Source organism: Streptomyces sp. NRRL WC-3742 (assembly GCF_000720635.1).
Classification (GTDB): Bacteria; Actinomycetota; Actinomycetes; order Streptomycetales; family Streptomycetaceae; genus Kitasatospora.
Window position 1 is genome coordinate 1 of record NZ_JOCF01000024.1, and the last position, 55897, is coordinate 55897.

50 protein-coding genes, 3 tRNA genes and 2 pseudogenes (1 of these 55 cut by a window edge) are annotated in these 55897 nt (G+C 73.0%); 28 read left to right on the forward strand and 27 right to left on the reverse strand.

The window, feature by feature from the left end; genetic code table 11:
• Both IH61_RS0115160 and IH61_RS0115165 read right to left on the reverse strand, forming a co-directional pair.
• Positions 1 to 1923: ABC transporter ATP-binding protein (locus IH61_RS0115160; RefSeq protein ID WP_158845002.1), on the reverse strand; the 1923-nt coding region annotated here is incomplete at its 3' end.
• Between the two features lie 465 nt (positions 1924 to 2388).
• Entirely contained in the window at positions 2389 to 3069 is a 681-nt protein-coding gene (locus IH61_RS0115165) for a TetR/AcrR family transcriptional regulator (protein ID WP_031069828.1), read from the reverse strand.
• Positions 3070 to 3202: 133 nt separating this feature from the next.
• On the opposite strand from IH61_RS0115165, the gene IH61_RS0115170 reads away from it, so the two are divergent.
• From IH61_RS0115170 to IH61_RS0115185, 4 genes are all read left to right on the forward strand, one after another.
• On the forward strand, positions 3203 to 4915 hold the full coding sequence (locus IH61_RS0115170) for a carboxyl transferase domain-containing protein (protein ID WP_031069829.1): 1713 nt from the start codon (positions 3203 to 3205) through the stop codon (positions 4913 to 4915).
• A 109-nt stretch (positions 4916 to 5024) separates the two neighbouring features.
• Positions 5025 to 7325, forward strand: a complete 2301-nt coding sequence (locus IH61_RS0115175) for an acetyl/propionyl/methylcrotonyl-CoA carboxylase subunit alpha (RefSeq protein ID WP_037972782.1) — start codon at positions 5025 to 5027, stop codon at positions 7323 to 7325.
• Positions 7322 to 8308 carry a hydroxymethylglutaryl-CoA lyase gene (locus IH61_RS0115180; protein WP_031069831.1) on the forward strand — a complete coding sequence of 329 codons (987 nt, stop codon included), beginning with the start codon at positions 7322 to 7324 and terminating at the stop codon, positions 8306 to 8308. The genes IH61_RS0115175 and IH61_RS0115180 overlap by 4 nt, the downstream gene beginning before the upstream one ends.
• A gap of 133 nt (positions 8309 to 8441) precedes the next feature.
• Complete coding sequence (locus IH61_RS0115185) at positions 8442 to 9632, forward strand: acyl-CoA dehydrogenase family protein (protein WP_031069833.1); 1191 nt, start codon at positions 8442 to 8444, stop codon at positions 9630 to 9632.
• Between the two features lie 15 nt (positions 9633 to 9647).
• Here the strand turns inward: IH61_RS0115185 and IH61_RS0115190 are convergent, their stop codons facing one another.
• Positions 9648 to 10163 carry a universal stress protein gene (locus IH61_RS0115190; protein ID WP_031069835.1) on the reverse strand — a complete coding sequence of 172 codons (516 nt, stop codon included), beginning with the start codon at positions 10161 to 10163 and terminating at the stop codon, positions 9648 to 9650.
• Positions 10164 to 10894: 731 nt separating this feature from the next.
• Here IH61_RS0115190 and IH61_RS42895 point away from each other — a divergent pair.
• Positions 10895 to 12019: an HAD family hydrolase gene (locus IH61_RS42895; RefSeq protein ID WP_158844990.1), complete on the forward strand. Its 1125-nt coding sequence runs from the start codon at positions 10895 to 10897 to the stop codon at positions 12017 to 12019.
• 59 nt (positions 12020 to 12078) lie between these two features.
• Here the strand turns inward: IH61_RS42895 and IH61_RS46950 are convergent, their stop codons facing one another.
• On the reverse strand, positions 12079 to 12882 hold the full coding sequence (locus IH61_RS46950) for a GNAT family N-acetyltransferase (RefSeq protein WP_051837111.1): 804 nt from the start codon (positions 12880 to 12882) through the stop codon (positions 12079 to 12081).
• A 952-nt stretch (positions 12883 to 13834) separates the two neighbouring features.
• Here IH61_RS46950 and IH61_RS40910 point away from each other — a divergent pair.
• From IH61_RS40910 to IH61_RS0115225, 5 genes and pseudogenes are all read left to right on the forward strand, one after another.
• Positions 13835 to 14830 (forward strand): annotated as a pseudogene (locus tag IH61_RS40910) (helix-turn-helix domain-containing protein); the annotation flags it as partial.
• A gap of 973 nt (positions 14831 to 15803) precedes the next feature.
• A complete protein-coding gene (gene orn, locus IH61_RS0115210; RefSeq protein ID WP_031069842.1) occupies positions 15804 to 16406 on the forward strand; it encodes an oligoribonuclease in 603 nt (200 codons plus the stop codon).
• A gap of 149 nt (positions 16407 to 16555) precedes the next feature.
• Positions 16556 to 16631: transfer RNA gene (locus IH61_RS0115215), tRNA-His, on the forward strand.
• Positions 16632 to 16805: 174 nt separating this feature from the next.
• The gene (locus IH61_RS0115220) at positions 16806 to 17252 is read left to right on the forward strand and encodes a DUF4442 domain-containing protein (RefSeq protein ID WP_031069844.1); all 447 of its coding nucleotides are present in this window, start codon (positions 16806 to 16808) and stop codon (positions 17250 to 17252) included.
• 124 nt (positions 17253 to 17376) lie between these two features.
• Positions 17377 to 18156, forward strand: a complete 780-nt coding sequence (locus IH61_RS0115225; RefSeq protein WP_031069846.1) for a hypothetical protein — start codon at positions 17377 to 17379, stop codon at positions 18154 to 18156.
• A 44-nt stretch (positions 18157 to 18200) separates the two neighbouring features.
• On the opposite strand, the gene IH61_RS0115230 is transcribed toward IH61_RS0115225, so the two are convergent.
• Together IH61_RS0115230 and IH61_RS0115235 are read right to left on the reverse strand one after the other, a co-directional pair.
• Positions 18201 to 19106, reverse strand: coding sequence for a spermidine synthase (locus IH61_RS0115230; protein ID WP_051837114.1), 906 nt, complete (start codon positions 19104 to 19106; stop codon positions 18201 to 18203).
• 39 nt (positions 19107 to 19145) lie between these two features.
• The gene (locus IH61_RS0115235; RefSeq protein WP_234327188.1) at positions 19146 to 19619 is read right to left on the reverse strand and encodes a hypothetical protein; all 474 of its coding nucleotides are present in this window, start codon (positions 19617 to 19619) and stop codon (positions 19146 to 19148) included.
• Positions 19620 to 19888: 269 nt separating this feature from the next.
• On the opposite strand from IH61_RS0115235, the gene IH61_RS0115240 reads away from it, so the two are divergent.
• On the forward strand, positions 19889 to 21559 hold the full coding sequence (locus tag IH61_RS0115240; RefSeq protein WP_031069850.1) for a hypothetical protein: 1671 nt from the start codon (positions 19889 to 19891) through the stop codon (positions 21557 to 21559).
• Positions 21560 to 21637: 78 nt separating this feature from the next.
• Here the strand turns inward: IH61_RS0115240 and IH61_RS0115245 are convergent, their stop codons facing one another.
• The gene (locus IH61_RS0115245; protein WP_031069852.1) at positions 21638 to 22294 is read right to left on the reverse strand and encodes a histidine phosphatase family protein; all 657 of its coding nucleotides are present in this window, start codon (positions 22292 to 22294) and stop codon (positions 21638 to 21640) included.
• 166 nt (positions 22295 to 22460) lie between these two features.
• On the opposite strand from IH61_RS0115245, the gene IH61_RS0115250 reads away from it, so the two are divergent.
• The 3 genes from IH61_RS0115250 to IH61_RS0115260 are packed head-to-tail and all read left to right on the forward strand — an operon-like array spanning position 22461 to position 26667.
• A complete protein-coding gene (locus tag IH61_RS0115250; protein ID WP_031069855.1) occupies positions 22461 to 23648 on the forward strand; it encodes a hypothetical protein in 1188 nt (395 codons plus the stop codon).
• Positions 23645 to 25318: a hypothetical protein gene (locus tag IH61_RS0115255; RefSeq protein WP_078911121.1), complete on the forward strand. Its 1674-nt coding sequence runs from the start codon at positions 23645 to 23647 to the stop codon at positions 25316 to 25318. The genes IH61_RS0115250 and IH61_RS0115255 overlap by 4 nt, the downstream gene beginning before the upstream one ends.
• On the forward strand, positions 25315 to 26667 hold the full coding sequence (locus tag IH61_RS0115260; protein WP_031069859.1) for an AAA domain-containing protein: 1353 nt from the start codon (positions 25315 to 25317) through the stop codon (positions 26665 to 26667). Before IH61_RS0115255 ends, IH61_RS0115260 begins: the two co-directional genes overlap by 4 nt.
• Positions 26668 to 26673: 6 nt before the next feature.
• On the opposite strand, the gene IH61_RS0115265 is transcribed toward IH61_RS0115260, so the two are convergent.
• A complete protein-coding gene (locus IH61_RS0115265) occupies positions 26674 to 26994 on the reverse strand; it encodes a hypothetical protein (protein ID WP_051837116.1) in 321 nt (106 codons plus the stop codon).
• A 247-nt stretch (positions 26995 to 27241) separates the two neighbouring features.
• On the opposite strand from IH61_RS0115265, the gene IH61_RS0115270 reads away from it, so the two are divergent.
• The 3 genes from IH61_RS0115270 to IH61_RS0115280 all read left to right on the forward strand — a co-directional run bounded on the left by IH61_RS0115270 (position 27242) and on the right by IH61_RS0115280 (position 28433).
• Positions 27242 to 27598 (forward strand): hypothetical protein, encoded by a 357-nt coding sequence (locus IH61_RS0115270; RefSeq protein ID WP_031069863.1) that lies wholly within the window; start codon positions 27242 to 27244, stop codon positions 27596 to 27598.
• A gap of 30 nt (positions 27599 to 27628) precedes the next feature.
• The gene (locus IH61_RS0115275; protein ID WP_078911122.1) at positions 27629 to 28291 is read left to right on the forward strand and encodes a bifunctional DNA primase/polymerase; all 663 of its coding nucleotides are present in this window, start codon (positions 27629 to 27631) and stop codon (positions 28289 to 28291) included.
• Between the two features lie 68 nt (positions 28292 to 28359).
• Positions 28360 to 28433: transfer RNA gene (locus tag IH61_RS0115280), tRNA-Lys, on the forward strand.
• 27 nt (positions 28434 to 28460) lie between these two features.
• Here IH61_RS0115280 and pgi read toward each other — a convergent pair.
• Positions 28461 to 30122, reverse strand: a complete 1662-nt coding sequence (gene pgi, locus IH61_RS0115285; RefSeq protein WP_031069866.1) for a glucose-6-phosphate isomerase — start codon at positions 30120 to 30122, stop codon at positions 28461 to 28463.
• Positions 30123 to 30360: 238 nt separating this feature from the next.
• Positions 30361 to 31944 (reverse strand): Na+/H+ antiporter, encoded by a 1584-nt coding sequence (locus tag IH61_RS0115290; RefSeq protein ID WP_031069868.1) that lies wholly within the window; start codon positions 31942 to 31944, stop codon positions 30361 to 30363.
• A gap of 218 nt (positions 31945 to 32162) precedes the next feature.
• On the opposite strand from IH61_RS0115290, the gene IH61_RS0115295 reads away from it, so the two are divergent.
• From IH61_RS0115295 to IH61_RS0115310, 4 genes are all read left to right on the forward strand, one after another.
• Positions 32163 to 33071, forward strand: coding sequence for an NADP-dependent oxidoreductase (locus tag IH61_RS0115295; RefSeq protein WP_031069870.1), 909 nt, complete (start codon positions 32163 to 32165; stop codon positions 33069 to 33071).
• A gap of 75 nt (positions 33072 to 33146) precedes the next feature.
• A tRNA-Lys gene (locus IH61_RS0115300) sits at positions 33147 to 33220 on the forward strand.
• A 43-nt stretch (positions 33221 to 33263) separates the two neighbouring features.
• Positions 33264 to 34271: a GlxA family transcriptional regulator gene (locus IH61_RS0115305; protein ID WP_031069871.1), complete on the forward strand. Its 1008-nt coding sequence runs from the start codon at positions 33264 to 33266 to the stop codon at positions 34269 to 34271.
• Positions 34271 to 34906 carry a DJ-1/PfpI family protein gene (locus IH61_RS0115310; protein WP_031069873.1) on the forward strand — a complete coding sequence of 212 codons (636 nt, stop codon included), beginning with the start codon at positions 34271 to 34273 and terminating at the stop codon, positions 34904 to 34906. The genes IH61_RS0115305 and IH61_RS0115310 overlap by 1 nt, the downstream gene beginning before the upstream one ends.
• 51 nt (positions 34907 to 34957) lie before the next feature.
• Here IH61_RS0115310 and IH61_RS0115315 read toward each other — a convergent pair whose 3' ends face one another.
• Complete coding sequence (locus IH61_RS0115315) at positions 34958 to 36682, reverse strand: chitinase (RefSeq protein WP_051837118.1); 1725 nt, start codon at positions 36680 to 36682, stop codon at positions 34958 to 34960.
• Positions 36683 to 36893: 211 nt separating this feature from the next.
• On the opposite strand from IH61_RS0115315, the gene IH61_RS0115320 reads away from it, so the two are divergent.
• Positions 36894 to 40100 (forward strand): S41 family peptidase, encoded by a 3207-nt coding sequence (locus tag IH61_RS0115320; RefSeq protein ID WP_031069877.1) that lies wholly within the window; start codon positions 36894 to 36896, stop codon positions 40098 to 40100.
• Positions 40101 to 40142: 42 nt separating this feature from the next.
• Here the strand turns inward: IH61_RS0115320 and IH61_RS0115325 are convergent, their stop codons facing one another.
• The 4 genes from IH61_RS0115325 to IH61_RS0115340 form a co-directional block, all read right to left on the reverse strand.
• The gene (locus IH61_RS0115325; protein ID WP_031069878.1) at positions 40143 to 40346 is read right to left on the reverse strand and encodes a hypothetical protein; all 204 of its coding nucleotides are present in this window, start codon (positions 40344 to 40346) and stop codon (positions 40143 to 40145) included.
• Positions 40347 to 40752: 406 nt separating this feature from the next.
• Positions 40753 to 40959, reverse strand: a complete 207-nt coding sequence (locus IH61_RS0115330) for a hypothetical protein (RefSeq protein WP_031069880.1) — start codon at positions 40957 to 40959, stop codon at positions 40753 to 40755.
• Positions 40959 to 41168: a hypothetical protein gene (locus tag IH61_RS46955; protein WP_158844993.1), complete on the reverse strand. Its 210-nt coding sequence runs from the start codon at positions 41166 to 41168 to the stop codon at positions 40959 to 40961. The genes IH61_RS0115330 and IH61_RS46955 overlap by 1 nt, the downstream gene beginning before the upstream one ends.
• Positions 41169 to 41361: 193 nt before the next feature.
• Complete coding sequence (locus IH61_RS0115340) at positions 41362 to 41607, reverse strand: hypothetical protein (RefSeq protein ID WP_031069885.1); 246 nt, start codon at positions 41605 to 41607, stop codon at positions 41362 to 41364.
• A 107-nt stretch (positions 41608 to 41714) separates the two neighbouring features.
• Here IH61_RS0115340 and IH61_RS44545 point away from each other — a divergent pair, with 107 nt between their 5' ends.
• Positions 41715 to 42548: a helix-turn-helix domain-containing protein gene (locus IH61_RS44545; RefSeq protein WP_078911123.1), complete on the forward strand. Its 834-nt coding sequence runs from the start codon at positions 41715 to 41717 to the stop codon at positions 42546 to 42548.
• Positions 42541 to 42744 carry a DUF397 domain-containing protein gene (locus tag IH61_RS0115350; protein WP_031069889.1) on the forward strand — a complete coding sequence of 68 codons (204 nt, stop codon included), beginning with the start codon at positions 42541 to 42543 and terminating at the stop codon, positions 42742 to 42744. The genes IH61_RS44545 and IH61_RS0115350 overlap by 8 nt, the downstream gene beginning before the upstream one ends.
• 141 nt (positions 42745 to 42885) lie before the next feature.
• Here IH61_RS0115350 and IH61_RS0115355 read toward each other — a convergent pair whose 3' ends face one another.
• The 4 genes from IH61_RS0115355 to IH61_RS50280 form a co-directional block, all read right to left on the reverse strand.
• Positions 42886 to 43569 carry a DUF6215 domain-containing protein gene (locus tag IH61_RS0115355; protein WP_051837120.1) on the reverse strand — a complete coding sequence of 228 codons (684 nt, stop codon included), beginning with the start codon at positions 43567 to 43569 and terminating at the stop codon, positions 42886 to 42888.
• A 198-nt stretch (positions 43570 to 43767) separates the two neighbouring features.
• The gene (locus IH61_RS0115360; RefSeq protein ID WP_031069892.1) at positions 43768 to 44778 is read right to left on the reverse strand and encodes a quinone oxidoreductase family protein; all 1011 of its coding nucleotides are present in this window, start codon (positions 44776 to 44778) and stop codon (positions 43768 to 43770) included.
• Between the two features lie 425 nt (positions 44779 to 45203).
• The gene (locus IH61_RS46960) at positions 45204 to 45428 is read right to left on the reverse strand and encodes a hypothetical protein (RefSeq protein WP_158844996.1); all 225 of its coding nucleotides are present in this window, start codon (positions 45426 to 45428) and stop codon (positions 45204 to 45206) included.
• Complete coding sequence (locus tag IH61_RS50280; protein WP_078911124.1) at positions 45317 to 45724, reverse strand: DUF6879 family protein; 408 nt, start codon at positions 45722 to 45724, stop codon at positions 45317 to 45319. The genes IH61_RS46960 and IH61_RS50280 overlap by 112 nt, the downstream gene beginning before the upstream one ends.
• 304 nt (positions 45725 to 46028) lie before the next feature.
• Here IH61_RS50280 and IH61_RS0115370 point away from each other — a divergent pair, with 304 nt between their 5' ends.
• Positions 46029 to 46421 (forward strand): nuclear transport factor 2 family protein, encoded by a 393-nt coding sequence (locus IH61_RS0115370; RefSeq protein ID WP_420713929.1) that lies wholly within the window; start codon positions 46029 to 46031, stop codon positions 46419 to 46421.
• A gap of 72 nt (positions 46422 to 46493) precedes the next feature.
• On the opposite strand, the gene IH61_RS0115375 is transcribed toward IH61_RS0115370, so the two are convergent.
• A complete protein-coding gene (locus IH61_RS0115375; protein WP_234327189.1) occupies positions 46494 to 47087 on the reverse strand; it encodes a hypothetical protein in 594 nt (197 codons plus the stop codon).
• Between the two features lie 265 nt (positions 47088 to 47352).
• Positions 47353 to 48387, reverse strand: coding sequence for an aldo/keto reductase (locus IH61_RS0115380; protein WP_051837122.1), 1035 nt, complete (start codon positions 48385 to 48387; stop codon positions 47353 to 47355).
• An 882-nt stretch (positions 48388 to 49269) separates the two neighbouring features.
• On the opposite strand from IH61_RS0115380, the gene IH61_RS0115385 reads away from it, so the two are divergent.
• Both IH61_RS0115385 and IH61_RS0115390 read left to right on the forward strand, forming a co-directional pair.
• Entirely contained in the window at positions 49270 to 50160 is an 891-nt protein-coding gene (locus IH61_RS0115385) for an SDR family NAD(P)-dependent oxidoreductase (RefSeq protein ID WP_031069902.1), read from the forward strand.
• Between the two features lie 91 nt (positions 50161 to 50251).
• Complete coding sequence (locus IH61_RS0115390) at positions 50252 to 50830, forward strand: TetR/AcrR family transcriptional regulator (RefSeq protein WP_031069904.1); 579 nt, start codon at positions 50252 to 50254, stop codon at positions 50828 to 50830.
• A 419-nt stretch (positions 50831 to 51249) separates the two neighbouring features.
• Here the strand turns inward: IH61_RS0115390 and IH61_RS48500 are convergent.
• From IH61_RS48500 to IH61_RS0115410, 3 genes and pseudogenes are all read right to left on the reverse strand, one after another.
• A pseudogene (locus IH61_RS48500) lies at positions 51250 to 51369 on the reverse strand (MarR family transcriptional regulator); the annotation flags it as partial.
• A 39-nt stretch (positions 51370 to 51408) separates the two neighbouring features.
• Complete coding sequence (locus IH61_RS0115400) at positions 51409 to 51825, reverse strand: hypothetical protein (protein ID WP_031069906.1); 417 nt, start codon at positions 51823 to 51825, stop codon at positions 51409 to 51411.
• A 142-nt stretch (positions 51826 to 51967) separates the two neighbouring features.
• On the reverse strand, positions 51968 to 52834 hold the full coding sequence (locus IH61_RS0115410) for a sigma-70 family RNA polymerase sigma factor (RefSeq protein ID WP_031069908.1): 867 nt from the start codon (positions 52832 to 52834) through the stop codon (positions 51968 to 51970).
• Between the two features lie 82 nt (positions 52835 to 52916).
• Here IH61_RS0115410 and IH61_RS0115415 point away from each other — a divergent pair, with 82 nt between their 5' ends.
• Positions 52917 to 53366, forward strand: coding sequence for a carboxymuconolactone decarboxylase family protein (locus IH61_RS0115415; protein WP_031069909.1), 450 nt, complete (start codon positions 52917 to 52919; stop codon positions 53364 to 53366).
• Positions 53367 to 53433: 67 nt separating this feature from the next.
• Here IH61_RS0115415 and IH61_RS0115420 read toward each other — a convergent pair whose 3' ends face one another.
• The 3 genes from IH61_RS0115420 to IH61_RS0115430 form a co-directional block, all read right to left on the reverse strand.
• On the reverse strand, positions 53434 to 53796 hold the full coding sequence (locus IH61_RS0115420; protein ID WP_051837124.1) for a peptidoglycan-binding domain-containing protein: 363 nt from the start codon (positions 53794 to 53796) through the stop codon (positions 53434 to 53436).
• Between the two features lie 194 nt (positions 53797 to 53990).
• Positions 53991 to 54743, reverse strand: coding sequence for a phosphotransferase family protein (locus IH61_RS0115425; RefSeq protein ID WP_031069913.1), 753 nt, complete (start codon positions 54741 to 54743; stop codon positions 53991 to 53993).
• A gap of 60 nt (positions 54744 to 54803) precedes the next feature.
• A protein-coding gene (locus IH61_RS0115430) for a phosphocholine-specific phospholipase C (protein ID WP_031069915.1) crosses the window boundary here: on the reverse strand, positions 54804 to 55897 show its 3' portion. Its footprint extends 982 nt past the window's final position; the window shows 1094 of its 2076 coding nt (coding positions 983-2076); its start codon lies beyond the right edge, outside the window; its stop codon occupies positions 54804 to 54806.

Below are 55897 nucleotides of genomic sequence, written 5' to 3' on the forward strand. Positions count from 1 at the left end.
GTTCTGGGCGGGGGCGCTCTCTGTGGAGGTGTTCTGCGTGGGGGTGTTCGGTGTGGGGGCGCTCTTGCCGGGGGCCTCGGTCTGCTCGGGGGCCGTCGCGGGGGCCTGTGCCGGGGTGCGGCCGGCTTCGGGGTCGGTGATCAGGGCCCGGTACTGGGGACATCGGGCCTGGAGTTCCTCGTGCGTCCCGAGGTCCAGCAGGCGGCCGTGGTCCAGGACGGCGATGCGGTCGGCGAGCTGGAGGGTCGAGCGGCGGTGGGCGATCAGCAGGGTGGTGCGGCCGGTCATCACCGAGCGCAGGGCGTCGTGGATCTCCGCCTCGATCTGCGGGTCCACGGCCGAGGTGGCGTCGTCCAGCAGCAGGATGCGCGGGTCGGTGAGGATCGCGCGGGCCAGGGCGATGCGCTGGCGCTGGCCTCCGGAGAGGGTCAGGCCCTGTTCGCCGACCTTGGTGTCGTAGCCGTCCGGCAGTGCGCGGATGAACTCGTCGGCCTGGGCGGCGCGGGCGGCGGCGAGGATCTGCTCCTCGGTGGCGTCCGGGCGGCCGTACGCGATGTTGGTGCTGACCGACTCGGAGAAGAGGAAGCTCTCCTCGGGGACGATGCCGACGGCCGCGCGGACGGAGTCCAGGGTGAGGTCGCGCAGGTCGTGACCGTAGAGGCGGACGGTGCCGGCCGCCGGGTCGTAGAAGCGGGGCACCAGGTGGGCCACCGTCGACTTGCCGGAGCCGGAGGCGCCGACCAGGGCGAGGGTCTCCCCGGGGGCCAGGGTGAGGTTGAGGCCGTGCAGGACGGGGTCAGGGTGCTCGGGGTCGTAGCGGAACTCGACCTGGTCGAACTCCAGGGCGACGCCGGGGGTGCGGGGGCCGACGGCGGTGGCGGTGGCGGCGGTGGTGCCGCGGGTCGTACTGCCAGTCGTGCCGTCGGTGTCGGTGTTCGCGGACGCGGTGAGATCGAGGGTCAGCGCGTCGGGGCGCTCCTGGACCAGCGGGCGCTCGTCGATCAGCTCCAGGACGCGCTCCACGCCCGCCCGGGCCTGCTGGCCGACGGTGATGATCATCGTCAGCATCCGCACCGGGCCGGTCATCGCCGCGACATAGGTGGAGAAGGCGACGAAGGTCCCGAGCGAGACCTGGCCGTCCACGGCCAGCCATCCGCCGAAGAACAGCACCGCGACCTGGGCCAGCGCCGGGATCGCCTGCATCGCCGGGTTGTAGCGGGCGTTGAGCCGGATCGAGCGGAGCCGGGCGGCGAAGAGGTGGCGGGAAGCCTCCTCCAGCTTGTCCAGCTCCTGCGCCTCCTGGCCGAAGCCCTTCACCACGCGGACGCCGCCGATCGCGCCGTCCACCACGCCCGCGACACCGGCCGCCTCCTGCTGGGCGGCCCAGGTGGCGGGGAAGAGGCGCTTGCGGCTGAGGACGGACACCCACCAGAGCGCGGGGCCCATCACCACCGCGACCAGGGTCAGCGGCGGGGAGAGCCAGAGCATGACGGCCAGCGACATGACGAACATCAGCAGGTAGCCGGTCATCATCGGCACCATCGACAGCAGGCCGTTGATCAGCTGGAGGTCCGAGGTGGCCCGGCCGACGACCTGGCCGGTGTCCAGACGGTCCTGGCGGTGGCCGTCCAGCCGGCCTATCGACCGGAACAGGTCGGCGCGCATGTCGTGCTGGACGTCCAGGGCGAGCTGGCCGCCGTAGTAGCGGCGGACCTGGGTGCAGCCGAAGACCACGGCGGCCGCGAGCAGCAGCACCACCGCCCAGGGGGCCAGGGGGCGGGAGTGGGAGGTGATGACGTCGTCGATGATCAGCTTGGTGACCAGCGGCACCATCGCGGTGACGGCCATGCCGAGCAGCGAGGCGCCGAAGGCCAGCAGCAGGCTGCGGCGGGACCGCCAGCTGTAGCCGACCAGGCGGCGCAGCCAGCCGGGGGTCCCGGAGGCGTCGGCCCGGGGGGCATCGACCTGGGGGGCATCGGCCTGGGGGGCATCGGGGGCATCGGCGGTCTGCGGGGCGTCACCGGGCGCCGCTTCAGCGGTCTCGCCCGGGGTCGGGGTGCCGCTCGGGGCTTGCTTGGGTTGCTCCACCGTAGATCCGTGAGTCTCGGGCATATTTAGGGATGCTAACCATTTCGTCGAGTGGCCGCCATGACGTTTTCGGCCCTGGCGGAGTGGCCAACAGCCTGCGGCCTGCCGTGATTCCCGTTCGAATCCCGGTTCGACCGACCCGTCCGCCACGCTCCCTCCAGCGTCGCCGAGGACCCGCCGGACCGCCCAGCGGCCAGGGGCGGGCGGGGAACCGCCTTTGGACCTAGGCCCTGTCGGCTCAGGCCCTGCCCGGCCGAGGGTGGGGGTACGGGCTCGGGCGGGACTCGGGCGGCCGGGCGCTCAGGACTCGGAGGTCGCTTCGGCCCCGACGGCCGAGTCGGGGGCCGGGTCGGCGGCCGAGTCGGCGGCGGCCGCGAAGGCGCCGAGGGCGAGGGTGCGCAGCAGGGCGGCCATGCCGTCGCGCTGGAGGCCGGAGCGCTCGCCGTGTCCAGGGTTCGAGCCGAGGCTATGCGGGGTGGAGTTGATCAGACCGAAGACGGCGTGCACGGTCGCCCGGGCCACCGGTTCGGCGGCGGGGGCGGCCAGCGGCGGGTACGCCTGGCGGACCACGTCCACCCACAGCTCCAGGTAGCCGCGCTGGAGCCGGCGGACGGTGCGGCGGTCCTCGTCCTTGAGGTTCAGCAACTCGCGGTCGTGCAGGGTGATCAGGTCTCGGTCGTCGAGGGCGAACTCGACGTGCCCGCCGATGAGCGCGTCCAGGGCCGCCGCCGGGCCGTCCCCGCCGGCCGCGCGGCGGCGCCCCTCCTCGAGCAGGCGCTCGCTGATGCCGACCAGGAGGTCGGCGAGCATCGCGTCCTTGCCGGCGAAGTGGCGGTAGAGCCCGGGGCCGCTGATGCCGACCGCCTTGCCGATCTCGTCCACACCCACGCCCAGGAACCCCCGGGCCGCGAACAGTCGCGCGGCCTCACGGCGGATCTGGTCACGGCGCGGGAGCGAGGAGGCTGCTGGGACGTTCGGCATGGCGACCATCGTAGACAGTGGGGTTATCGGCCGTTAACCTGGGCACGTAAGTTAACGTTCATTAACGTAGGGATCACGGGCGCACCGCAACACGGCCGCCCACCTGGTGCCGAGGGCAAGGGAGCTCTTGGGAATGGTCATCTCCACCGCCGGCGCACCCACCGGCGTCCAATTCGGCCCCACGACCGGGACCACCGCGGCGCCGGGCTCCCCGGCTCCGGGTGCCGCCGCCCCGGCACCCCGGCTCGGCACCTCCGCCGACCCGGGCTCCGCCGCCTTCCAGGCCAACGCCGAGGCGCACCGGGCGCTGGTCGCCGAGCTGCGGGCGAAGCTCGACGCGGCGGCCCTCGGCGGCGGCGCCAAGGCCCGCGCCCGGCACACGGCGCGCGGCAAGCTCCTCCCCCGCGACCGGGTGGACACCCTGCTCGACCCGGCCTCGCCCTTCCTGGAACTGGCGCCGCTGGCCGCCGACGGCATGTACGACGGCGCGGCGCCCGCGGCCGGGGTGATCGCCGGCATCGGCCGGGTCGCCGGGCGCGAGGTGGTGGTGGTCGCCAACGACGCCACCGTCAAGGGCGGCACGTACTACCCGATGACGGTGAAGAAGCACCTGCGCGCCCAGGAGGTCGCGCTGGAGAACCGCCTCCCCTGCGTCTACCTGGTGGACTCCGGCGGCGCCTTCCTCCCCATGCAGGACGAGGTGTTCCCCGACCGCGACCACTTCGGCCGGATCTTCTACAACCAGGCCCGGCTCTCCGCCGCGGGCATCCCGCAGATCGCCGCCGTGCTCGGCTCGTGCACGGCCGGCGGCGCGTACGTCCCCGCGATGAGCGACCAGGCGGTGATCGTCCGCAACCAGGGCACGATCTTCCTGGGCGGGCCGCCGCTGGTGAAGGCCGCCACCGGCGAGGTGGTCACCGCCGAGGAGCTGGGCGGCGGCGAGCTGCACTCCCGCACCTCCGGCGTGACGGACCACCTGGCCGAGGACGACGCCCACGCCCTGTCCATCGTGCGCACCATCGTGGCCGGGCTCGGCCCGCGCGCGGCCCGGCCCTGGCCGCTCGCCCCGGTCGAGCCCCCGGCGGTGGACCCGGGCGGCCTGTACGGGGCCGTCCCAGTCGACCCGCGCACGCCCTACGACGTGCGCGAGGTCATCGCCCGGATCGTCGACGGCAGCCGGTTCGCCGAGTTCAAGGCCGAGTACGGCGCGACCCTGGTCACCGGCTTCGCCCGGATCCACGGCCACCCGGTCGGCATCGTCGCCAACAACGGGGTGCTGTTCTCCGAGTCGGCCGTCAAGGGCGCCCACTTCATCGAGTTGTGCGACCAGCGCGGCATCCCCCTCCTGTTCCTGCAGAACATCACCGGGTTCATGGTCGGTCGGCAGTACGAGGCGGGCGGCATCGCCAAGCACGGCGCCAAGATGGTCAACGCCGTCGCCTGCACCCGCGTCCCGAAGCTGACCGTGGTGATCGGCGGCTCGTACGGAGCCGGCAACTACTCGATGTGCGGCCGGGCCTACTCACCTCGCTTCCTGTGGATGTGGCCGGGCGCCAAGATCTCCGTGATGGGCGGCGAGCAGGCGGCCTCCGTCCTCGCCACCGTCCGCCGCGACCAGCTGGAGGCGCACGGCGAGCAGTGGCCGGCCGAGGCGGAGGAGGAGTTCAAGCGCCCGGTCCGCGAGCAGTACGAGCGCCAGGGCAACGCCTACTACGCGACCGCCCGGCTCTGGGACGACGGCGTGATCGACCCGATGGACACCCGCACCGCGGTCGGCCTCGCCCTCACCGCCTGCGCCAACGCCCCGCTGGCGCCGCCGGCTCCGTACGGCGTCTTCCGGATGTGACCCCCGGGCGCCGGCGACCGCGTTCGCCGGCGCCCCGGCGCCTGCCCTCATCCACGTCCCATCACCCACCTCCTTCGTACGGCCCCCTCGACCCGGAGGAACGCCTCCCATGTTCGACACAGTTCTGGTCGCCAACCGCGGCGAGATCGCCCTGCGGGTGATCCGCACCCTGCGGCGGCTCGGAGTCCGCTCGGTCGCCGTGTTCAGCGACGCGGACGCCGACGCCCCGCACGTGCGCGAGGCGGACGTCGCGGTCCGGCTCGGCCCGGCCGACCGCAGCGACAGCTCGGCGGCCGAGACCTACCTGCGGACCGACCAGATCCTCGCCGCCGCCCGCCGCACCGGCGCCCAGGCCGTCCACCCCGGCTACGGCTTCCTCGCCGAGAACCCCGGCTTCGCCCGCGCCTGCGCCGACGCGGGCCTCGTCTTCATCGGACCACCTCCCGGTGCCGTCGAGTTGATGGGTGACAAGATCAACGCCAAGGAGGCCGTCCGGGCCGCCGGCGTCCCGGTGGTACCCGGCAGCCAGGCCACCGCGCCCACCGACGAGCAACTCGTCGCCGCCGCCGACGAGATCGGCTACCCCGTCCTCCTCAAGCCCTCCGCCGGCGGAGGGGGCAAGGGCATGCGCCTGGTGCGGGACCGCGCCGACCTGCCCACCGAGATCGCCGCCGCCCGCCGCGTCGCCCGTACCGCCTTCGGCGACGACACCCTGCTCCTCGAGCGCTGGGTGGACCGCCCGCGCCACATCGAGGTGCAGGTGCTCGCCGACGCCCACGGCACCACCGTCCACCTCGGCGAGCGCGAATGCAGCCTCCAGCGCCGCCATCAGAAACTGATCGAAGAGGCTCCCTCCGTTCTCCTCAATGCCGAGACCCGCGCCGCGATGGGCGCCGCGGCCGTCCGCGCCGCGGAGTCCTGCGGCTACACCGGGGCCGGCACCGTGGAGTTCATCGTCCCCGGCATCGACCCGGACTCCCCCGCCTCCACCTCCGCCTCCGAGGAGGGGGTGCGGGACTTCTTCTTCATGGAGATGAACACCCGCCTCCAGGTGGAACACCCCGTCACCGAACTCGCCATCGCCATCGGCCGGGACGCGGCCCGGCTCGACCTCGTCGAGTGGCAGCTGCGCATCGCCGCCGGCGAACCGCTCACCTTCGACCAGTCCGACGTCTCCTTCCTGGGCCACGCCATCGAGGCCCGCATCTGTGCCGAGGACCCGGAACGGGACTTCCTGCCCACCGGCGGCCGCATCCTCACCCTGGACGAGCCCCGGGGCGAGGGCATTCGCGTCGACTCCGGCGTCGCCCCCGGAACCGTCGTCACCAGCGCCTACGACCCCATGCTCGCCAAGGTCATCGCGTACGGGCCCGACCGCCCGACCGCGCTGCGCCGCCTCCGCGCCGCGCTGGCCGACACCCGCCTCCCGGGCGTCACGACCAACACCGGTTTCCTGCGCCGACTGCTCGCCCACCCCGACGTCGTCGCCGGCCGACTGGACACCGGCCTGGTGGAACAGACGGCCCGGCAGCAGCCGGACCTGCTCGCCTCGCCGTACTCCCCGGCGAACACGGCGGGCACCACGCACCCGATGGACCCGACGGACGCGACTGACGCCGCGAGCGCGACGGACCCGGCGAACTCCGCACAGCCGGCTCCCGCCGCCACGACCGAACCGCCGTCACCTGCCCACCTCCTCTACTACGCGGCCGCACTGGCGCGGCACCTCGACCTGACCCCCGCCGCCGACCCCGGCGGCTGGACCGACCCCTTCTCCCTTCCCTCCGGCTGGCGCCTGGGCGGCGCCCCCGCCTGGACCACCCACCGCCTCCGGGCCCCCGGCCAGGACCCGGTCGCCGTGAGCGTCCGTTCGATCACTGTCGGCAAGCTAGCTCATGCCACTGACAATCCGGCCGGCCCCGCCCTCGACGTGGAGCTCCGCCTCGACGCAGGGCCCGTCCACCGCGCCCGCGCGGCCCGGGACGGCGACCGGCTGCACCTGACCGTCGACGGCCTGCAGACCACCTTCGCGCTGGCCGTCGACACCGACCCCGGCCTCGCCGCCGGCCCCGTGACCTGGATCTCCGTCGACGGGGACGCCTGGCCGCTGCACCCCTTCGACCCGGTCGGCGAGGGCGCCGCCTCCGCCGCCGCCCACCACGGCGCCCTCACCGCCCCGATGCCCGGCACCGTCACCGTCGTCAAGACCACCGCGGGCGAGGCCGTCCGCAAGGGGCAGCCCCTGCTCGTGCTGGAGGCCATGAAGATGGAACACGTGATCGCCGCGCCGCACGACGGCGTGGTCACCGAACTGCGCGCCACCGCCGGCGCCACCGTCGCGATGGAGGACCTGCTGGTCGTGGTCACCCCGGCCGAGGACGCCCCCGAGGCCGCGGAGGTGCGGTCGTGACCGCCGAGAACCGCGAGCCGGACGCCCTCGACCTGGGCCTGCCGGACCCCGTCCGCGCCCCCGGTCTGCCGGAGGAGGTCCGCATCCACGAGGTGGGGCCGCGCGACGGACTGCAGAACGAGAAGTCCCTGGTGCCGGTCGAGGTCAAGGCGGAGTTCATCGCCCGGCTCGCGGCCGCCGGGCTGCGCACGGTCGAGGCCACCAGCTTCGTCCACCCGAAGTGGGTGCCCCAGCTGGCCGACGCCGAGGAGCTGGTCCCGAAGCTGGCCGGGCTGCCGGGGCGTCACCCGGGGCTGCGGCTGCCGGTGCTGGTGCCCAACGAGCGCGGGCTCGACCGGGCGTTCGCCCACCACACCGCCGACATCGCGGTGTTCGCCAGCGCCACCGAGACCTTCGCCCGGCGCAACCTCAACCGCTCGGCGGACGAGGCCATGGAGATGTTCCGCCCGGTCGTCGCCCGGGCCACCGAGGCCGGGGTGGCCGTTCGCGGCTACCTCTCGATGTGCTTCGGGGACCCGTGGGAGGGCCCCGTCCCCGTCGACCAGGTGGTCCGCCACGGCGTGCGGCTGCTGGAGCTGGGCTGCGCGGAGCTGAGCCTCGGCGACACCATCGGCGTGGCCACGCCCGGCCAGGTCACCGCCCTGCTCGCGGCCTTCGCCCGGGCCGGGGTGCCGGTCGAGCGGCTCGCCGTGCACTTCCACGACACCTACGGCCAGGCGCTCAGCAACACCCTGGCGGCGCTGCGCGAGGGCGTCACCACGGTGGACGCCTCGGCCGGGGGCCTGGGCGGCTGCCCGTACGCGAAGAGCGCGACCGGCAACCTGGCCACCGAGGACCTGGTGTGGATGCTGCACGGACTCGGCATCCGCACCGGTGTCGACCTGCGCGCGCTGGTCGCGACCAGCGGCTGGATGGCCGAGCGCCTCGGCCGACCGAGCCCGTCCCGCACCGTCCAGGCCCTGCTCGGCGCGGCCCGGGGCTGACCCCGCCCCGGCCCGCGCGGCGCGCCCCCTGCCCAACCCTCAGATCACACCGTGCGACCGTCACACCGTCAGACGGACGCCGGTCTTCCCACCCAAGCCCACGGCCCGACCGGCCGGGCACCAGGAGGATCAGATGCTCGACCACCGGCTCAGCAGCGAGTACGAGGAACTGCGGCGCACCGTCGCCGAGTTCGCCCAGGACGTGGTGGCGCCCAAGATCGGGGAGTTCTACGAGCGGGAGGAGTTCCCGTACGAGATCGTCCGCGAGATGGGGCGCATGGGCCTGTTCGGCCTGCCCTTCTCCGAGGAGTACGGCGGCATGGGCGGCGACTACTTCGCGCTCGGCCTGGCCCTGGAGGAACTCGCCCGCGTGGACTCCTCGGTGGCGATCACCCTGGAGGCCGCCGTCTCCCTCGGCGCGATGCCCATCCACCGGTTCGGCACCGAGGAGCAGAAGCGCGAGTGGCTGCCCCGGCTCACCTCGGGCGAACTCCTCGGCGCCTTCGGCCTGACCGAGCCCGAGGGTGGCTCCGACGCCGGCGCCACCCGCACCACGGCGCGGTACGACGAGGCCACCGACGAATGGGTCATCAACGGCACCAAGTGCTTCATCACCAACTCCGGCACGGACATCACCGGTCTGGTCACCGTCACCGCGCTCACCGAACCGATCGCTCGTTCGAGTGAAGAAGGCGAATTCCGCTCGCCTGTGCGGGAGATCTCCTCCATCATCGTGCCCACCGGGACCCCTGGCTTCACGGTCTCGAAGAAGTACTCCAAGGTCGGGTGGAACGCCTCCGACACCCGCGAACTGTCCTTTGTCGACTGCCGCGTCCCCGCGGCCAACCTGCTGGGCGAGCGTGGCCGTGGCTACGCCCAGTTCCTGCGCATCCTCGACGAGGGGCGCATCGCGATCGCGGCCCTGGCCACCGGCCTGGCCCAGGGATGCGTGGACGAGTCCGTCAAGTACGCCGGCACGCGCCGGGCCTTCGGCCGCCCGATCGGTGCCAACCAGGCCATCCAGTTCAAGCTCGCCGACATGGAGATGCGCGCCCACATGTCCCGCCTGGCCTGGCGGGACGCCGCTTCCCGGCTGCTGCACAGCGAACCGTTCAAGAAGGAGGCCGCGATCGCGAAGCTGTACTCGTCCGAGGCCGCCGTCGACAACGCCCGCGAGGCGACCCAGATCCACGGCGGGTACGGCTTCATGAACGAGTTCCCGGTCGCCCGGTTCTGGCGCGACTGCAAGATCCTGGAGATCGGGGAGGGTACGTCCGAGGTGCAGCGCATGCTCATCGCCCGGGAGTTGGGCATCAAGTACTGAGGACCTGAACGGCAGTCAGGGGATCACGATCACCGGGCGGTTGGCCCGCCGCGCCAGCCGCCCGGAGACCGAACCGAAGAGCTTGCCGAGCAGGCCGTGGGTCGTGCCGACGACGATCGCGTCGGCGGCGTACTCACGGCCGACCTCCTCGATCTCGTGGCAGATGTCCCCTCCGCGCTCGACCAGGATCCAGGGCACCTCGGCGAGGAAGTCCGCACAGGCGAGCTCCAGACCCAGGACCTCGGTCCGGTGGTCGGGGAGGTCCACGAAGACAGGAGGTTCACAGCCGGCCCACACCGTGGCGGGCAGGCGATTGGCGACGTGCACGATCACCAGGCCGCACTGCGAACGACGCGCCATGCCGACCGCGTAGGCGAGGGCGCGCTCGCTCGACAGCGAGCCGTCGAAACCGACCACCACGCCGTGCTGGAACACCGGGTCGGGTACGGCCGTCGAGGACTCCTCCGCCGGGTCCGTCGAGGGCCCCGCCTCCGGGCGCTCGGCTCCCGGGCCCAGGCGGCCGCCCGTCACCGGGGGCTCCACGGGGTCGGCCGGGTGCTCGCCACGCCGCTGGTGGGGGCCGGGGCGGTCACGGCGGGCCAGGCTGCGCAGCGCGCGGACCAACGCCGAGACTCCGGCCTGCGCACGGCCCGCTTCGGCTCCGCCGTCTCCTCCGGCAGCCCCGGTCGCTGCGGACGCGCTGCGGGGCGTTTCCGGCTCAACCGGTCGGGAGGACTCAAAACCAGCCATGGCTCACGGCTCTTCGATGGAGAGGGGCCGACAGGAGAGGACAACGCTGCCCGGGCAACAGGCCCGCCCACGGGATGACGTCGGTCCGCACCGCGCAGCACCGTATGTGACCTATTCCTTTCAGAGTACGACGGGCGCCGGGCCCGGCCCAGCGGCCAAGCCCCGAAACGAGGTTGTTCCCGCGAAAGGGGGATGTTCCGGCCCTGCCGGTGCGCCCTGCCCGCAGGCGATCGCGCCCCCTCCCGAAAGGAGGTTCCCTGGAGCTTGACTGAGCGAGCGGAGAGGCGCAACAGGCCCACGGGACACCGTGACCGGACTGTCATGGATCGGCGACGATCCGTTGCGACCGGTCGCGAACCGTGACGTCACACGCGTCCCACCCGCCCCGGGCGCATTGGCGCGCCCCTGCCTTCCGCCCGGCGCCGGACCCGTTCCGGCCACTTCGTACGCCTTCGGGACGCTCTCTGGCATTTGCCAGATGCATAGGCACCGGCGCTGGCACCATGCTCGGCATGCCCCTGCTGCTGTTCGACCTCGACAACACGCTGCTCCCCCGGGACGCCGCATACCGGGCGTGGGCGCAGGACTTCCTGTCCGAACACCACCTCCCGCCGGGCGACCTCGACTGGTTCGTCACCCTCGACGGCGGCGGCTACGTGCCGCGCAGCACCGTACTGTCCGCCGTCCGGCGCCGCTACGGTCTGGACGCCTCCGTCGACTTCCTCCACGCGCACTTCCGACGTGGCATCAACGCCCACATCCACTGCCCGCCCCGGAATCTGGAGGCGCTGAGGACGGCGCGGGCGGCCGGCTGGACGCTGGGGATCGTCAGCAACGGCGGCACCCGGGCGCAGTTGGAGAAGATCCGGCGGACCGGGCTGGGGTCGATGGTCGACGGCTGGGTCATCTCCGAGGAGGCCGACTGCGTCAAGCCGGACCCGCTGATCTTCGAGATGGCCGCCCAGCGGTGCGGCGTCGCGCCCACGGGGGACTGGGCCGCGCACACCTGGATGGTCGGGGACCACGCGCCCGCCGACATCGCCGGTGCCGAGCTGACCGGGCTGCGCAGCGTCTGGCTGCACCACGGGCGGCCGTGGTCGGAGGTCGGCTACCGGCCGACGCTGAAGGCGGCCGGTCTGCCGGAGGCCGTCGGCCAGGTGCTCTCCGCGCGCTCCGCGCCCTCACCGCGTCCGGGCGTCCGGGCCGGCGTGCCGGTGCGGCGGCGAGCCGTCGCCGCACCGGCACGGGCGGCGGCGCTCGTCGGCGTGCGGACCGGCGCGCGTTCGAAAGTGACCGCCTCGAGCGGCCCGGATGCGCCCGTTGCCGTGAACACCGGAGCGGCCGGCGCCCCCACCCGGGAAGCGGGGCCGGGTGTCCGAAACCGCTCCGGCGGGTTTGCCCTGCTCGTGGACGGCACCCAACGGACCGCAGTGGCCGCAGTGGCCGCCGGATCAGCCGCTGCCGCAGCGGCGACGGGAGCGGTGGAGGCCGCCGGCGCGGGCCCGGAGGTCCGTCCGGCGGCCGCCGTGGCGCGCCCAACTCCCCTGCGTGCGCCCGGCGGTGAGGCCGCACCTCCCGCGCGCACCGTCCTCGTCGCCGCACCGACGACGGCGACGGCGGCGGCGGCAGCGCAGTAGCACGCACCCCGGGGCGGGCGGCCGTCAGAGCCGTCAGCCGTCCGCCATCAGCCCAGCCGTCAGCCGTCAGCGACCGTGCTGCCCGTCCACCAGCAGGTGTCGGCCCGGGTGGTGAAGCCGAGCTTGCGGTAGAGCGGTTCGCCGAGCGAGGTGGCGACCAGGGTGGCCGGGCGGTCGGGGTGGGCATGGGCCAGTGCGGCCTCCACCACGGCCCGGGCCACGCCCCGGCCGCGCCGCTCGGGCAGGGTGGCGACCCAGTACACCCCGATGGCCTTCCCGTCGTCGTAGGTGAGGCAGGCCCCGGCCGGGGCGCCGCCGATGCGGCCCAGCCAGCCCCGGAGTCCGGGCTGGTGCAGCAGCGCCTCGGGCAGGGCGACGCCCCGGACCCAGGGCTGTCGGGCGGGCAGCGGGAAGCCGTCCACCACCACCCGCTCGACCAGGGCGAACTCGTCGGCGGCCAGTGCCTCATGCACCGTCAGGGAGCCGTGGTCGTGGCCCTTCTCCTTCGCCCGCCGCTCGGCGTCGGAGAGGTCCAGCGGGCCGGGTTCGCGGACCATCACCGGCATGATCGGCATCCGGGACGCGCCGAGCCGGCTCAGGTCGAGCCCGCCGTACGGGTCCTCGACGGTGAAGCGGACGGTCTTCCACTCGGCCAGGAGGTCGGCCAACTCCTGCTCCACCACGCGGGGTTCGGCGTAGGGGCGGGTGATGACCACGCGCTGGGAGTCGTCCGGGGTGCGGGCGCAGCGGGCCGCCGTCCAGCCCGGGCCGGTGACGGTCCGCCAGTCGTGCGCGCGGGCCTGGGCGAGCCAGAAGGCGGCGGCGTTGTCATTGGCCTGTTCGAGCCGGCTGTCGATGTTCACGGCAGGACCGTAACCCGGCCGCCGCGCCCGGGTTCGGCCGCCCCGGCCCTGGCCGGATGAAGCCTGGGAGGCGCATGGTCCGCGTGCGTGCGCCCTCCTGTGCACCGCCGATTTTCGGTCAATTTCGTACGGGCGTCTCCCGCTTGGACATATCCGCAGCCCAGACCCTCCAGCCGGGTGCACGGAGGCCGGGAGCCCCGGGAACGGTCCTGCGACAACCAGCCACCCTTGCCCCGGCCCTCTTCCCAGAAGGGTCGACGGGTGCCACGCTTCGTGATCGAATGCATCACGCCAAATTGCCATGTCGACATAGCGTCGGATGGTGAACTTGTCACAACGGTGATGGTCCACCCGATAGATTTCGATCTTGGCGAGCAGTGCCGCACCACCCACACCACACCACCGAGGGGGCTTGAGCGCCTTGAGCAGGGTGAGCAGGAGCGACGCGGGTCCTGACAGCGGCCAGGCGACGGCCGGCATCGCGGGTCGGACCGCGAGAAGCACCGGCACCACCGCCATCGGCGCCACCACCCGTACCTCCGGCACCCCGAGTCCCTCCAGTCACACGGGAGGGTCACCGCACCTCCCGCATCCGGCCTCGCAGACCGCCGCCGGCGGGTCCGCGGCCGAGCCCGGCGGGCCGGTTCCGTACGGTTCGCAGCAGGCCCCGGGCGGCGGCCAGTCGGGGTTCGTCGGACAACCCGTCAGCCGGGGGTTCGTCAACCCGGTCCAGGCCCATCTCGGCGACCACCCGAACCATTCCGGCCACTTCGGTGGCAGCGCGCACGCCGCCGCCTACCCGGGCCACCCCGCCGCCCCCGGCCAGAGCGGCATCGCGGGCGGTGCGCCCGGCGGTCTCGGCCACAGCCCGGCGGGCACCCACACGGGCAGCCACCCCGGCGCCTACGCGAACGGCCACACCGGCGGCGGCGCCAACGGCTCCGCCACCGCGCTGGCCGTGGCGCCCCGCAAGTTGTCCGGCCGGCGCCGCCGCGAGACCGTCGCCGTGCTGATCTTCGGCGGCGCCCCCATCTTCGAGAGCTCCATCCCGCTCTCCGTCTTCGGGGTCGACCGCCAGGACGCCGGGGTGCCCCGCTACCGGTTGCTCGTCTGCGCCGGGGAGGACGGCCCGCTCGCCACCACCGGCGGCCTGACCCTCTCCGCCCCGTACGGCCTGGAGGCCCTCGCCCGGGCCGGCACGATCGTCGTACCGGCCTGGCGCTCGATCTCCCAGCCGCCGCCGGTCGAGGCGATCACCGCCCTGCGCAAGGCCCACCACGAGGGCGCCCGGATCATCGGGCTCTGCACCGGCGCCTTCGTCCTCGCCGCCGCGGGCCTGCTCGACGGCCGCCCGGCGACCACCCACTGGATGTACGCGCCGACCCTGGCCAAGCGCTACCCCCGGGTGCACGTCGACCCGCGCGAGCTCTTCGTCGACGACGGCGACGTGCTCACCTCGGCCGGCACCGCCGCCGGCATCGACCTGTGCCTTCACGTGGTGCGCACCGACCACGGCGCCGAGGCCGCCAACGCCCTGGCCCGCCGGCTGGTGGTGCCGAGCCGCCGCGGCGGCGGAGGCCAGGCCCAGTACATCGATCAGTCTTTACCGGAGGAGATCGGCAACGACCCGCTGGCCGAGGTGGTCACCTGGGCGCTGGAGAACCTCAACCAGCAGTTCGACGTCGAGGTGCTGGCGGCCCGCGCCTACATGAGCCGGCGCACCTTCGACCGGCGGTTCCGCACGCTCACCGGCAGCGCGCCGCTGCAGTGGCTGATCACCCAGCGGGTGCTCCAGGCGCAGCGGCTGCTGGAGACCTCGGAGCTGTCGGTGGACGACGTCGCGCGCCGCTGCGGCTTCCGGTCGCCGGTGGCGCTGCGCGGGCACTTCCGCCGCCAGCTCGGGGTCTCCCCGGCCGCGTACCGGACGACCTACCGGGCCCGTCGGCCCGGGCAGCCGTCGCCCGCACCGGCCGGGGCGCACCTCGGCGACCTGCGGTTGCCCGGAGCGCTGCCCCACCCGTCGGGTGCGGCCGCGGCCGCGGGCGGACCGCTGTTCGGCGGTGCCGGGCACGGCGGGCACACCGGGCACGGCGCCGGGCCCGCGTACCCGTTCCCGGCCGCAGCGGGAGCGGGCGGCGCCGGAGCGGGCGGCCACGGAACGGCCGGACAGTCCGGACAGGCCGGACAGGGCGGCCAGGGCGCCCCCTTCACGCCGGGGCAGGCCGGGACGCCGGCCGCCGCCCAGGCAGCCTTCCCCCCGCGGGCCGGTCAGCCGTACCCGCACCAGCAGGCCGCGCAGCAACCGCACCCCGGGCAGCAGGGTGCGGGGCGCGGTTCGGCGCGGCCGCCGCTGGTACCGCCGCAGTCCGGTTCCGGCACCGGGCGTCCGTCCCGCACCGCCGAGCACGCGGCGGCCGAGGACGGCCACTCGCAGCCGGGCGCCCGCGGCCAGGGCCAGGGGCACCGCAGCGCGGTCGACCGGCCCGTCGACCGGCCCTCGGACGAGGCGGGCGCACCCGGCACGGGCTCCGGCGCCCGCGCCCACGGCGCACCCGGCGGACGGATGCCGGCCGCCGGACCGAGCGGGACGGGCACGGCGGGCGGAGCGCCCGGCGGCCGGGCCGTCCGGGCGCCGCAGGTACGGGCCCAGGCCGCCCCCGGCACCACCGGTGCCACGGGCGTACGGGCCACGGCCGCGCGCGAAGCCCGTCCGGAACCGGGGGGCGCCCAGGGCTTGCGCGACCCGCACGACACCCGGGCCCCCCGGTCCGAGGCGGAGGAACGGGACGCCCACCCCGTGCGCGACGGCCGCCAGGCCGAGCACCCGGACGGGCAGGAGCACCGCGCCGAGGTCGGCTCCCCGGCACCCCGCTCGGCTCCACCGGTCCCCGCGGCACGTGATCGCGCCGTAGGGTGAGTGCGTGAATGACCGCTTGGTATGGATCGACTGTGAAATGACGGGCCTCGACCTCGACCGGGACGCCCTGGTCGAGGTCGCGGTGCTGGTGACGGACTCCGAGCTGAACGTCCTCGGCGAGGGCGTGGACGTCGTCATCCGCCCGCCGGCGGAGGCGCTGGCCGGCATGCCCGACGTGGTGCGCGAGATGCACACCGCCTCCGGCCTGCTGGACGAGCTGGACCAGGGCGTCACCCTGGCCGAGGCCGAGGAGCTGGTGCTCGCCTACGTGCGCGAGCACGCGCCGGAGGCCGGGAAGACGCCGCTGTGCGGCAACTCGGTGGCCACCGACCGCGGCTTCCTCGCCCGGGACATGCGCGCGCTGGAGAAGCACCTGCACTACCGGATCGTGGACGTCTCCTCGATCAAGGAGCTGGCCCGCCGCTGGTACCCGAAGGCGTACTACAACAGCCCGCCGAAGGGTGGCAACCACCGGGCCCTCGCCGACATCCGGGAGAGCATCGCCGAACTGCGGTACTACCGCGAGGCGGTGTTCGTCCCCCAGCCCGGGCCCGACGCCGACACCGCGCGCGCCATCGCGGAGAAGCACCAGGTCACCGCCGACTGAACCGGCGGAACCTCCCACGGGCCGTCCCGGGGTCGGAGGGGGTGCCCGCGTGAACGGCGGGGAAATCCTGGCGCGAGCACCCTCTCCGATCCTGTAGAGTTCTCTCTGTCGGCACGGGAACGCGGGAGCGGGAACGGGTCGGACAGATGGTGGGTATAGCTCAGTTGGTAGAGCACCTGGTTGTGGTCCAGGTGGCCGCGGGTTCGAGTCCCGTTACTCACCCCAGAGCCTGAGGGGCCGATCTCTTCAAGAGATCGGCCCCTCAGGCGTTTTCGCGTTCCCGCCGGTCCGCGCGGCCCCAAGTCCGGTTCCCCGTCCGACTCCCCGCAGGCCCGTGCCGCTCCGATTGTTCGAGGTCACCCCTGCCGCCGGATGCTACCGGCTAGTAACATCGTCGCCATGACCACACCTACGATCGGCCAGATGCTCGACGCCACCGTGCCGATGGCGCACACCCTCAAGCTCGAGTACCTGGAGACCACCCCCGAGCGCGCCGTGCTCCGGCTGCCCGACCAGGCCGAGTACCACAACCACGTCGGCGGCCCGCACGCCGGCGCGATGTTCACCCTCGCCGAGTCCGCCAGCGGCTGCATCGTGCTCGCCGCCTTCGGCGACCAGCTCTCCCGCGCCGTGCCGCTGGCCGTGAACGCCGAAATCGCGTACAAGAAGCTCGCCATGGGCGAGGTCACCGCCACCGCCGTCCTCGGCCGCCCGGCCGCCGAGGTCGTCGCCGAACTGGACGAGGGCGGCCGCCCCGAGTTCCCCGTCACCGTCGAGATCACCCGCGCCGACGGCGCCGTCACCGGAGTGATGACGGTCACCTGGACGCTGCGCCCCAACTCCTGACCCCAACTCATGACCCCCAACTCATGACCGGAGTACGGCCGGTGGCCCCGCGAGCAGAACTCCCGGGCCACCGGTGCGACGGCCGTCCGTGACCTGGGACGCCCACGGATCGTTCTCGACTCACGTGCGAGCCAATCAAGCGGACCAGCCCGAAGCCACGCCGACCGTCAGCGGCACCGCCGCGGGCACGGGCCTTCGGCGCGGGATCGGCCGGTGGCTGCCCCGCCCCCGCGCCGTCGCCGCCGGCGGGGCGCTGATCGCACAGCTCTGGGGCTTCGGCGGGGCCGTCGCGTCCGCCGCCAACGCCGAACCGCCCCGGGACCGGAACCACCCGGCCGTCCGCCGGGCACCCCAGGGCGGCGTCGAAGCGCCCGGCGAGGACGCCGTCGGTACGGTCGGCGGCGTCCTGAACGAGCGCATCCGCTCCGGCGGACTCCCCCTGCCCGGTCAGCAGGCCGCGCTCCCCGACGCGCTCCCCGACGCGTTCGCCCTCGCCTCCGGCCTGCTCCCCACCGTCCCCGCCCAGGCCCGGCCCGCCGAGACCCGCGCCTCCCGGAACGGCGAACCGGCGGCCCCGCCCACCGTCACCCGGCAGCGCGGCACCGCCGAACGGCCGCGCGAGGCGCGGCAGCCCGCCGAGGTCCGCACGGAGGCGACGCCGACGGCCGGCGCGAGCGGGACGGCCACCGCGGCGCCCGGAGCCGTCGCCGGACAGGCGGTGGTCGGTGACGTCGCGAGCGGCGGCGGGTCGCCGGAGGCGATCGCGCTCACGGACACTGCGACGGTCACCGAGATCGGGGACGGCTCCGCCACCGCGATCGCCGTCCTCGCCCCCATCGGCGCCGGGCTGCTGCTCACCGGCGCGGCCATGTGCAAGCACCGCGGGCTGCCCCGCGGGCACTAGAGCCTGTCGGGCACTGGACCGGCCGACGACGGCGGCGAGTTGCGTCAGCGGAAGACGCCCGGGGGTGGGGCGGGTGACGGGGCGGCTGTCGCGTCGGTGGCCGGGGTGGCGCCGGCGGTGAAGGAGAGGAGGGCGGGGCCGTGGTCGACGCGCGCGTGGGCGGGGTCGGAGGCGGCGCGGCGGGTGAGGTCGGGGATGGGGAGGGGGGTGTGGGCGGCGGCGAGGACGAGGTTGCCGAAGCGTTTGCCGCGGAGGACGGCGGGGTCGGCGATGAGGCAGAGTTCGGGGAAGACCGCGGCGAGGGTGGCGACCTGGGAGCGGGCGAAGGGCAGGGCGGCGCCGTCGGCGATGTTGGCGGTGTACCAGCCGCCGGGGGCGAGGGCACGGGCGGCGAGGGTGGTGAACTCGACGGTGGTGCAGTGGGCGGGGGTGCGGGCGCCGGAGAAGACGTCGGTGATGACGAGGTCGACGCTGGCCTCGGGGGTGCGTTCCAGGACGCTGCGGGCGTCGGCTCCGCGCACCTTGATCTGCCAGCCGCGGTCCAGGGGCAGTTCGGTGCGGACGAGTTCGGTGAGCGCGGTGTCGATCTCGGCGACCTGCTGGCGCGAGCGCGGCCGGGTGGCGGCGACGTAGCGGGCCAGGGTGAGGGCGCCGCCGCCGAGGTGCAGGACGGTGAGGGGGCGGCCGGGCGGGGCGGCGAGGTCGATGAGGTGGCCGAGGCGGCGCTGGTACTCGAAGCCGAGGTGGGTGGGGTCGGCGAGGTCGACGAGCGACTGCGGGGCGCCGTCGATCAGGAGGGTCCAGGCGGAGGGGCGGTCCCGGTCGGGGCGCAGTTCGGCCTGGCCTGAGCCGACCGTACGGGTGAGGGGCCCCTGGGCGTGGGTGCGGCCGCCCGGCCCGGTGGTGTCGGCGCTCTCGCCGCCGCGTGCGGCCCTGCTGCTTCGTCCCATGAGGACGATTATCGCCGTAAGGAAGGAACGACCCGCAGGTCAGAACGGCCCGAGGCCGCCCGCGGTGAGCGTGCAGGCGGCCTCGCAGAGGGCGGAGCGCAGGACCCAGGCGTCGGTGGGCCGGACGGTGAGGGCGGCGCCGGTCGGGGGGACGACCCAGCGCGGGTCGGTGGCGGGGGGCAGGAGGGCGCCGGCCGTACAGGAGCTGCCGGGCAGGTGCCAGGTCTCGGCGGTGCCGCCGGGGACGAGGAAGGCGACGGTGCTGCCGTTGCGGCTCTGGAGGACGGTGCCGCAGGCGCGGCGCAGGCGCAGGATGTCGACGGCTTCGAGGCCGTGCCGAAGGGCGACGGTCACGGTGTCGCAGCTGGTGACCGGGCAGCTCTGCTCGCGGGAGGCTCGGCCGCCGTCGACCGGCCCCCGGCCGGGGATCCGGTCCTCGGCGGGGTCGGGGAGAAGGGCGGGGGCGGCGGCGTGCACGCGCCCGGGGCGGTACGGCAGTCCGGTGGCCATCATCGGCCCTCCTCCATGTACCTCGACCGGGTACCTCGTCGGATCGGAAGCACCGCCGCAGGGTGGGGGCCGCCGGGGACGGCGGTGCGGGCGAGGCTTTCCACGTATCAGGACAACGCGGCAGTGCGCCCGAAGGCCACGGGGCGCCTTACAGCAAGGCATGGCATTTCATGGCGGATTACCCGTAACTTCGCCCGTTTCCTCCCGTATTGCCCGCACATCTCCCGCGAACCGAATGTGCCCGCCCGGTGACTCCGAGTACTGTCGGCGCCATGGCAGCCACCCCACCGGCCGAGCCGAACCGCCCGTCCCCCAACACCGCCATGCGCGCCCTGCGCGGCGACCGCTCCCCCGGGGAGTTCGCCACGGCGGTGCGCCGGGCCGCCCGTGAGATCGGCGAGCACGTTTCCTGCGACGCCCGGTACATCGGGCGGGTCGAGGCCGGTGAGATCCGCTGCCCCAACTACGCCTACGAGCGGGTGTTCCGGCACATGTGGCCGGACCGCACGCTCACCGACCTCGGCTTCGCCCCCAGGACCTCCGTCCGCCGCCGCCCGGCGGACGCGGGCCCCGACATCCCTGGAAGACCCGACGCCCCCGGAAGAACGGAAGCGTTCCTGCCCCTGCCCGCCCCGCGCTCAGCACCGTCCACTCAACTCCCGTACGCTGCCTCGCCGTACGCGGATTCCGCCGCTCCGGACGGGCCGTCGCGGCCGGGTGTCGGCACGGCGCCCTGGGGCCCCGGCGGGCCGCCCCATCTCGACGAGGAGAACGACGACGTGCGTCGCCGTACGTTCCTGGCCGGCGGCACCACCGCGCTGGCCACCGCGATCGGCCTGGACCGGACGGCTACGGCCGCGCCGGGCCCCGCCGTCCACCTTCCCGGCCAGGCCCGGGCGCCCATCGGCGGGACGATCACCCGGGCGCCCGCCATCGAGCTCGAACTCCCGTCCGCCCACGCCCTGTTCGGCTCCGATCCGGCCGGGGTCGTCCCCGGCAGACCGGGGCAGGTGCCGCCGCTGCGCCGGGTCGGCCACGCCGAGGTGCTCGGCGTGGAGCAGGCCGTCCGGGAGATCCGCCTGGCCGACGACGCGCACGGCGCGGACACCCTGTACGAGCGGGCGGGGCAGTCGCTGCGCCACGCGTACGTGCTGCTCAACGAGGGCGAGTACAGCGCCGAGACGGAGCGCCGGCTGCAGGCGGGGGCGGGTGAACTCGCCATCTCGGTGGGCTGGCTGGCCCACGACTCGAACCGGCTCGCGGACGCCCGCTCCCTCTACTCCGAGGCGCTGGCCACCGCCCGGATGGCCGGGGACTCCGCGCTGGAGGCGCACGTCTTCTGCAACAGCGCCTTCCTGGCCCGGGACGCCGGCCGCCCCCGCGAGGCGCTGCGCGCCGCCCAGGCCGGGCAGGCGGCCGCCCGGCATCTTGGCTCGGACCGGCTGCTCGCCCTGCTGGCCATGCGCGAGGCCGGAGGCTGGGCGGTGCTGCGCGACCGTCCGGGCTGCGAACGGGCGCTCACCCGGGCGTACACCCTGTTCGAGCGCGGCCCCTCGGAGCTCGACCCGGAGTGGATGTCCTTCTTCGGGGAGGCGGAGATCGCCGGGCTGCAGTCGCAGTGCTGGTCGGCGCTCGGCGAGTGGGACCGCGCCAGCGAGCAGGCCGGGCTGGCGATGGCGCTGCAGCGGCCGGCCTTCGTCCGCAACCGGGCGCTCTACACCGCCGAGCTGGCCCACGACCGCCTCGGCCGGGGGGACCTGGCGGGGGCGGCGCACCACGGCTCGGCGGCCGTCGCGCTGTTCGGCGAGGTCCGCTCGGCCCGTATCCGCAGCATGCTGGCGGACACGGCCGAGCGGTTGCGCCCGCACGCCGCCGTGGCCGAGGTGCGCGACTTCCTGACGGGCTACGACGGGTTCGCCTCGACCCGGCGAGCGGCGGCCTGACGAACAGCTGCCCGACGGACAGCAGCCCGGCGAACAACAGCCGAACGAAAGCCGCCCGACGAACCGTCACCGCGCAGCTCAGCGCCCGGAGTTCAGCCCCTCCAGGTGCGAGAGGTCGTTCCACACCTCGACGGCCGGAGCGCCGTACTCCCAGGACAGCACGCACAGCGCCGCCGTGCCGAGCTTGAACCGCTGGGCGTACTCGGGCGGCAGGCCCAGCCAGCGCGCGGTCAGGATGCGCAGCAGGTGGCCGTGCGCGAACAGGACCACGTCCCGGTCGGCGCAGTGCATCTCGGTGGTGTCCGACTCGGGGACGCCGTACTCGGTGTTGAGGTCGGCGAGGAAGCGGTCCACCCGGGCGGCGACCTCGGAGAGCTTCTCGCCGCCGGGCACGCCGTCGCGCCAGATCAGCCAGCCGGGGTGGTCGGTGGCGCGGATGTCGGCGCCGGTGCGGCCCTCGTACTGCCCGTAGTCCCACTCCAGCAGTTCGGGGCGGTCCACCGCGCGGTCGCCGAAGCCGGCGAGTTCGCAGGTCTCCCGGGCCCGGCCGAGGGGGCTGGTGTAGACGAGCGCGTCCGGCAGCCCGTTCCAGGGGGCCTTGGCGAGGCGCGCGCCGAGCGCCCTGGCCATGGCGCGGCCGTCCTCGGTGAGGGGGATGTCGGTGCGGCCGGTGTGGCGGCCGGTGGCGGACCACGCGGTCTCGCCGTGGCGGACCAGCACGATTCGGGCGGGCATGGAGGCTCCTCGCAATCGGGGCGGTCAACGGTACGGTCTCACCCTTGAGCACCGGTCCCCATGATCCCGCACCCGCCGGGAGCCCACGATCCCGGGCCCTCACGGACGCGAGCGGGCCCGTGCGCGCACCGCGTTGTCGGACCCGGATGCGACACTGGGCCGCACCATGAACGTCTCGACGAACGTCCCGCCCCGCGGGCCCGCTGAGCCGCTCGCCCGGCGGCTCGCCGAGCTGCGAGGACCGGCTCCCCAGCGCAGTCTGAACGCCCGCTCCCTCGCCGCGCTCGCCGCCAATCCGGGCTGCCACCGCCGCGCCGTGCTCGACGCGGCCGGGGTCGACAAGTCCGCCCTGGCCTCCCGGCTCGGCCGCCCCGCCCCCTTCGGGCAGTCCCCCTTCGCGATCGCCCGCGGCGTGATCTTCGAGTCACGCCTCAAGGCCGACGGCTACGCCGCGCTGCTCGAGCCGCTGCGCGCCCATCTCGGCGTCCCCGCGGACGAGCGCACCCCGCTGGAGGTGCCGGACCTGCTGCCGCGCTCCGGCCCGGCGGTGCGCGCCGACCGTACGGCCGAGGCGCTGGCCAGGGCCGCCGCCGAACCGGACACCTGGACGCTGCTCGACCACCCGCTCCTGCGTCTGGAGGTGGCCGGCAGCACCGCCTACCTGGAGCCGGACGCCGTCGTGGTGCACGGCGGCCGGTGCACGGTGGTGGAGATCAAGTCCTTCCCGGTGCTGGACGGCACCGCGGACCCGGCCAAGGTCGGCGCCGCCGCCCGCCAGGCCGCCGTGTACGTGCTGGCGCTCCAGCACGCCGCCGCCGCCGCGGCCGGGCAGCCCCTCGCCGAGAGCCCGTACGCCGAGCAGCGACTGCCGGGCAGCCCCCGCACCAGCGTGCTGCTGGTCTGCCCGAAGGACTTCGGCAACCGGCCGACCGCCGTGGCCGTCGACGTACGCCGCGAACTGGCCACCACCCGCCGCCAGTTGAGCCGGATGACCGGCATCGGCAAGCTGCTCGCCGAGCTCCCGGACGGCACCGACCTCAACCTGGCCGCCGCCGAGGACGGCACGCCCGTACGGACGGACGAACAGCTGGCCGACGCCGTCGAGTCGATGCCCGCCGCGTACAGCCCGGACTGCCTCTCCACCTGCGAACTCGGCTTCCACTGCCGCGCCCGGGCCCGCTGCGGCGACCGCGTCGAGCAGCTCGGCCGGGGCGTACGCGGCGAGCTGGGCAGCATCCGCACGGTGACGGACGCCCTGGCCGCGGCCTCCGGCACCGACCGGGCGGACGACGCCGCCGAGCGCCTCGCCTACGCGGCGGCGCTGCGCGCGGAAGCGCTCGGTGCGAAGGCATGAGTCTGCTGACCACCCTCGCCCGGCTGGAGGCCGTCCGCAGCGGGCGGGCCGAGCCGCTGGCCACCGTCCGGCACCGGCACCTGTCCGAGCGCCCGATGGTGCTCGTCCCGCTGACCGCCGCCGGCGAGTCCGGCGCGCCGTTGGCCGTGATGCTGGGCACCGACCGGGACGCGCCCCGGCTGCACCTGGTGCCGCAGCCGCTCAACCGCACCCTGCGCTTCGACTTCCTGGCCGCGCTGGCCGCCGACCTGCTGCCCTACCTGGAGTCCTTCGGCGAGGACGTCGAGCAGATCGAGGGCTCCGAGAAGGACCCGGAGACGGGCGAGAAGACCCAGGTGTTCCGCGAGCTGTGTGCCGACGCGCCGCAGGTGATCGTGCCCAACGGCGCGGGCGTGCAGCACCTGGCGCTGATCGGCCGCTCCACCCGGTTCCGCCGCACCGCCGAGGACGCCGACCCGGGCCCGTACCCGGCGCCGCTGCGGGTGCCGCTGCTCGGCCGCTGGCTCACCCATCTCACCGACCGCGCCCAGGTGCCCGGCTCCAGCCTGCTGCTGCCGATGACGGGCCTGCTCGCCCGGCACTGGGCCACGGGCCAGAGCCACCTGGAGGACCAGCACCTGGCCGCCCACCTCGCCTGGCACGCCCCGCCGCCCGGGCTGACGGGCGCGCAGGCCGCGGAGCTGGCCGAGTCCGCGCGGGACGAGCACCACCAGCTGCTGCACCCGCCGGCCGGCCCGGCCACCGACCCGCGCTTCGACGAGCTCGTGCTCGCCCCGGCGATCACCCGCTACGACGCGGCCGTCGCCGCGCTCCAGCACGCCAACGAGCACGCCAACGAGCACGCCGCCGACCGGCCCAACCAGGCCGACGGGACCGCCGCCGCCCGCGCCCGCAAGGCGGTCCGGGAGGCGCACGGGCAGCTGGAGCAGGCCCTGTCCGCGATCCTGCTGCCGACCTGGCGGGACGTCTGGCAGGGCCTGGACCTGCTGCGCGCCCTGCCGCCGGCCGCCCACCTGGAGGAGCGCTGGACGGGCGACCGCTGGTCCTACACCGGCCACCGGGACCGCCTCGCCGCCGGTGAGCCCCCGCAGCCCCGCCAGGACGACGCCGTCACCGCCGCCCGCAAGCTCGCCCAGCGCGAGCGCGAGCAGGCCCGCCTCGACGTGCAGGAGGCGCTGGACGATCCGCTGGCGATGGCCGAACACCGGCTCTCCGGCGAGGCGTTCAGCGGCGTGGTCACGGAGGTGGTGCCCGACTGGGACACCACCGGGCGCTCCCCCAAGCCCCGCCCGCTGCTCACCCTGCGCACCGCCGACCGCCCGCACGCCGACCTCGGCCGCGAGGCGCACCGGGCGCACGGACCGTCCGCGCAGAAGGCCCGGATCGTCGAGGTCGACCCGGCCGAGGGCACCATCACCCTGCGGGTGCTCTCCGGCATGGGCCGCAGGAAGGACCCGGAGCCGGGCAGCCTGCCCGAGCCGGGCGAGACGGTCACCTTCACCTTGTTCGAGCTGACGGTCCGCCAGTCGGCGCCGCTGCCCGAGCCGGACGACACCCCGTGGACGCACGGCGGCCCGCCCGGCGCCTCGCCCGTACCCGTCTACGCACCTGCCAACTCCCCCGCCAACGCTCCTGCCAACACCCCTGCCGCCTCCGAGGATTGGGAATGACGAGCACGCAGTCCCCCGGCGCGGCCGCAGACGCCGCCGTGGCCCGCATCCTGGCCGCGACCGTCCACCCGGCGCCCGGCGCCCCGCGCGGTGTGGTGGTGGACTCCCCGCCCGGCGCCGGGAAGTCGACCCTGGTGGTGCGGGCCGCCCGCGAGCTGGTCGGGGCCGGGGAGCGGCTGATGATCGTCGCCCAGACCAACGGCCAGGTGGACGACCTGGTCGGCCGACTCGCGGAGAAGGCGCCGGAGTTGACGATCGGACGGCTGCACGCGACGGACTCCCGCCCCGGCCCCGAGGTGCTCAGGCACGCCAACGTCACCCCCTCCGACAAGGTCACCGACCTGGCCGAGCACGACGTGGTGATCTCCACCTCCGCCAAGTGGCAGTGGGTGCGCGCCGAGGCGCCCTGGCGGCACGCGATCGTCGACGAGGCGTACCAGATGCGCTCGGACGCCCTCCTCGCCGTGGCCCGGCTCTTCGAGCGGGCGCTGTTCGTCGGCGACCCGGGCCAGCTGGACCCGTTCACCGTCGTCGGCACCGAGCAGTGGGCGGGCCTGTCCTACGACCCGTCCGGCAGCGCCGTGGTGACGATGCTGGCGCACAACCCGCAGATCGAGCCGCACCGGCTGCCGGTCTCCTGGCGCCTGCCCGCCAGCGCGGCCCCGCTGATCTCGCAGGCGTTCTACCCGTACACCCCGTTCCGCTCCGGCACCGGCCCGGACGACCGCACCCTCACCGCCTCCGTCCGCCCGGACGGCTCGGCGCTGGACGCGGTGATCGACCGGGCCGCCGAGCACGGCTGGTCACTGCTGGAGCTGCCTGCCCGGCACACCGTACGGACCGACCCGCAGGCGGTGGCGGCCGTCGCGGCCACCGTGCGCCGGCTGCTGGAGCGCGGGCTGACGGCCCGCTCCGAGCAGGGCGAGACGCCGCTGACCGCCGACCGGATCGCCGTCGGCACCGCGCACCGGGACCAGGCGGCGGCCGTGCGCGCGGCCCTGGTCGAGGTGGGCGTCCCGGTGGACGGCGAGGCCGGGCCGGCCGTCACGGTGGACACCGCCAACCGGCTGCAGGGCCGCGAGTACGACGTCACCGTGGTGCTGCACCCGCTCTCCGGCCGCCCCGACGCGACCGCCTTCCACCTGGAGACCGGCCGCCTGTGCGTGCTCGCCTCCCGGCACCGGCACGCCTGCATCGTGGTGGCCCGGGCCGGGATCGCCGAACTGCTCGACGAGCACCCGGCCACCGAGCCGGTGCAGTTGGGCGTCCCGGTGGCCTTCCCGGACGGCTGGGAGGCCAACCACCAGGTGCTGCACCACCTGAGCGGCCACCGGGTCCACCTGCGCTGAGAACGGCTACTCGGTCTCGCAGACGGCGAACGCCTTGATCCGGGCCCGGTCGGCCCGGACCACCCAGCTGCGCCCGTCCGGCGAGGGGGCGTTGTGGACGACGGTGTCGGACGTGCCGGAGGGCAGCTGGTACCCGCCTCCGGTCAGGTGGGTGCCGCTCGGGCAGGCGGCCTGCGACCAGCCCCCGGGGGCGCTCACCGGGCCCTCCACCACCAGGGCGGTCTCGGCGGCGACGGCCGGCGCCGCCGTGGCGGGAACGAGGGCGGCGGCGCTGAGCAGGACGCCCAGGGGCAGGACGCCGAGGGGCAGGATCTTCCGTACGGGCACGAGGTCTCCCCGGGGGTACGAGTGGCGGGATGCATCCACGACAACGGGTTCGCATGCGATCCAGATGCGCGGCGCATGCGCGGCGCTCGGAGCACTCCCCCGGCGCGCGCCGGGGAATAGCGCCCGCACGCGCACCGTTCCGTTACCGGCCGTTCCCGAGCGACAATGGACGGCGGCCACGACCGGGCGGGCATGCCCGGAGCACGTCCCCGCCCACTCCACCCTCAGACCCGGAGGTGTCCGTCCCATGCCCGACTCCCGTGCAGAGTCGACCGAGCCCACCAGGCGATTGCGTCCGGTGGAGCTGCTGTTCGAGCCGCAGGCCACCGAGCCCGAGCCGGAACGATTCTTCGACCTGGAGTCGATCGACGACCCGGCCGAACTGCTGCGCCGCTCCACCGAGCTCGCCCTGGCCTTCCGGGCGGCCGCCGAGCGGGCCACGGACTTCCAGGCGGTCGCCGCCGCCCAGCTCGCCGACCCGCGCCGCTTCGACGCGCTGGCGGACGCCGAGATCGCCGAGCGCGCGGACTGGACCCCGGACTACGCCGCCAAGATGATCGAGTACGGCCGGGGACTGCTCCAGCCGCGCCGCCACGAGAGCTAGAGCGCGCTCCGAACCGCACGCCTCTGGCATATGCCGCTGGCGGAGGGTACGCGATCGCCCGTCCCCCTGTCCGGCGAACCGCGCTTTCCGCCCCACCGCCGCCGCGCACCGAGCACGCTGCTGGGCGTGGACACCGTGGACAGCTGGACGCATCAGTCGGTGGAGTACGTCACCGTGGCCGGCGAGGCGTGGCTCGCCTCCGCCAGCGAGTACCCGCGCAGCATGCGCGCGCTGTGGGAGACCCGCCCCTGGGCGCCCACGGTGCTGCCCTGCGGGCGGGCCTTCGACGTGATCAGCATGCCGGGCCTGTTCGGCCGCCGGGTGCTGGACGAACTGTGGGCCTCCGGCCCGGGCTGCGGCCCGGTGGCGACGTACCGGGGCCGGACCCTGCTGTTCGTCCAGCCCGGCGCGGCGCCCAGGCTGCGGCGGCTGCTGGCCTGGGAGGAGTGGGCCCGGGACGTGCCGCCGCTGCTCTGCCACGGCAAGGGCGACGCGGTCACCGTCCCGCCCGTCCAGCGGATGGTGCACGGGCCCGCCTCTCCCGGGCAGGGCTCCGGGCGGTGGATCGTCGCCCCCGAGGAGCGCGAGCCCCGGCTGCCCGGCGCCTCGGTCACCCTCTGGGCCTGCGTCCGGGCCGCGCGGGAGCCGGCCGCGCCCCTGGCCGCCGACCCTGCGGTCCTGTCCGGGAGGTGAACGGGGGGCGACCGGTATTCGATTTTGGCCCGGCCGCCGGGCGCTGCTAGAGTCTTCCCTGTCAGCAGGCGCCGCTAGCTCAGTTGGTTAGAGCAGCTGACTCTTAATCAGCGGGTCCGGGGTTCGAGTCCCTGGCGGCGCACAGACAGCCGGAAGGCCCGGACGGGCCTCAGCGGCCGCGCAGCGCGCGGTAGCGGGCGACCAGCTCGGCGGTGGAGCTGTCCAGCTGCTCGGCGCCCTCGCCGGTGAGCAGCACCGGCTCGATCCGCTTGGCGAGCACCTTGCCCAGCTCGACGCCCCACTGGTCGAAGGAGTCGATGTTCCAGATCGCGCCCTGGACGAACACCTTGTGCTCGTACAGCGCGACCAGCTGGCCCAGCACCGAGGGGGTCAGCTCCCCGGCCAGGATCGTGGTGGTCGGGTGGTTGCCCTGGAAGGTCTTGTGCGGCACCAGCTCGGCGGGCACGCCCTCGGCGGCGACCTCCTCCGGGGTCTTGCCGAAGGCCAGCGCCTGGGTCTGGGCGAAGAAGTTGGCCAGCAGCAGGTCGTGCTGGGCGACCAGGCCCGGCAGCAGGTCCGCCACGGGCTTCGCGAAGCCGATGAAGTCGGCCGGGATCACCTTGGTGCCCTGGTGCAGCAGCTGGTAGTAAGCGTGCTGACCGTTGGTGCCGGGGGTGCCCCAGACCACCGGGCCGGTCTGCCAGTCGACGGGGGTGCCGTCGCGCGTCACCGACTTGCCGTTGGACTCCATGTCCAGCTGCTGCAGGTAGGCGGTGAACTTGGACAGGTAGTGCGAGTACGGCAGCACCGCGTGCGCCTGCGCGTCGAAGAACGCGCCGTACCAGACGCCCAGCAGGCCGAGCAGCAGCGGGACGTTCTCCTCCGCCGGGGCGGTGCGGAAGTGCTCGTCGACCAGGTGGAAGCCGTCCAGCATCTCGCGGAAGGCGTCCGGGCCGATGGCGATCATCAGCGAGAGGCCGATCGCCGAGTCGTAGGAGTAGCGGCCTCCGACCCAGTCCCAGAACTCGAACATGTTGGCCGTGTCGATGCCGAAGTCCTGCACGCCCTGGGCGTTGGTGGACAGCGCCACGAAGTGCTTGGCCACCGCCTCGTTGCCTGCGCCGAGGCCCGTCAGCAGCCAGTCGCGGGCGGAGACGGCGTTGGTGATCGTCTCGATGGTGGTGAAGGTCTTCGAGGCGACGATGAACAGCGTCTCGGCCGGGTCGAGGTCGCGGACCGCCTCGTGCAGGTCGGCGCCGTCCACGTTGGAGACGAAGCGGACGTCGAGATCGCGCTTCGCGTACGAGCGGAGCACCTCGTAGGCCATCGCGGGGCCGAGGTCGGAGCCGCCGATGCCGATGTTCACGACGGTGCGGATCGGCTTGCCGGTGAAGCCCGTCCACTCGCCGCTGCGGACCCGGTCGGAGAAGGCGGCCATCTTGTCCAGGACGGCGTGCACCTCGGGCACCACGTTCTCGCCGTCGACCTCGACCACGGCGCCGCGCGGGGCGCGCAGGGCGGTGTGCAGGACGGCGCGGTGCTCGGTGACGTTGATCTTCTCGCCACGGAACATGGCGTCGCGCAGCTCGGCGACGCCGGTGGCGGCGGCGAGGTCGCGCAGCAGGGCCAGGGTCTCGTCGGTGACCAGGTTCTTGGAGAAGTCCACGTGCAGGTCGCCGACCTGGAGCGTCCGGCGGCGGCCGCGCTCGGGGTCGGCGGCGAACAGGTCGCGCAGGTGGGTGTCGCCGAGCTCGGCCCGGTGCTTGCCGAGCGCGGCCCACTGGGGGGTGCGGTCGAGCGGGGTGCGGGCGTCGGCGCGGGTCTCCGACATCGGGGGTCCTCGATTCATCCGGATGCAGATAGATGGGTACCGGCAGGGCCAGGCGGTGAGCCCCCGACAGTGAAGGCCAGTGCGAGGTCGAGCGGTGACCGGGGTGCTGCGCCGACTCCGTTGACGGCCTGCCCGGGTTCACCCTATGCAACCCGGGCGGCCGCCCCGCACATTCCGGCCGACCACGGCCGAGGCGTCAGGCCGTGGCTTTCGGCTCAGGCCAGGGGCTGCCGAACCGTCACTTCCGCTCCGAGCGCAGGTCGAGCCCCCGTAGGACGTGGTCGACCATCTCCGGGTCGGCTCCGGCCTCGCTGCGGGCGACGAGCATCTCGCGGCGGGAGGCGGCGATCATCTCCTGCTCGACGTCACGGGCGGCCCGCCACTGGGCGAGGCGCTGCTTCGCCTCGGACGCCTCCTCCTCGGCGTAGTTCTCCGGGCAGAGCCGGGCGAGGCGGTCGTGCTGACGGTCCCGCAGGCGGTCGGCGACCTCGGAGGGCAGCCGGTCCTGCTCCTCCAGTTCGCCGAGCCGCTGGAGCCCGGCCTTGGCCGCGCGCCACCACAGCTGCCGTACGGCCTGTTCGTGGGCGTCCTGGTCGATGTCCAGCTGGAAGCGCTTGGCCAGCCAGGGCAGCGTCAGGCCCTGTACCAGCAGGGTGAACAGGACGACGCTGAAGGCGATGAAGACCAGCCGGCCGCGCTCGGGGAAGTCCTCGCCGGAGTGCAGGGTGAGCGGGATGGCGAGGGCCAGGGCGACGGTGGCCACGCCGCGCATGCCGGACCACCAGAGGATCACGCTCTCCTTCCAGCTGAAGGGGGTGTCCTCCTCGTCCCCGCTGCGCAGCTTCTTGGAGAGCCAGCCGGCGGGCAGCAGCCAGAGCAGCCGGACGACCACGACCACGGCGATGACCACGGCGGCGTCGCCGATGAAGCCGGTCCAGCCCCGGCCGGCCTCCTTGAGGACGGTGGCCAGTTCCAGGCCGATCAGGCCGAAGGCGACGCCGGTGATGAGGATCTCGACGACCTCCCAGAAGGCGTTGCCGACGAGCCGGTAGGAGACGGCGTCGGCGTCGGAGGCCCGTTCGGCGAGGTAGAGGGCGCAGATCACGACGGCGAGCACGCCGGAGCCGTGGATCTCCTCGGCGATGGTGTAGGCGGCGAAGGGCACCAGCAGGTTGAGCGCGACCTGCTGGGTCGGGTCCTCCAGCCGTTCGGCGAGCTTGGTGTTGACCCAGCCGAGCACCACGCCGACCACGACGGCGACGACGGCGGAGAGCACGAAGCGCAGCACGGCGTGGCCGACCGAGAAGTCGCCGCTGACCACGGCCTCGATGGCCAGGGAGTAGATGACGATCGCGGTGACGTCGTTGAACAGGCCCTCGCTCTCCAGGATCGCGACCAGGCGCCGGGGCAGCCCGACGCTGCCGGCCACGGCGACGGCGGCCACCGGGTCGGGCGGGGAGACGAGCGCGCCGACGGCGATGGCGGCGGCGAGCGGCAGGGCGGGCAGCAGCCAGTGGACGGTGCCGGCCACCGCGACGGTAGTGACCACCACCAGGGCGACGGCCAGCAGCAGGATCGAGCGGGCGTTGGCCTTGAAGTAGCGCACCGAGGAGCGCCGGGCGACGGCGAAGATCAGCGGCGGCAGGACCAGCGGGAGGATCAGCTCGGGCTCGATGCTGACGTCCGGGATCTGCGGCACGAGCGCCATGACGATGCCGAGCAGGGTCATCAGGACGGGTTGCGGCACCCCCGTCCGGCGGGCGAGCGGCATGGTCACCACGGAGGCGAGCAGCACCAGGAAGAACAGGGGCAGCTGGCCCACGGGGAGGTTCCTCTCGACGACGGACCGACGACGGACGGCCGATGACGGACGACCGGCGACGGACGACGGACGGCGACGGACGGCTGAGCGCCGCCCAGGATAAATCCGACAATGTGCCCATCGATGGCGACACGCCGAACAGCGGCTTGACCTCAAGCGGACTTCAGGTTCGAGGATCGGGATCGTTCGAGTCCTGCTTCTGAGCGGAGGAGTTCCCCATGAAGGCTGTCGTCGTGCCGGAGTTCGGCGGTCCCGAGGTCCTGCGGATCGCCGAGCTGCCCGACCCGGAGCCCGGGCCGGGCGAGGTGCGGGTGCGGGTCCACGCCGCCGGGGTGCAGCCGGTGGACCTGGCCGTGCGGGGCGGGTACAGCCCGCCCGGCGTCGTCCTCGCCCTGCCGGCCGTCCTCGGCAACGAGTTCGCCGGGGTGGTCGACCGGACGGGCCCGGGCGTCGAGGGCTGGCAGGCCGGGGACGAGGTGATCGGCTTCCGCACGCTGACCGCCCAGGCCGAGCTGGTCGTGGTGGACGCGGGCCAGCTGGCCGCCAAGCCCGCCGCGATGCCCTGGGAGCAGGCCGGTGCCTTCTCCGCCTCCGGCCAGACGGCGCACACCGCGCTCTCGGTGCTCGGGGTCGGCCCCGGCGACACCGTGCTGGTGCACGGCGCCTCCGGCGGGGTGGGCACCATCGCCGTGCAGCTCGCCCGGGGCCTGGGCGCCACGGTGGTCGCCACCGCGAGCGAGCGCAACCACGCCTACCTGCGGGAGCTGGGCGCGATCCCGGTCACGTACGGGGAGGGGCTGGTCGAGCGCGTCCGGGCGGTGGCGCCGCAGGGTGTGGACGCGGCCCTGGACGCCGCCGGGCGCGGGGCGCTGGAAGCCTCGCTCGAGCTGGTCGCCGACCGGGCGCGGATCGGCACCCTCGTCGACTTCGAGGGCGCCACGAAGCACGGGGTGCACGCGGTGCGCACCGACCGTACGGCCGAGCGGCTCACCCGGCTGGTCGAGCTGTGGGAGGCGGGCGGGCTGCGGGTGGAGGTCGCCGAGGCGCTGCCGATGGAGCGGGCCGCCGAGGCGCACCGGCTGGTGGGGACGGGGCACGTGCGGGGCAAGGTGGTTCTGACGTTCTAAACCTCGCCGGGGGGCGGGTTCCGGGCCGATTGTGTGTTTCGGCCGCTGACCAGGTAATGTTCTCCAGGTCAGCAGGCGCCGCTAGCTCAGTTGGTTAGAGCAGCTGACTCTTAATCAGCGGGTCCGGGGTTCGAGTCCCTGGCGGCGCACAGACAGCCGGAAGGCCTCCGGGGCCGGTGACAGTCTGGCTCCATGAGAGCGCGCAGCGTGGTCCTGGTCCTGTACGAGGGCGTGCAGAGCCTGGACGTCACCGGGCCCCTGGAGGTGTTCACGGGTGCGGGCGCCGCCGCCCGCCGGCCCGGCGCGTACCGGGTGACCACCGCCTCGCTCGGCGGCGCGGCCGTGCGCACCTCCAGCGGGCTGCGGCTGCTGCCGGACGCGGACCTGGCCGAGGCCGGGCCCGTGCACACCCTGCTCGTCCCCGGCGGGGAGGTCGTGGAGGGGCGGCACCCGGCGCTGGTGGCCGCCGTACGGGAGCTGGCGGGGCGGGCCGAACGGGTGGTGTCGGTGTGCACCGGGGCCTTCCTGCTCGCCGAGGCCGGGCTGCTGGACGGGCGGCGGGCGACCACGCACTGGGCGTACTGCGAGGCGCTGGCCGAGCGGTTCCCGCAGGTCGAGGTGGACCCGGAGCCGATCCACGTCCGGGACGGGAACGTGGCCACCTCGGCCGGGGTCACCGCCGGGATCGACCTGGCGCTGGCCCTGGTCGAGGAGGACCTCGGGCGGGAGGCCGCGCTGCTGGTCGCCCGGCACCTGGTGGTGTTCCTGCGCCGGCCCGGCAACCAGGCCCAGTTCAGCACCCAGCTGGCCGCCCAGGTGGCCGCGCGGCAGCCGCTGCGCGAGCTGCAGCGGTGGATCGCCGAGCACCCCGAGGCCGACCTGTCGGTGGAGGAGCTGGCCCGCCGCGCGGCGCTGTCGCCCCGGCACTTCGCCCGGGCCTTCGCCGCCGAGGTGGGCGTGACCCCGGGCCGGTACGTGCACGGGATCAGGCTGGAGGCCGCCCGCCGCCGGCTGGAGGACACCGACGAGGGCGTCGAGGAGATCGCGCGCTCCTGCGGCTACGGCACCCCGGAGGCGATGCGGCGCGCCTTCGTCCGGGCCCTGGCCGCCCCGCCCGCCGAGTACCGGCGCCGCTTCCGCCCCGCCGCCCCTGCTGCCCTTGCCGTCCCTGCTGTCCCTGTTTCCGATGGAGGTCACTGATGCGCATCGCCGTCCTGCTGTACGAGAACTTCACCGCGCTGGACGCGGTCGGCCCGTACGAGGTGCTCTCCCGCATCCCCGGCGCCGAGGTGGTGTTCACCGCCGCCCGGCGCGGGCCGGTGCGCACCGACATGGCGAGCCTCGCCCTGACCGCCGACGCCTCGCTGGAGGAGGTGACCTCGGCCGATGTCCTGCTGGTGCCCGGCGGGCCCGGGACGGCGGAGCAGCTCGGCGACCAGGCGGTGCTGGAGTGGGTGCGCGCGGTGGACGCGACCAGCACCTGGACGACCTCGGTGTGCTCCGGCTCGCTGATCCTGGGCGCCGCCGGGCTGCTGGGCGGGCGCCGGGCCACCTCGCACTGGGGCTGCCTGGACGCGCTGACCGGCTTCGGCGCGGAGCCGACCGGGACGGAGCGGATCGTCGTCGACGGCAAGTACGCGACGGCGGCCGGGGTTTCGGCCGGGATCGACCTGGCGCTCACCCTCACCGGCCTGATCGCCGGGGAGCGGGCGGCGCAGGCGATCCAGCTGGTCATCGAGTACGACCCGCGGCCGCCCTACTCCTCGGGCTCGGTGGCGACGGCTCCGGCCGGGCTGGTGGAGGAGCTGGTGGCCAACAACCTGCTGCTGAAGTAGGCGGGTTGAGGCCGTGCCCGGACCTCGTGGTCCGGGCACGGCCTCTCGACGTCACCGACCGAAGTAGGCGTTGAAGTTCTTGGAGAACTCCTGCCCGCCGAACCGGTCCCAGTTGACCGACCAGGTCATCAGCCCGCGCAGGTTCGGCTGCGCGCCCGAACGCGGCGTGTACGAGCCGCAGTTGGCCAGCTTGGTGAGGCAGTCCAGCGCCTTGTTCACCTCGGCCGGGGCGACGTAGCCGTTGCCCGCGTTGGTGGTGGCCGGCATGCCGATGGCGACCTTGGAGGCGGGCAGCGGCGGGAACACGTTGTTGGTGTTGCCCGCGACCGGGAAGCCCTTGAGCAGCATGTCCGTCATCGCGACATGGAAGTCGGCGCCGCCCATCGAGTGGTACTGGCCGTCCAGGCCCGTGATGGAGCCGGAGTTGTAGTCCTGGACGTGCAACAGGGTGAGGTCGTCGCGCAGCGCGTGGATGACCGGCAGGTACGCCCCGGCGCGCGGGTCCTGGCCGCCCCAGGGGCCGGAGCCGTAGTACTGGTAGCCGAGCTGGACGAAGAAGGTCTCCGGCGCCATGGTCAGCACGAAGCCCTGGCCGTACTTGGCCTTGAGGGTCTTCAGCGCCGAGATCAGGTTGACGATGACCGGGCTGGTCGGGTTCTTGAAGTCGTTGTCGCCGGTGTTGAGGGACAGCGAGTGGCCCTCGAAGTCGATGTCGAGGCCGTCCAGGCCCCACTTGTCGATGATCGCCGAGACGGAGCTGACGAAGGTGTCCCGGGCGGCGGCGGTGGTGAGCTGGACCTGGCCGTTCTGGCCGCCGATCGAGATCAGGACCTTCTTGCCCTGGGCGCGCTTGGCGGCGATGGCCGCCTTGAAGTCGGCGTCGGACTCGACGGTCGGGCACTCGGTGGCCGAGCAGCGGTTGAAGCGGATGTCGCCGGAGGTGACGGAGGTGGGCTCGCCGAAGGAGAGGTCGATGATGTCCCAGGAGTCGGGGACGTCGGCCATCCGGGTGTAGCCGGCGCCGTTGGCGAAGCTGGCGTGCAGGTAGCCGACCAGGGAGTGGCCGCCGGGGTTGCCGGTGGGGGTGCCCGTGGGCGTGCCGGTGGGCGTACCGGTCGGGGTGGCCGTCGCGGTCGGGCTGCCGGTCGCGGTGGCCGTCGGGGAGGCCGTCGCCGTCGGGGAGGCGGTGGCGGTCGGGGAGGCGGTGGCGGTCGGCGTCGGGGACGGGCTCGGCGCGCCCGGGCCGTCCAGGGAGACGTCGTCCGCGTAGTAGGTGCCCTGGCCGTACCAGCCGTGGGTGTAGACGGTGGCGCTGGTCTGGTTGGCGCCCGTGGTGAAGCTGACGCTGAGCTTCTGGTACGCGCCGCCGGTGCCGGGCGTCCAGGTGCTGGGGCCGCCGCCGTCGACGCCGAGGTAGACGTAGCTGCCGTTGACGTACGCGCTGAGCGTGTAGGTCGTGCCGGGGGCGACGGTGACGGTCTGGGAGCACTGGGCGGTGTCGCTGCCGCTCGCGGCGCCGGCCAGGGCGTGGCCGCCGCCGTGCACCGGGCCGGTGACGACGCTGCCGTTGTTGCCGGTGCAGCTCCAGGGGCCGAGCGAGCCGGACTCGAAACCGCCGTTGACCAGGAACTCCCCGGCCGAGGCGGCGGGGGCCAGGCCCAGGGTGACGCCGGCCAGGGTGGCCGCGGCGACGGCGGAGGCGGTGCCGGCGGCGATCGCGGCGCGGCGGTTCTTCGGGCGGCTCTTCGGGCTGATGTTCGGTGGGGTTCTGCGCATGGGGGCGCTCCTGCGGTGGCGCGGTCGTGGGGGACGTCCGAGGGCACGCCGGAGCACGCGCCAGTGGGGGGAACGGCCCGGCCTGGCACCCAAGTTGGACTAGACCACTGAAGTGGATGCGACAGTACGGTGTCAATGGTCCAGACCGGTTACGGCCCCTCGGCGCGGCGCCCCGGTTGCCGGTGGTGACACCCCGTCGAAGGATGGAGGGGTGACCGCGCCCGGCTACCTCCGCCACCCCCACCTGCACGGAAGCCTCATCGCCTTCACGGCCGAGGACGACGTCTGGCTCGCCCCGCTCGACGGCTCCTCCACGGGCACCGGCCGGGCCTGGCGCGTCACCTGCGACCGCACCCGCGTCGCCCACCCCCGCTTCTCCCCCGACGGCGCCACCCTCGCCTGGACCAGCTGGCTCGGCCCCACCCCCGAGGTCTGGACCGCCCCCGTCGAGGGCGGCGAATCATCCAGGTTGAGCCACTGGGGCAGCCAGGACACCCGGGTGCGCGGCTGGCTCCCCGACGGCGAGGTCCTGGCCGTCACCTCCTACCACGAGCCCTTCGCCCACTACACCTGGGCGCACTCCCTGCCGCCCGACGGCTCCCCCGGCCACCGGATGCCCTGGGGCCCGGTCGGCGACGCCCAACTCGCCCGCGACCACACCGTCCTGCTCACCGGCACCGCCCCCCACGAACCCGCCGCCTGGAAGCGCTACCGCGGCGGCGCCACCGGCCGGCTCTGGGTCGACGGCACCCGGATCCTGCCCGACCACCCCGGCCACCTCGCCGCGCCCATGGTCGTCTCCGGCCGCATCGCCTTCCTCTCCGACCACGAGGGCATCGGCAACCTCTACTCCTGCCGCCCCGACGGCACCGACCTGCGCCGCCACACCGACCACGCCTCCTACTACGCCCGGCACGCCTCCACCGACGGCACCCGCGTCGTCTACCAGCACGCCGGCGACCTCTGGCTCCTCGACGGCCTCGACGCCCCCGCCCCGCGCCGGCTGCACGTCCCCCTCGGCGGCGCCCGGGCCGGCCGCCGCCCGTACCGGGTCGGCGCCGCCTCCCAGGTCAAGGACCTCGCCTGCGACCAGACCGGCCGGGCCGGGGTGATCACCGTGCGCGGCAGCCAGTACTGGCTCACCCACCAGGACGGCCCGGCCCGCGCCCTCGCCGACACCCCCGGCGTGCGCACCCGGCTGCCCGTGATCCTCGGGCACACCGGCGAGGCCGCCTGGATCACCGACGCCGAGGGCGCCGACGCGATCGAGGTCGTGCCGCTGCCGGGACACGACTCACCCGCGCACCACCGCCGGATGCTCGCCGCCGGCCGGCTCGGCCGCGTCATCGAACTGACCGCCTCCCCCGACGGCGCGCACCTCGCCGCCGTCGCCTCCGACGGGCGGCTACTGCTCGTCGCCGCCGGGGACGGCGCCGTACGGGAGGTCGCCTCCTCCGGCTACGGGCCCGTCGGCAGCGCACGCTTCTCCCCCGACTCGCGCTGGCTCGCCTGGTCCCAGCCCGTCGCCGGGCGCTCCCTGCGGCGCATCCGGCTGACCCGCGTGGACGAGACCGGGCCGATCACCGAGGTCACCGACGGCCGCTTCGAGGACGAGCAGCCCGTGTTCACCCGGGACGGGCGCTACCTGGCCTTCCTGTCCTGGCGCGGCTTCGACCCCGTCCACGACGTCCACACCGGGGACCTCTCCTTCCCCGTCGGCTGCCGCCCCTACCTCGTCCCCCTCGCCGCCGACACCCCCTCCCCCTTCGCCGCCGCCACCGAGGACGGTGCCCCGCGCGGCGACGGCGGCGGGGACGGCACCGTCCACGTCGACCCGGAGGACATCGGCGAACGGCTGCTGCCCTTCCCCGTCATCGCGTCCAAGTACTCCGCCACCGACGCCGTGCGCGGGGGCCTCGTCTGGCTGCGCTGGCCCATTGCCGGCACCCTCGGCCAGACCTTCGCCAACCCCGAGGACACCTCCGGCCGCCCCTCCCTCGAACACTTCGACCTCGCCCGGGGCACCCGCACCACCCTCGTCGACCGGCTCGACGGCTACGCCGTCTCCGGGGACGGCGGGTCCGTCGCCGTCTACTCCGCCGGCACCCTGCGGATCGTCCCCATCGGGGCGCCCGGCGCCGGCACCTCCGTCGACCTGCGCCGGATCGTCCACACCGTGCACCCCGCCGCCGAATGGCGCCAGGCGTACCACGAGGCCGCCCGCATCGTCCGCGACCAGTTCTGGGACGAGCGGATGTCCGGCCTCGACTGGCCCGCCCTCGTCGCCCAGTACGAACCCCTGCTCGACCGCGTCTGCACCCCCGACGACTTCGCCGACCTGCTGCGCGAACTCCTCGGCGAACTCGGCACCTCGCACGCCTACGTCACCCCCTCCCGCCGCGCCGAGGGCCCCACCTCCGGCAGCCACCCCCTCGGCCTGCTCGGCGCCAACGCCCACCGCGTCCCCGACGGCCGCTGGCTCGTCGACCGCGTCCTACCCGGCGAGTCCTCCGACCCGCGCGCCCGCGCCCCGCTCGCCACCCAGGGCGTCCACGACGGCGACGAGATCGTCGAGATCGGCGGCCACCCGGTGGACGCCCGCCTCGGCCCCGGACCGCTGCTCGCCGGCACCGGCGGCACGACCGTCGAACTCGCCCTGCGCACCGGCCCGGACGGCGCGCTGCGGCGGGTCACCATCACCCCGCTCACGGACGAGCGGCCCATCCGCTACCAGGACTGGGTCGCCAAACGGCGCCACCTCGTACGGGAGTTCAGCGACGGCCGATGCGGCTACCTGCACATCCCCGACCTCGGCGGCTCCGGCTGGGCCCAGTTCAACCGGGACCTGCGGCGCGAACTCGACAAGCCCGCCCTGGTACTGGACGTGCGGGGCAACGCGGGAGGAAACGTCTCCGAGCTGGTGCTGGAGAAGCTGACCCGGTCCGTCCTCGCCTGGGACTTCACCCGCGACCGGCAGCCCGTCCGCTGGCCCCGGCACGCGCTGCGGGGCCCGCTGGTCGCGCTCGCCGACGAGGCCACCAGCTCGGACGGGGACGTGGTCATCGCCGCGATCAAGCTGCTCGGGCTGGGACCGGTCATCGGCACGCGCACCTGGGGCGGCGTCGTCGGCATGACCGGGCGGCACACCCTCGGGGACGGCACGCAGATCTCCGTACCGAAGAACGCCTCCTGGTTCGGCGGCGGGCTGGGGTGGTCGGTGGAGAACCGGGGCGTGGAACCGGACGTCCACGTGCTGCGCGGCCCCGGCGACTGGGCGCGGGGGCGGCACCCGGAGCTGCACGCCGCCGTACAGCTGGCACTGGAGCTGCTGGAGGACACCCCGGCCGCGGAACCGCCGCCCGCGGACACGCCGAAGCCGGACCTGCGGCGGCCTCCACTGCCGCCGCGGGCCCGTTGAATCCCCGGGGATCCAGGGGGGTACAGGGGGGTCCAGGGGGGTCTAGTCCCAGGGATCGCCTTCGGCGGTCATGTTCTCGGCGGCGCGCCGGTCCGCCTCGGTCTGCTCCTTCTGCTCGGCGGTGTCGCGGCTGCGCTCGATGTCGTTGCTGTACGCGTCGGCGGCCTCGTCGTGCGCGAGCGCGGCCCGCTCGGACGGGTTGACGGTCTCCTGCGCCTTGTGGCGGAACCGGTCGAAAATGCCCATGACCCCTCCTCCTGAGGACGGGATGTATCGGATTTCGGGGCTGCCCCCACTCTCACACCGGGTACGGGCGGGCGCACCTCGAGCCGGGAGGGTGGGCACCCGCGCATCGTCCGGTTCGGAGAAGAGGTTCCCCCCCGTCCCCCCACCCGCCTCCCACCCGCCTCCCTGCGGGTGCCCGCCCCCGGGCTGGGCCGCGCAGGGGCTGATGGCAACGCGAAGAGGTCCGGCACCCTGGGGGGTACCGGACCTCTTCGACTGTGGAGCGCCAGGCCCGGGTTGCACGGACTCTTCCTACTGAAAGTAGGACGTGCTCTGGTAGCACCGCTGACGCCTGGCCAGGAGATTTCCTCCTGGCGACGAGGAAAAGAATACCAGCTCAACGCCCATGCTTCGAACGGGGCATCAGCTACCCGCCCCGGTTCGGCGGCCGCGTCGACCGGGGCCGGCGGCGGGAGGCCATGGCCCGTTCGAGCCGGTCCGCCTCGTGGGCCAGCTCGGCGCGGAACGCCTCCCAGGCGGCTTCGCGGCACACCTCGCGGAGGTAGTGCTCGTCGGCGATCGCCCGGCGCCGTGTGGGACTGAGCCGGAGGACCAGCCAGGCGAGGAGCCACATCACGCGTCACCTGCAGGGTGGGAACGGGGGCGGAATCGGCGCCCGAGGACGACCAGGGGCTCCTCGAAGGGCTGCTTCGCGAGATAGGAGGCCGACCAGGCGACGCCCCACCGGCAGCAGGTCGGGCAGTTCCAGGTTCTCCCGGCCTCGTTGGCATCCCCTATGAGGTCGACCACCGAGCCGCAGGGGCGGGCAGGAGGGCTGCTCATCGGAGGCTCCGGTCGAACCGCCGCCGGAGGATCGGCTCGGACGCGATGACACCCGAGTTGAGGACGGCCCCGAACGCCACCAGGCACAGAGGAAGATCCGCGGGCCCGGAAAGCACCCAGAACGCGGCCGCCGCCGCTCCCCCGCTCAGCACCCCGATGACGCCCGTCGCGACCAGCACATCAGACCGGCGATTCACTCGATACCGCCAATACGCGACTTCGCCGGGATGACGACGAAGGCCAACGTCGGCCCGTCCGGGAGTGGCTGGAGAGCGGCGGGATCGACCGTCCACTCGATCCCGCCGCCGACAGGCCGCACGTAGGCGAGCCCGCCCCGCGTGTCCATGTAGACGACCTCTTTGTCGGCCATCACATCCTTGACCAGCTCCCCAACCTGCGGCAGGTAGGGCGACTCAGTCGACCTCTTCTTGCGCACCATCGAAGCAGCTCCGCTCCGTAGTTCGATGACTACCCAGGGCTGCCAACTGTGGTTTATAGTCAACCCGCCTTCAACCTTGCACAAAGGAAGGAACGGGTCTAACGATCATGAACCGCAAGGAACTTGATCCGGATTCCTCGCCAGCCGCCAAGTTCGGGGCGAAGGTTCGCGAGCTCAGAGAGGCACGAGGCTGGACCCAAGAGCACCTGGCGACACTCACCGGGTACTCAGCCGTACATGTGTCCGCCATCGAAACTGGTCGCAAGCCTCCGACTGAGCGTTTCTCTAGAAGACTTGATGTGGCATTCGAGACACCAGAGCGTTTCGAGCGGGAGTGGCGAAACGCTGGGCGCCGCGTTCTGTTCGAGGGGTTCAGCGACTACCTGCGCAGCGAGGCCAGCGCGGTGGCCCTGCGGCTGTTCGAGATCAACATCATTCCGAGCCTCTTCCAAACTCCCGCCTACGCCAGGGCCTATCAGGAGGCACGAGTCCGCCGAGGGCGAGCAACTCAGCAGCAGGCCGAAGAACGGCTGACGATGCTGCTACACCGACAGCAGCAACTCCACCGGCACCCAGGTCCCCGAGTCCACGCGGTCATAGACGAGGGATGCCTGCATCGCGCGATCGGCGGACGCGATGTCATGGTGGAGCAGCTCAAGCACCTGGAAGAACTGAGCCTCCACCCTCAGTTCGTCATCCAGGTAAGCCCGTTCTCCCTCGGAGAAGACCGCCCATTCGCCCACCCCATCACCTTGCTGACCATGCCGAACAGAGCACGTGTCGGATACGGTGAGATTCAAGGCAGGGGCTTCCTCCAGCGCGACCCAGACCCCCTGGCCGAGTGGGACGGCGAGTACGATCAACTGCAGGTCGAGGCGTTGTCCCGAGCAGCAACTCGAGAGTTCATGGGGCGAGTTCGGAGGAGTTTTGAGCATGAATGACCTGGCTCAGGCCGCATGGCGCAAGAGTAGCTACAGCGCCCAGGAAGGACAGTGCATCGAGGTCGCCGACGGGTTCCCCGGTCTCATGCCAGTACGAGACAGCAAGGACCCCAGCGGCCCATCCCTCACCTTCCCCGCCGACGCCTGGCAGTCCTTCGTCACCGCCATCCGCGCCAGCGAGTTCGGCCCAATCTGAGACCCCGCTCCGCACCAGCGAAACCTCCAGGTCCTGGCCGCCTACCCGATGGCCACCGACACACACCCACCCAGATCCGCTCCAGGTTGGCGATGAGACTGTCGAACTCACATGCCACCGGTGGTCGCGCGGGAGTCGGGGCTACGAGGCGACCCAGCCCGGGAGGGTCGGCAACAGGGTTTCGGCGAGCCGGTTCAGGGTCGGGTCGCCGATGTCCGTACCGTCCTCCCGGGAGACGACGAGCTCGAACGTCCGGCCGCCGGAAGCCTTGGCGTCCTGAGCGACGAGGATGTTCCGGGTGTCGGGCCCGGGCTTGGTGTCGGCCTTCCCGTTCTTCGCGGGAACGAAGGCAATCGTGCTGCTCGAATAGGTCGCGGCGGGGTGGCCGAGGACGGTCGCCTGCGCCGTGAGACCAGGCCGCATCTCGAACCTGTCGTCGACCGAGAAGGTGCTTTCCATCAGGGCGACCGCAACGTGCTGGAGGCGTACCTCCACCATCGGCTCCTTCCCGATCGCCATCGGCATCGGGTGCGCGACCACGACATGGTCGGTCGGCGTGCCCAGCAGCGCGGGCAGGTCGGGCCGGTTCAGCGCGGCGCAGACGGCCGCGTACCCCTGAGCGTCGGTCGGCCGGGGCGCTTCGCAGGCAACCGGCTTGGCCGTCTCGGCCTGATCAGACGGGCTGTCGAACTGTCCCGTCCCCCACAGCCCGGCCAGGATGGCACAGAGCAGCGCCGCTGCGACCGCAACCTTGACTCCTGCTCGGTCCTTGACCGGGCCGGTGCCCTGCTCGTTGTCCTGCTCGACGACGTTCTCGGCTTCCACGTCTGCCCCCCACTACGAAACGCGACTTTGATCCTAGCGTCCGTACTGGGCCTATGGCCTGCGGGTTTCTCGGCCGCCGCATCTCAGGTCAGCACCCATGGGGAGCCCGTGCCTGACGCTGTCGGGGATCTTGGCGATGGCGGTCGGCCATGCCCTCGACATCTCGGTCTTCAAGATCCCCGACCTCGTCACCCGCGATCAGCTCTGCGTCTCCTCGCGGCGTCCGACAGCGGCCGCATCGGGTATCAGGAGCAGCTTGCCGGTGGTACGCCGAGCCTCCAGATCGCTGTGGGCCCGGGCGGCCTCGGACAATGCGTAGCGGCCCGTTACGGAGACCTCGAGCGCCTTGGAGCGAACCCACTCGAACACGTCGGCGGCCCGTCGGAGCAGTTCGGACCGATCGGCGATGTAGTCCCCGAGGCTGGGCCGGATCAGGGTCAGCGAACCGCCCTGGGCGAGCCGGATCGGATCGAACGGAGGCACGGCACCACTTGCCGCGCCGAAGAGCACGAGATGGCCGCGGGTTCGCAGGCTGGCGAGGCTCGCATCGAAGGTGTGCGCGCCGACGCCGTCGAAGACAACCGGCAGTCCCTGACCGCCGTTGAGCCGCCTCACCTCGGCTGCGAGATCGTCGACCGCGGAGGAGAGGATCACCTCGGCGGCCCCGGCACGCTTCGCCAGCTCGGCCTTCGCCGTGGTCGACGTCGTGCCGATCACCCTGCCGCCGAGATGGGTGATGAGCTGGGTCAGAAGCAGCCCCATGCCACCGGCAGCCGCATGCACGAGCACCGTGTCGCCCGCCTGAACCGGGTAGGCGTCCCTGACGAGATAGTGCGCGGTCATGCCTTGGAGGAGCACGGCGGCGGCCGTCTCGAAGTCGATGTCGTCGGGCAGCGGCACCAGCCGGGAGGAGTCCACGACAGCCCGCTCGGCATACGACCCGGGAATCTCCACCCAACCGACCCGGTCCCCGACTGCGACGTCAGCGACGCCGGGTCCAACTTCGACGACCGTGCCGGCGCCCTCAGAGCCCGGGGTGAAGGGCAGCGGGAGGCTGTACCGGCCTTCACGGTAGTAGACGTCGAGGAAGTTGACCCCGGACGCGGCGACCTCCACGACCGCCTCGCCCGGACCCGGCCGCGGCTGGTCCACCTCGGCCTCCCGCAGCACCTCGGGACCGCCCACTTCGTACACCTGAATCGCTCGCACTGGCCCTCCGATAACGGTTTTCCCCCGCCAACCCCGTTGATGGCGATCCGATTCCCGGCAAGCAGACCAGCCCGCCGCCCCCGCCGAGAGCTGAGACGCCTCCTTTGCGCCCGGATCTGGGACAGGAGACCGAGGCCGTCAAGGGTCGCCGAAGGCACCACCCGCCGCTTCCGCACCGGCGTACGACCACCCACCGAAACGGGCTGCGGACGACCCGGTCATGATGGTTCCGTTCCTTGTGGAAGCGGTGTGAGTGAACACCCGCGCGCCATCCGCTTGTTGCGCAGGTTCACCGTCGTTCCCCACCATCCACCCCCACCCGCCTCGGCGGCGCGCGGCGAAACGGCGACCAGCGTCGGCCGCCCACCGAATGGGCGGCCGAGGCATGGGCATTCAGCGGGGGAGTCGAAGCTGTCGGCGAGTTGCTACTCGTCGTAGTCAGGACCGGTGTAGTTCGGCGATCGGAACATGCGGCGGAACGCGCCGCGCCCATGGCGCTGGTCGAGCCAGGAGGTCAGACAGGACAGGTCGCCGCTGATCATCGTGATGACGATGAGGTCGTGCAGTGTGCCGGCGCCGACTCCGGCGGTCTCGGCGAGGAAGCGCTGGTAGCGCGACCCGACGCCGTGTTCGTATCCGGCCATCGCCATGTGAAAGTGGGTCGCGGGGCTCGCCCTGAAGCTGCTGCTGGAATGGCTGGAGCACCGACGTACCCGCTGGCCGAACACCGCGAACCTCCACACGGAAGCCACCGGAGACGTTCCGCCGGGTCGGCCAACTCGACCGCCATCCGTCGGTACTCCGAGAGCGGCTCGGAGGCGACTCGCAGCCGCCGGTAGGGGAATCCGGCAGCGGCCTTCGAAGCGCTGTTCGTCAGCGGCCGGATCTCGGTGGACCCGTTCGAGATCCTGGAGGCCCGGTGGTTCTCACCGGACAAACTCCCCAAGGGAGTTCAGAACTCCCGCAGGATGCTGATCGATCGTCAGCACTTCTGATCCTCGGCCACTCGCTCACGCCCTCGCACGTGGGCCTCGACTGACGGTGGCAGGGCACGGGTGTACAAGTCGGTGGCGGACTGAACGGCGGCAAGGGAGGATCGCGGGGGCACGGCTCTTCTCCCGCTGTACGCTTCTCGAACTCATTGCGGTGTTCAGAGGTGTGGTGCCGTGCTGCTGACGGATCGATGCTCGGCTTGGCCCTTCTGCTCCAAGCCGGAGAGGGCGCGTGTGCCACTCACTCTTGAAGATCGCTTGGCCATCACCGAACTGGTCTCGTTGCATGGTCACCTTGTTGACGACGGAAGCCTCGACCGGTTGGAGGAGCTGTTCACGTCCGATGTTGTCTATGACCTCACCGACTTCGGCCAGGAGTCGTTGTCCGGGGTCGCGGCCATCAGAGAAGCGGCATACGCGCTGGGAGCCGCCAACCCCGTCGCGCATCACGTCACCAACATCGTCGTAACGGCGTCGGCAGACGGCCAGGTGCAGGTCCGATCGAAGGGTCTGGGCATCAAGGCGGACGGCTCCTGCGGTTCCGTCTCCTACGACGACACCGTCGTGCGCACTGCGGACGGCTGGCGGATCAGTCATCGCAAGGTATCGGCACGGCGCACTCCCCTCGGCGGAATGACAAAGTCCGGCTGATCAGCCCTGTCCCACCTGGTCCAAGCGGGTTCGGGCAAGGTTGCGCAGGCGGGCGAGCCGGCACCGGTGCGGTCACCCGGTGAGTACGGGATTCGCGCTGGTGGGCGGCCGGACGCCGGTCAGCTCGGCTGCGTGGTCGGCCAGCAGAGGGGCCAGCTCGGGGTACCAGCCTCGGGCGACGGCTTGCAGCATCTCGGCCAGGGCGACCAACTCTCCGATTCGGCCGGCGGGGCTGTCCAGTACCGACGCGAACTCCGACCGGAGCCGGGTGGCCACCTCGGGGACGAGCAGACTGTTGGCGTGGAGCAGACCGGGGTCGTAGCCGACGGGCACCAACCCCCAGCGCTCCCAGTCGAGCAGGGTGAGCGGCGCCGTCAGGTTGCCCCAGTGCAGATCGGCATGACCGGTGACCCTCTCGACCTCCTCCGGCGCAGGAACGCCAAGGAACTGTGGGAAGGCCCGCTCGATCCACTCGGGCCGGATAGTGGTTCGGACGCCTTGTGCCTGGCCGAGCCGACCCAGGGCCTGGCGCAGGCTGCTCCACCATTCGTCCGGTAGGCCGGGGTCGTGAGCGAGGTCTGCCCGATCCGGCGAGATGACCGGATGGGTCACGTAGTCGGTGACCTCGGCCTGGTAGACGTGCTCGTCCTCCTGCCAATCGAGCATGGAGTGCGACCGCGACGGGCGTGCGTGGAACTTCGACGCTCCCTGGTGCTCCCTTAAACGCGCCCAACACCGCAACTGGCCACCACAACGACCGACAACGGTCACAATCACCCAGTGATTTCTTCGGGTCATATGGGCACCACGTCTTCGATGGCAGTCAGCACCAGAGTTGGGCCATCCGTGACGCGGAGGTACTCGACACTGCTTCGCGATTTCCGATGAGAACGAGAGCCACTGATCGGGTGACGTTGCCAACCTGTAGTCGTCAGTACTGGTCCTCGGCGGCTGGGGGTGCGCCGTCGATGTCGGCGAGGTCGCGTGGGGTGAGGTTCAGGGTGGCGGCGTGGAGATTGTCCTCCAGGTGCCGGGTGCGGGTGGTGCTGGGGATCGGGATCACGTGCTCGCCCTGGGCGAGGATCCAGGCTAGGGCGACCTGTGCCGGGCTGGCTCGGTGCCGCTGTGCGACTCGCTCCAGGACGGTGACGATCCGTTGGTTGGCCGCGCGGGCATGTGGGGTGAACCGGGGGAGCCGGGACCGCAGGTCGCCCGGTCCGAAGAAAGTGGCCGGGCTGATGGCCCCGGCGAGGAAGCCCCGCCCCAGCGGCGCGTAGGGGACGAACGCGGCGCGGTGGTCGGCACACCAGCCGACGATGCTCTCGCGGTACGACGTCCCCGCGCGCGGTTCGTGGCCGAGCGCCTGCCGGGCCCAGAGCGAGAGCTCGGACTGGATCGCGGCGACCGGGTGGATCCGGTGGGCGCGCTCGGCGTCGAGAACGGAGACCTCGGAGAGGCCCAGATGGCGGATCTTGCCGTCCCGGACCAGCTCGGCGAGCGTGGCCCAGCTGTCCTCCAGGGGGACGTCGGGGTCGATCCGGTGCAGGTAGCACAGGTCCACGGTTTCCGTGCGCAGCCGTCTCAGGCTCTCGTCCAGGGCCTTGCGCAGGTGGGCCGGGCTGCCGTCGTTGTGCAGGGTGAAGGATTCGAGGTCATCGACGACCAGTCCGACCTTCGTGGCGAGGAAGACCTCGTTCCGGCAGTCGGACAGTGCGCGCCCGATGAGCGTCTCGTTGTGCCCCTCGCCGTACACGCCGGCGGTGTCGAACAGGGTGACCCCGTGGTCGAGTGCGGTGCGCAGGAGGACGGCCGCGGATTCGTCGTCGGGGCGGGGGCGGTCGTACATCCACTTGCTGAGCCCGGCGCAGCCGAGTCCGACGGCGCCGAGAGGTCGGCCGGTGGGTGGAAACGCCGTGGTCCGGAGGCTCGCAGGGTCGCTGGAACCGGTGACGGTTATCTGGATCATGACGGGTCATCTCCTCCCTTTCGCTTCGGCAGGCGCTGGAGCGAAAGCGGCCCCGGCAACGCATGCACGGAAGGGTCCCGGTAAGGCTGGCACAGGGCCGCCGGACGTGCAGCGGTGAGTGCGGGATCCGGGTTGACTTCGTTCGGTGACCACCGCTCGCCCTCAGGGCGACTCCCAGGGGCGGTGGCGGGCGGGCCCTGCGGATCCTCTCGAACAACACCTCCTCGACCTGTGCACTCCCTGACCTGGACCGTGATCAACGAGCACAGCGTGTCGGCCAAACGGCCCACTGCCCCCCGTTGCTCCGAAAGCGGCTGGTTCCAAAACTCACCGAAAATCCGCCGGTGCCCAATCCCGGCGGAAACGTGGCCCCCATCCACCCCAAGGAAATCGCACCCAGCCAGCAGCAACCTAAAGTCACTGGCATTGGGCCTAGGCATCGGGGCGGACTCGTCGGTCCGGAGCACTCCCCTCTCATCCTGAGTGAGAAGGCTCGCCCTGGCACAGACTTCGGCAAGTAGTCACCCATCGTCCGCTCCGGCATGTACGGCGTCGTCTGACACTCCGCTCTCCACCCGCTGACACCCAGACCCCGGCCGCCCAGCGAGTGGGCGGCCGGGGCTACCAACCGTCGGGGGGCGCGCCGCCTGGGCGCGCGGCGCGGCGAGGGCGAGGGTGGGGGGTGGGTGGTGGGGAACGGCGGGAGGAGAGCTCAACAAGCTTATGGCGCGCGGGTGTTCACCCCAAGGCGCCAGGGAGGCCCCGTGCTCGGATCGGCGCGGCTTCATGGCGCCCGGCATCCCTAAGCGGATAGTTCATCCGATTGCGTGCTACCGTCCCAGCAAGCGGATGAACTATCCGAATGTCTGGGTGGAGGTACACATGGCGAAGACAGCTGTGGTCACAGCGGGGACGGCCGGCATCGGGCTGGAGACGGCCCTGGGACTGGCCGACGCCGGGTTCTCGGTCACCGTGGTCGGACGCAACGCCGACCGCGGTGCCCGGGCGGTCGACCGAATCAACGCGACGAACCCGGCGCGTCCCGGACGGTTCCTGCCCGCCGACCTCGGCTCGCTCGACGAGGTGCGCGCGCTCGCCGACCGGATCGCCGCTGAGCACGCCGCCTCCGGCGACCCGCTGACCGTGCTGGTCAACAACGTCGGAGCGATGTTCCCGCAGCGCCAGACCCTGGACGGCGTCGAAGCGTCGTTCGTCGTCAACCACCTCTCGCCGTACCTGCTGACGGAGCTGCTGCTGCCCACGCTGACGGGCGGGGCGCCGAGCAGGATCGTGAACGTGACCTCGGGCGCGGTCGGGCTCGCGAAGCGGGCTTTCGACGCCGTCGAGCCGCCCGGCGGCTACTACGGCTTCCACTGGTACGGCCGCGCCAAGCTCGCCAACCTCGCCTACACGCTCGACCTGGCGAACCGGCTGAAGGGCACGGCCGTCTCCGTCTTCGCCGCCGACCCGGGAGGCGCCGCGACCGACATGACCAACGGCACCATGACCGACCCGAAGATCGTCTCACCGGCCCTGCGACTGCTGTGGCCCCTGGTGCGCCGCAGGTTCGAACGCTCCACCTCGGGTCCGGCGTCCGTGGCTGCCCGGCCCTCGATCGTCGCCGCCATCGACGAAGCCTTGGCGGACCGGACCGGCATCGTCATCGGGGCCCAGGCGCGCCCGGTGACGCCGCTGCGCGCAGCGACCGACCCCCGCGTCGTCCGGGACGTGCGCCGGCTCAGTGAACGGCACGCACCTCTCGCCACCACCTGACCCGCCAGGAGGTGCGGGTGCTGTCGGCGGTGCTGTCGGCGGTGCGGTCGGCGGCATCATCCGGATGGAGAATCCGGTTAGCATGTTCCCCATGACGATGCCCCTGCGCAAGGACGCGGCCCGCAACTGGGACCGGATCGTCGCGGTCGCCCGTGACCTGGTCAACCAGGGCACACCCCTGCAGCTGAACGACGTGGCCGGCCGCGCCGGGCTCGGAGTCGGCACCGTCTACCGGCACTTCGCCACCCCCGAGGCGCTGCTGGAGACCGTCGCCACTCCCTGTCTGGAAGCCCTGGCCGCCCACGGCCAGCAGGCTCTGACCGGCACCGACCCCTGGCGCGCCCTCGAAGGTTTCCTGTTCCGCACCGTCGAAGCGCAGGTCACCGACGCGTCCCTCGCCCCGGTCACGGCGGCAGCCACCGACACCCTGCCGCGCACCACGGAACTCAAGCAGACGCTTCGGTCGGTCGGCACCGCACTCCTCGACCGGGCTCGCGATGCCGGAGCGGTCCGACGCGACCTGGCCGCCGCCGACCTCGTCCCGCTCATGTGCGGCGTCGCCTACGCCGTCAACGTCCACGGCGGCACACCCGCCGACCGGATCGACACCGCACACCGCTACCTGGCCACGCTCCTCGAAGGACTGCACACCACGCCACAGCACGCGTGAGAACACCGCCCGCGCGCCGATCGGGGTGATCCGTACCGGGCGAGTGGGGGGTGGACGGTGGGGAACGGCGGGGAACATGCCCAGCAAGCGGATGGCGCGCGGGTGTTCACCCCGGGACGCGAATGAGGTCCGGTGCCCCTCGGGGCACCGGACCTCATTCGTACGTGGAGCGCCAGGCCCGGGTTGCACGGACTCTCCCTACTGAAAGTAGGGCGTGCTCTGGTAGCACCGCTGACGCCTGGCGAGGGGGTTGATTCCCTCGCGACGAAGAGAAGATTACCAGCTCAACGGCCGTGCACCGAACCAACCCTGGCCCGCCCCCAGCCTGGGAGAATCGTCCGATATGCCCGCTGCGGGGTCAGGCCCCGAGGGAGCCGAGGGCGGCGAGTTCCGCGTTGGCGCGCTGGGTGACGAGGGTGTACGGCGCGCGGGTCGCGGGGATCACGGGTCCGCTCGATCACGCGGGCCGACTCCAGGGCGCGCGCCGGCTTCGGGACGTACAGCGCCTCCAGGCCGGTGTGGTCGGCGAGTCGGCGCTGACAGCGTCAGACCCGACGGCCCCGACGGCTGTGAGGGCGTCAGGCTTCGTCGGGGGTGGGGCCGAGAACGAGCTTCTTCAGTTCCTCGCGCGGGACGATCAGGATCGGGGTGATGCCGCGTTCGGCGATCCAGTGGGCGGCCTCGGCGACGGTGTGGGCCACTTCGGCGACGCCCTCGGCGAAGCGGAGGATTCCCTCGCTGCTCACGGCGCCGCTGATATCGAAGTCGAGTGGCGGGAGTTCGTTGGCGCTGCTGGTGTTGGGGCCCGGATTGCCTTCCTGGGAGGTGCCGTCCTTGCCGGACATGCCGCCCTCGAATCCGCCTGCCGCTTCGGCGTCCTGGATCTGCTGGAGGACGTCGGGGGCGAGGACGAGGATCGGCCCTGCGGAGCCGTTGGTCTGGAAGAAGTTGCGGGCCTCGTCGGCCGTGTCGACGGTTGCCGTTGCCTGGGTCATCGCTACCCCTGGGTGGTCTGCCCCCTGGTCTCCCCCCGGTGGTCTCCCTCGGTCTCCCCCGGTCCTTCCATGCTAGGCACGGCCGCTGCCGTCCCGCGCGCGCAGGAAGTCGGCCCCGCCGACTTCCTGCGCGCCAGCATCATCAGGCCGGTTCGGGGAGGTCGGCCAGGGCGAGCTTGGCCGGGTCCACGACGGCGCTGATGGCGGTGATGCGGCCGTCGGTGACGGTGAAGGCGATGACCGAGCGCGGGGTGCCGTCCTCGTTCCAGGAGATGATGCCGGGCAGGCCGTTGACGATCGCGGCCTGGCCGACCGCGGCCGCTGCGGCGCCCAGCTTGGCGCCGGTGGCGACCTTGGTGGCACCGAGGGTGACGACCGTGCCGGCCGGGGTTTCGGCGGTGAGCTTCACGTCGGGATCGAGCACCCGCAGCAGGCCCTCGAAGTCTCCGCCGCGGGCCGCTGCCAGGAACGCCTGGACGACCTCGCGCTGCTCCCGGGAGACGGCGGTCGGCGCCTCGGTGCCCCGCACCTTCTTGCGGGCGCGGCTGGTGAGCATCTTGGTGGCGTCGGTGGACTTGCCCAGGATCGTGCCGATCTCGTCGAAGGGCACCGCGAACAGGTCGTGCAGCACGAACGCCAGCCGTTCGTTGGGCCGCAGGGATTCGAGGACGACCAGCAGCGCCAGCCCGACGGAGTCGGCGAGCACCGCGTCCTCCTCCGGCGCCGGGGCGTCGTCGAGGGTCACCACCAACTCGGACAGGCCCGTGTCGAGGGATGCCTCGGGGCGGCTCTGGCGCGAGCGCAGCACGTCGAGGCTGATCCGGCCGACGACGGTGGTCAGCCAGCCGGCGAGGTTGTCGATGGTGTCCGCGTCCTGACGGGAGAGCCGCAGCCACGCCTCCTGGACGACGTCCTCGGCGTCGGCGTGGGAGCCGAGCATGCGGTAGGCGACGGCGCGCAGCCGGTCGCGCTGGGCCTCGAACGCCTCGGCCGTCGGGTCCTCGAACATGTTGTTACCTTCCTCGGGGCTGCTCCGTCATGGGTGATGACGAACCCGAGCGGGTTCACGTAACCGACGGAGGAGCAGACCCATGGAACCGCGTATGAAGAGCATCGGCAGCCCCGAGGTGTCCGCCGGAATCGGCCAGCTGCTCAAGGCAGTTCACTCGGGCGGCGTCGAACCGCGACTGCTGTCGATGATCCACCTGCGCGTCAGCCAGATCAACAGCTGTGCGCCCTGCGCCTACTCGGCGATCGCGTCCGCGAAGAAGGCCGGGGAGACGGACGAGCGCCTGCACGCCGTCGCCACCTGGCGCGAGACGCCGTTCTTCACGGACGAGGAGCGGGCCGCGTTCGCGCTGGCGGAGGCCGCGACCCGGATCCAGGACAACGCCCCCGGGGTGACCGACCCGGTCTGGGACGCGGCCGCGGACCACTTCTCGGAGGCGCAGCTGAGCGCGATCATCCTGGAGATCGGGCTGACGAACATGTTCAACCGGATCAACCACACGACCCGGGAGCAGGCCGGCAAGACCTGGTGAGGCGGGATCGCGGCCGGGGCAGGGCATCTGCAGCTGCCCTGCCCCGGTTCAGTTACGTACGGCTACCTCAGCAGTTGGGGTAACCGTTGTAGGCGGTCCAGTAGTCCAGCGCCGACCAGGTCTGCGGGCCGACCTCGCCGTCGACCTGGAGGTTCTTCATGCACTGCTGGAAAGTGATGACGCGGTCGTAGGTGGCCTGGCCGAACACCCCGTCGATGACGAGCTGGGTGCGGCCGTTGGGGTTGAGCGAGTAGTTCAGCTCGCACTGGAGTGCCTTGACGGAATCGCCGGTGGCGCCGGCCTTCAGCAGCGGCTCGCTGTTGCTCCAGCCGGAACAGCGTGACGCCTCGGCACTGGCGGTGGTGGCGGTGGCCACGGTGCCGGCCAGGACCAGACCGGCGGTGGCCAGCCCGATGATGAGCTTGCGCATCGGATTTTCCCTCCCGTTGGCCGCGCCTTACGGCCGGCGCGGCGTGTGGTTCGAACCTAGCCACCAAGTGGACTGTCAGAGCTGTCCAATTGGGTGCCGTTCTCTTGCGCCACTTCGACGGCACGGCCCGTGACACGGCTCGCGGCGCGGCCCGCACCACGGCCCGCGGCGCGGCGCGGCCCGGCCCGGCCCGCTCAGCCGGGGAGGCGGGACCGGAGGACGTCGACCTCGCAGCCGGGCGCGGCCGGGTCGAACCCGTGCTCGGCCAGCCAGCGGACGACGATCAGGCTGCGGTAGGACCACCAGGCGCGGATCAGTTCGGGATCGACGCCGGCGTCCGGCCCGTAGCCGGTGAGGAGGTCGGCCAGGTGCTCCGGGTGGCCGAGGGTGAGGACGGCCAGGTCGTAGTGCGCGTCGCCCGGGGCGGCCTCGGACCAGTCGAGGACGCCGGTGACCTCGTCGCCGTCCACGAAGACGTGGTCGGGCTGCAGGTCACCGTGGGTGAACGCCGGGGTCCAGGGGCGAAGGACGGCCTCGGCGATCCGGCGGTTGACCGTCACCAGCTCGGCGGGCAGCACCTCGTTGGCGAGGAGCCACGCGCATTCGGCCTCGAGGCGCGCGGCGCGGTCGTCGAGGCTCTGGCCGGGCCAGGGCGGCAGCGGCGCCTCGTGCAGCGTCCGTACGGCGGCGCCGGCCGCGGCCCAGGCGGCGGGTGAGACGGGGGACGGCGAACCGTAGCGGCCGAGCGCCGCGCCGGGGAGGGCGGCGAGGGCGAGGACGGGCGGCCGCCGCCACAGCACCTCGGGGGTCGGGACGGGCGCCAGCGCCATCGCCTCGGCCTCGACCTCGGCCCGCGCCTCGTCGGCGTCGACCTTCAGGAACACGTCGCCGACGCGCAGGGTGGCGCGCTCGCTGTGGGCTACGACGATCTCAACTTCTTTGTCCATAGCGACAGTTAAAGGCCCGGCCACCCGCGAAGGCGAGTGACCGGGCCCGAGCCGGAGTCGTCAGCCGGTGATGCTGGCCGTGCCCGTCTCCAGGTGGCCGGTGAAGCGCTGGGACCAGCTGCTGTCACCGCTCACCGTCACGGTGAAGTCGTACCAGCCGTTGTTGTACGCCACCGCGTTGAAGTAGTCGGTGACGCTGCCGCCGGCCGGCACCTGGTACGTCCAGGGGCCGTCCGTCCGGTAGTTGTTCGACGCGATGGTGAACGTCACCGCCGTGCTGCCGGAGTTGGCGAGCTTGAAGTAGACGGCGAGCTTGCCCGTCCCCGGCTCCACGGCGTACGAAGCCGTCACCGCGGCGTTCTTGCCCGACTTCGTCGCGTCGCCCTTGAAGCGGCGCAGGAAGCGGTTGGGGCCGACCACCGTGAGGTCGTACGGTCCGCCGCCGAAGCCGGTGCCGCAGTTGAAGAAGTCGCTGGTGCTGCCGCCCGGGTCGACGGTGTACTGCCAGGGGCCGCCGCTGCGGTAGGCGTTGGCGTACGCGGCGAAGTGCGCCGACTTCTGGGCGGCGGCGCCGCCGTTGTCCATCCCGATCCAGACCTTCATCACCCCGGCCGAGCCGAACTCGAGGTGGTCGAGGTTGGCGTTCGGCTGGTACGGCACGGCGCGCGCCGGGCGGGTGCCGGACTCCTGGACCGGGAGCTGGTTGTTGACCGGCGCCGGGTTGGGCAGCGGGCCGCAGGCGGAGAGGCCGATGGTCTGGGAGGTGTCGGGCAGGGCGGGCAGGCCGTACACCGGGCTGGTGAAGTCGAACATGCCGGTGAGGTCGCCGCAGACGCGCCGTCGCCAGTCGCTGATGTTCACGCACTGGGCGGGGGTGCCGAGGGCGGTGGTCCAGGTCTCCAGGAAGCGCAGCACCGAGGTGTGGTCGTGCGTCTCGGAGTTGACCCAGCCGCCGCGGGTCCAGGGCGAGACGGCGATCATCGGGACGCGGAAGCCGAGGCCGATGTTGGTGCCGTTGACGAACTCGCCGGGGGTGCCGGCCGGGGCGGCGGGCGGCGGGACGTGGTCGAAGAAGCCGTCGTTCTCGTCGTAGTTGACGAACAGGACCGAGGAGTTGAAGACGTTCGGGTCCGCGTTGAGCGCGTCGATCACGT

What these genes read in the sequence shown, in the direction of transcription:
- IH61_RS0115410 (WP_031069908.1), bottom strand. Translation starts at nt 52,834, where the DNA reads ATGTTCGAGGACCCGACGGCCGAGGCGTTCGAGGCCCAGCGCGACCGG.
- IH61_RS0115425 (WP_031069913.1), bottom strand. Translation starts at nt 54,743, where the DNA reads ATGGACAAAGAAGTTGAGATCGTCGTAGCCCACAGCGAGCGCGCCACC.
- IH61_RS0115260 (WP_031069859.1), top strand. Translation starts at nt 25,315, where the DNA reads ATGACGAGCACGCAGTCCCCCGGCGCGGCCGCAGACGCCGCCGTGGCC.
- IH61_RS0115350 (WP_031069889.1), top strand. Translation starts at nt 42,541, where the DNA reads ATGAATGACCTGGCTCAGGCCGCATGGCGCAAGAGTAGCTACAGCGCC.
- IH61_RS0115400 (WP_031069906.1), bottom strand. Translation starts at nt 51,825, where the DNA reads ATGACCCAGGCAACGGCAACCGTCGACACGGCCGACGAGGCCCGCAAC.
- IH61_RS0115270 (WP_031069863.1), top strand. Translation starts at nt 27,242, where the DNA reads ATGCCCGACTCCCGTGCAGAGTCGACCGAGCCCACCAGGCGATTGCGT.
- IH61_RS0115185 (WP_031069833.1), top strand. Translation starts at nt 8,442, where the DNA reads ATGCTCGACCACCGGCTCAGCAGCGAGTACGAGGAACTGCGGCGCACC.
- IH61_RS0115415 (WP_031069909.1), top strand. Translation starts at nt 52,917, where the DNA reads ATGGAACCGCGTATGAAGAGCATCGGCAGCCCCGAGGTGTCCGCCGGA.
- IH61_RS0115255 (WP_078911121.1), top strand. Translation starts at nt 23,645, where the DNA reads ATGAGTCTGCTGACCACCCTCGCCCGGCTGGAGGCCGTCCGCAGCGGG.
- IH61_RS0115305 (WP_031069871.1), top strand. Translation starts at nt 33,264, where the DNA reads ATGAGAGCGCGCAGCGTGGTCCTGGTCCTGTACGAGGGCGTGCAGAGC.
- pgi (WP_031069866.1), bottom strand. Translation starts at nt 30,122, where the DNA reads ATGTCGGAGACCCGCGCCGACGCCCGCACCCCGCTCGACCGCACCCCC.
- IH61_RS0115275 (WP_078911122.1), top strand. Translation starts at nt 27,629, where the DNA reads ATGCCGCTGGCGGAGGGTACGCGATCGCCCGTCCCCCTGTCCGGCGAA.
- IH61_RS0115340 (WP_031069885.1), bottom strand. Translation starts at nt 41,607, where the DNA reads ATGGTGCGCAAGAAGAGGTCGACTGAGTCGCCCTACCTGCCGCAGGTT.
- IH61_RS0115310 (WP_031069873.1), top strand. Translation starts at nt 34,271, where the DNA reads ATGCGCATCGCCGTCCTGCTGTACGAGAACTTCACCGCGCTGGACGCG.
- IH61_RS0115240 (WP_031069850.1), top strand. Translation starts at nt 19,889, where the DNA reads ATGGCAGCCACCCCACCGGCCGAGCCGAACCGCCCGTCCCCCAACACC.
- IH61_RS0115390 (WP_031069904.1), top strand. Translation starts at nt 50,252, where the DNA reads ATGACGATGCCCCTGCGCAAGGACGCGGCCCGCAACTGGGACCGGATC.
- IH61_RS0115420 (WP_051837124.1), bottom strand. Translation starts at nt 53,796, where the DNA reads ATGCGCAAGCTCATCATCGGGCTGGCCACCGCCGGTCTGGTCCTGGCC.
- IH61_RS0115230 (WP_051837114.1), bottom strand. Translation starts at nt 19,106, where the DNA reads ATGGGACGAAGCAGCAGGGCCGCACGCGGCGGCGAGAGCGCCGACACC.
- IH61_RS0115330 (WP_031069880.1), bottom strand. Translation starts at nt 40,959, where the DNA reads ATGTGGCTCCTCGCCTGGCTGGTCCTCCGGCTCAGTCCCACACGGCGC.
- IH61_RS0115245 (WP_031069852.1), bottom strand. Translation starts at nt 22,294, where the DNA reads ATGCCCGCCCGAATCGTGCTGGTCCGCCACGGCGAGACCGCGTGGTCC.
- IH61_RS0115295 (WP_031069870.1), top strand. Translation starts at nt 32,163, where the DNA reads ATGAAGGCTGTCGTCGTGCCGGAGTTCGGCGGTCCCGAGGTCCTGCGG.
- IH61_RS0115220 (WP_031069844.1), top strand. Translation starts at nt 16,806, where the DNA reads ATGACCACACCTACGATCGGCCAGATGCTCGACGCCACCGTGCCGATG.
- IH61_RS0115380 (WP_051837122.1), bottom strand. Translation starts at nt 48,387, where the DNA reads ATGATCCAGATAACCGTCACCGGTTCCAGCGACCCTGCGAGCCTCCGG.
- IH61_RS46955 (WP_158844993.1), bottom strand. Translation starts at nt 41,168, where the DNA reads ATGAGCAGCCCTCCTGCCCGCCCCTGCGGCTCGGTGGTCGACCTCATA.
- IH61_RS0115315 (WP_051837118.1), bottom strand. Translation starts at nt 36,682, where the DNA reads ATGCGCAGAACCCCACCGAACATCAGCCCGAAGAGCCGCCCGAAGAAC.
- IH61_RS42895 (WP_158844990.1), top strand. Translation starts at nt 10,895, where the DNA reads ATGCCCCTGCTGCTGTTCGACCTCGACAACACGCTGCTCCCCCGGGAC.
- IH61_RS0115325 (WP_031069878.1), bottom strand. Translation starts at nt 40,346, where the DNA reads ATGGGCATTTTCGACCGGTTCCGCCACAAGGCGCAGGAGACCGTCAAC.
- IH61_RS0115165 (WP_031069828.1), bottom strand. Translation starts at nt 3,069, where the DNA reads ATGCCGAACGTCCCAGCAGCCTCCTCGCTCCCGCGCCGTGACCAGATC.
- IH61_RS0115250 (WP_031069855.1), top strand. Translation starts at nt 22,461, where the DNA reads ATGAACGTCTCGACGAACGTCCCGCCCCGCGGGCCCGCTGAGCCGCTC.
- IH61_RS44545 (WP_078911123.1), top strand. Translation starts at nt 41,715, where the DNA reads ATGAACCGCAAGGAACTTGATCCGGATTCCTCGCCAGCCGCCAAGTTC.
- IH61_RS0115235 (WP_234327188.1), bottom strand. Translation starts at nt 19,619, where the DNA reads ATGATGGCCACCGGACTGCCGTACCGCCCCGGGCGCGTGCACGCCGCC.
- IH61_RS0115175 (WP_037972782.1), top strand. Translation starts at nt 5,025, where the DNA reads ATGTTCGACACAGTTCTGGTCGCCAACCGCGGCGAGATCGCCCTGCGG.
- IH61_RS0115385 (WP_031069902.1), top strand. Translation starts at nt 49,270, where the DNA reads ATGGCGAAGACAGCTGTGGTCACAGCGGGGACGGCCGGCATCGGGCTG.
- IH61_RS0115375 (WP_234327189.1), bottom strand. Translation starts at nt 47,087, where the DNA reads ATGCTCGATTGGCAGGAGGACGAGCACGTCTACCAGGCCGAGGTCACC.
- IH61_RS46960 (WP_158844996.1), bottom strand. Translation starts at nt 45,428, where the DNA reads ATGGCGATGGCCGGATACGAACACGGCGTCGGGTCGCGCTACCAGCGC.
- IH61_RS0115170 (WP_031069829.1), top strand. Translation starts at nt 3,203, where the DNA reads ATGGTCATCTCCACCGCCGGCGCACCCACCGGCGTCCAATTCGGCCCC.